This is a genomic window from Phycisphaerales bacterium, from assembly GCA_016716475.1.
GTDB lineage: Bacteria > Planctomycetota > Phycisphaerae > UBA1845 > Fen-1342 > JADJWG01.
This window is the reverse complement of sequence record JADJWG010000001.1, coordinates 1-57,671: the sequence shown is the minus strand read 5'-3', so window position 1 is coordinate 57,671 and position 57,671 is coordinate 1. Positions and strand designations below refer to the sequence as shown.

Genomic DNA, 57,671 nt, shown 5'->3' with positions numbered 1-57,671 from the left:
GGCTCTGCCGGCAACGGTACTGCGAGCCGCGTGCGCAAACGCCCGCGCTCCGGATGATCAGGCCGTAACCGCAGTACATCGAGGTAGCGCTCCCGCGCTGCCACCGGATTGCCCTGGTGCCACTCCGCATGGCCGAGCTGCAACAGCAGATCCACATCATCCGGGCGCAGCCGTACCGCCCGGGTAAGCCAAAGCATTTGCAATTGGTCGTCCCCGCGCTGGCTGCAACGCTCGGCGATCCGCAGATAAGCGCCTGCGAGCAGCTTTGCCCGCCGGGCCGGCTCGCGCGCCGCTTGCCGTGCGGTGTACCGCAGAAACTCCGCTTCATTCCCCACCCGGAGGGCCACTTCGGCAAACAGGGCGAGTACCTCCGGATCGTCCTCCGCGAGAAGCACAGCGGCGCGCTGCCGTAGAACCACTTCGGCCAGGCGTGGCTGGTCCACCGCCAGCCAGATGCGCGCGTGTAGCAGGTGGGCAGCGGGGGTGTCGTAGCCCAGGTCGAGTGCCAGTCGAATCTGAAAGAGTGCCGACTCCGGCGGGCAGCAGAGGAATTCACCCTCCGAGGTGCCTCGGTCGTACAACAGCAGGCCCGCGGCAAAAAGTCCAACCTGACCTCCGGAAACGCGCCGCCGCTGCACGCGCCCGAGAAAATTCTGGTGTGCGCCATACGCCGCGGCCGCGAGGTAGTGATACTCCGGCTGGCCGGTCAGAAGCTTCGCCTGCTCTACGCGCATCAGTGCCGTTGCGGTCCGCCCACTCGCAAGTGCCGTGCGGATGTGCAGGAGCCGCAAATCGGTGTCGAGCGGCCATTGCTGCAAGGCCGCCTCCAGCAGGCGTTCGGCACTCGCCGGCCCTTCGTTGGCGAGCGCAGCGCGCGCCGCTGCGAGCACCGCCGACGGTGGGTCCTCCGCGGCGCGCGGAGCTGCCGGTGCCGCCAGCGACTGCGAAGCAGTCCCCGCGTGTTGGGCCGCAGCGGTGGCGCTCGTGCCTGCGCAGACGGCCGCACACAGCCAGACGGCCAGTGCCGTGCGGCGGCATCCTGCTCTTGCCGGAGGTGGATCGCTTCGCATACGCTCCCACTATGGCTGGTCGGTCTCGCGGGGCGTCGGTCAAACCAGGACCGAGCATCTCATTGTGTCACCACCGGCCCCACGGAGCAATCCAAGCGCGCCATGGATGCCCATACACTCGAATGCCTGGAGTTCGAGAGTGTCCGCGAGTTGCTCGCCGGCTATGCCATGACCGGTCTGGGCAAGTCACTGGCCGCGCATGTTCATCCCGTGACGCGGTTTGCGCTGCTGGAGCGCTGGCTCAATCAGGTGACCGAATTGCAGCGTCTGATTGTAGAACGCGGCCTGCCACCTTATGGCGGCATCACCGACGTACGTGCCATTGTTCAACGCTGCGGGCCGCCTTTGCGAGTCGGTGTCGAGGACATGTCCCAACTCGGCCTTACGCTGCGCGGCACACATGGCGTCGCCGCGTACCTGCGTGACCTGCCGGCTGACCATCCGGAATTGCAGCATCTGGCCGGTCGCATCGGCGACTTTCAGACCATCGCCGACCGAATCGCGGCGGTGATTGACGAGCGCGGCCAGGTGCGCGACGACGCCAGCCCCAAGCTGTTGCGCATCCGCCGGTCCATCGAGGAGGCCAGTGAGCGCATCGGCGGCGTCATGGATGGACTCCTGCGTGATACCGGCATCCGCAAGCTGCTCCAGTATTCCAACCACACGTTCCACGGCGACCGCATGGTGCTGCCGTTGCGGGCGGAATGTCGCGGGCGCGTCCCGGGGATCGTGCATCGCACCTCGGACAGCGGTGCGACGCTCTACGTTGAGCCGGCCGCGATCGTCGAACTGAACAACCAGATCAGCAATCTCCGCAGTGAGGAGCAGGAGGAAGTCGGGCGGCTCTTGTGGACCCTGAGCAACGAAGTGCACGTGAATACAGCCGAGATCGAGCGTACGCTCGACGCGCTCGCCGTGCTCGACCTGATCACCGCGAAGGTGCGCTTCGCACGTGATTACGGTCTGGTCGTGCCCGAACTCACCACCGACCACACCCTGAACGTCCGTGGCGCGCGGCATCCCTTATTACTTGCGCTGGCTCGACAACGTCAGCAACAGGGGGAATCCGCGGTCGAAGTCGTGCCGATCGACTACCGCCTTGGTCTGGATTTCAATCTGCTCATCATCACGGGGCCGAACACCGGCGGAAAGACCGTTGCGCTCAAGACCATCGGATTGCTTAGTCTCATGCTGCAGGCGGGGCTCCCGGTCCCGGCGGACCGCGGCTCCCGGATGGGACTCTTCGGCAACGTGCTCATCGACGTGGGCGACGAACAGAGCTTGCAGCAGTCGCTCAGCACCTTCAGTGCGCACATCCGCCGCATCATCGACATGTTGCGCCATGCCGGTCCCCATGCGCTGCTGCTGATTGACGAACTGGGGGCCGGAACCGACCCGGATGAGGGGGCCGCTTTGGGTGTGGCCATTCTCGATGAACTGGCGCGCCTCCAGTGTCGCGGTGTCATTACCACGCACCTCGGTGTGCTCAAGGTCTTCGCGCTCACGCGTGGCAATGCCGAAAACGCATGTGTGGACTTCGACGCTGAAACCCTGCGGCCGACGTACCACCTCCGCATTGGTCAGGCCGGCCACAGCAACGCGATCGACATCGCCTCGAAGCTCGGACTGCCGAAGCGGCTCGCTGGTGCGGCGCGTCGCAATATCTCGCGCAGCCATCGCATGCTGCACACGGCCCTGGAGGGGACCCGCTCGGCCAAGCAGCAGGCCGAGGTCGCCCGCCGCGAGGCCGATGTGGCCCGCGACACCGCCCGCCAGAGCGCCACGGCGGCCGATGCTGTCCGTGTCCAACTCGAGCGGCAGCAGGCGGACTTTCAGAAGTGGGTGCAGCGCGTCGTACATCTCCAGCCCGGGGACGCGGTGCGGGTGCGCGACTTCGACCGCGACGGCCGTATTGTCCGCCTCCGACTCGACCAGCACCGTGCCGAGGTGGATGTCGGCGCGTTTACAGTCGAGGTTCCACTTGGAGATGTGCTGCCACCCGAGACCCCGCCGCCCCCGCCGAAACCGCCGCGCCCGGTCGCTGTCGCTGCGCCGCCGCCACGCCCCAGGAAGCGTGACCGCAGCGCTCCGCGCAGCGCGCCAGCCACGCGGGGGGCACCGGGCACCGCTCCGTCACCGGCCACGCGGCCAAACGACCCGCAGCGTCCCTCCCAACGCCCCCCACGCGCGTCGGAGGAGCGCGAGCGGCCTATGCCACCGCCGCTCACGGTTGAGCAGGCCGCCCAACTCAAGCCGCTCGACGCGGTCTACGTGCGACGATTCCATCGCGTAGGTCGCATCGTCCGAATCCTGCCGGATAAGAAACTGGCTGTCGTCGACGTCGGAGCGCTCGAAGTTGAGGTAACCTTCGACGGGCTCGCTGCCGTGCCCGCCCGCTAAGCGCCCCATTCCCGAACATCCCACACCGGCTCGCCGTACTCCGCCAGCAGTTCCGCGTCTCCCGGTGTGACGTACACGAGTTCGTCCCGCTGCGCATGGGCGGTGAACGCTCGAATCGGGCGCCCGTCCACGCGCCACGGCCACGACGCCTGCCATAATGCCCGCCAGGGCACGAGATACACGTCGCCGCCCATGGGTTCGGCCGGAACCCCTTCGCTGTCGAGTCCAACTCCAATCGCGCTGCCACTCATCGACCCGTCTCCGCCGGCATCGTACTACCCTAGGTGAACTGCAATGTGGTCGAGTAGTACACCCGGCCGTGGCGGGCCACGGCCCAGCGCCACGACTTCACGCCGCTGTACTGTACGTTCAGGTCGACGATGCCCGTGTCGGTCGTAATCAGCAGGAAGTGACGGTTCGTCAAGATCGTCCGCAGAACAGCCCCGCTGTGAAACGTAATGCTGTCCGGAGCCGTCGCGCTCACCCCGCCACCAATCGTGTCTGCCAACCAGCACTCGATCAGACTGTGCGCACTCAATGCCGTCCGCAGGGAGCAGGCGATCTGGTTCACGCTCTCGGTACCAACATCAACCGCGACGGCCGCGGCGTAGTCGGGTGCGAGGCGGTCGGCCAGGGTGCGGATGAAGTCGCCATGTGCGAGCAAGTCTGCGTCGCTGCGAGTAAGCGGCGTGCGGAGTTGCGCCAAAGCGGTGGCGATTTGCAGGGCGGCGGTCTCGATCCGGTGAGCTGCGAACGGACCGCGCCCGAGATCGGGACCGAAGAACTCGACGTGTCGATCGGACATGATCATCTCCAGTGGATCGTCGCGCTGACCAAGCACGCCCGACCCAGGGGAAAATCCTCCAGGAAAGTGGGTGGGGCAAGGTCCGGCGGGCCTCGCGCGCAGCGGAGCGGTCGCGGCCAGTTGTGGGCGAATTCTGTCGGTGGCCGTTTCTGAGGGTTGCGCCGTGCTTCCTTGTGACTATTTCTGCCGGCGATGACCGTTCGGGGCTTCCCGGCAGTATCCGAAGCGAATCGTCGCTCCCGGCCGAAGGCACCAAAAGGTATTCAAGGAGAAGCCGCTATGTTCCGTCGTACGCTGGTAGCGCTCGCTGCCATGACCTTCGTCTCGTGTGCGCTCGCCGCACCTCTTGCCACTTCCTTCACCTATCAGGGCGTCCTCTCCGAGGGGGGCATGCCGGCCAACGGCCTGTACGACCTCCAGATTCAGGTCTACGACGCCGCGGTTGGTGGCTTTCTGCACAGCACGAGCAACCACGCCGACGTATCCGTGGTCGACGGGCGTTTCACGGTCGAGGTGAACTTTGGCGCCGGCGCGTCACCCTTCAACGGAGATGCCCGCTGGTTGCAGATCGGGGTTCGTCCCGCCGGCAGCGGTGGTGGCTATACGGCACTTGCTCCGCGCCAGTCCGTGACAGCCGCACCGTATGCTCTCTTTGCCCTCAACAGTTATTGGACGCGTGCGGGTGCCGATCGCATCACCAATACTCAAAGCCAGATCGTCCTGATCAACCGCAATTATCTCGTCGGATCCGAGTGGTTCGGTGTGCATGCCGGCGCGACGGGCACGAACTACGGCGGCATGTACATCACGACAGAGAGCAACAACGCCAAGCCGTTCTACGGTTATGCCACCGGCACGCAGACGGCCTGGACTTACCTCGACGGTGTGACCGGGAAGTGGCACGTCCATAACTCCGGCGACCGGCTCACGGTGCAGAGCGACGGCAGCGTCGGTATCGGCACCACGTCCCCGGCCGCACGCCTTGAAGTGAGGACCACCAGCGGCAATGCAGTGGAGGGGCATACGACGGCGGCCTTCAGCTACGGTGTGCTCGGGTCCGGAACCTCCGCCGGTGTGCGGGGTGAGAGCGCTGCGTCGGGTGGGGCCGGTGTACGCGGGGTGAACAACACGACGGGCGGCTCTGGCGTCCGGGGCGACAGCTCCGCCCAGGGCGGCAGCGGCGTCTCGGGCTATGCCAACGACGGCACGGGCATTTACGGCCAGTCCTTCAACGGCTACGGCGTGTACGGCTCGAATGGCGGCAGCAACGTCAGCGGCTACGCCGGATGGTTCAACGGTCGCACCCACATCAACGGCACGCTTTCGAAGTCGGGCGGTTCGTTCAAGATCGACCACCCGCTCGATCCGGAGAACATGTACCTCTCACACTCGTTCGTCGAGTCGCCCGACATGATGAACATCTACAACGGCACCGTGCTCCTCGATCGCAATGGCGAGGCCGTTGTCGTCCTGCCGGACTGGTTCGAAGCGCTCAACGCCGAGTATCGCTACCAGCTTACCGCGATCGGTGCCCCGGCTCCGAACCTCTACATCGCCCGTGAGATCGAAGGTAACAGTTTCGCAATCTCCGGTGGCCAGCCCGGCCTGAAAGTTTCCTGGCAGGTGACCGGTGTCCGTCGCGATCCGTGGGCCGAGCACAACCGCATCCAGATCGAGGAGCCGAAGCGCAGCGACGAGCGCGGCCGCTTCCTCTTCCCGGAGGGCTATGGCTATACGGCGGAGCGTTCGGTTGCGGTGCCGCAAGCAGAGTAAGCTTGAAGCAGGTCCTGGTGAGGGCCGGAGAGGGAGCGCGTGGCGGGCTTGTCGGCTTGTTCTGCAAGCAGGCAGCCCGCCCGCTTTTTTGCGCTCCCTGCCAACGTACGGTGTAGTGCGCCCTTATGCCCGCCGCCTTCGTGTGAGCAGCAGCACAACGCTGCCCAGCAAGCTCGCCGGTTCCGGCACCACCGTCACCCGCGCCGGCGCCCCAAGTGCGCCAAGTACGTTCTGTGTTCCGGTGTACACCTCCGTATGGGCCATCGGACGCCCGGGTTTCTGTCCGCTGCGGACCAATGTGATCTCCGAGACCGTTGCCGGCAGCAGCGCGACGAATTCCACCGTCGCCAGCAGCGTACCGGCGGGGGACACCGGTAACTCCGTCGGCGGGAACGTCAGCGGTGCGAACCCGAACCACAGGGCATCTCCATCCGCCGGCGGGCTCGCCTCATTGAAGCCCCACGAATCGTTGGGTGGAAAGCCCGCAGCAGCCAGCCCCACACCCCCGGCCGGGTTCGACCCCGTCAGCCGCAACACGGCCGGATCCCACCCCAGCAGCACCTGCGCGCTGTTCAATCCGGCGCCCTGCGGCTCCGACGATACTGCGTATAACTCCAAGCTTAATCCGCCGCCGACCTCGGCCATCGCGACCGCCGGTCGCCACTCCAGGTGAATCACCCCACCTTGAGTGACCGATGCACCGCCCAGGGCCATGCCCAGCGCTACGCCACACAACATCGCGGTCGTGCGAGTTTGCATGATTCCCAACATCTCTTGCACCTCCATTCTCGAGCGCGGACTACTCCCGCCGCTTGCGTACCAGCGGCGCCTCACGCGTATCCTTCTGGACCTCCGGTCGAACCTCCTCGTTTTCGGGCTGGGGTCGGAATGCGGTCGGCGCTGGCATCACCGGCCGTGTGCCCATCAGGAATGCGAACATGTCCCCGGCGTCCAACACCCCATCACCCGTCAGGTCGACCCACCGAGGTAGCCCCAGTCGCTCGACCTCACGCAGGGTCAGCGACGTCCGCGGTATGCCGGCCTCGCGCGCGCCGCAGCAGTCCGGCGCTCCGATGCGGAGGAAGTTCTGCTGAATGAACGCGAAATCCGCCGCACCAATCGCGCTGTCCCCGCTCACATCGGCGTGTGGCCAGGGTGTCCCACAGGCCGTTCCCGCGGTCGCTGGAGGTTGGCTCCAGGACGTAATGAACACGCCGAAGTCTGCAATGTCGATGAGGTTATCCGGGTAGAGGTCACCTTGGACCAAGGGTTCGCTGCCCGTGAACACCGCGACCCACACGCCGTCCAGCGCTACTGGTACGGTGGCTGCTCGCAGCGTATGAAGCGGGTCCTCAATCGCGACGCACGTGTAATCGCCGCACGGAACTTCCACCAGCTCCATGCCAGCTACGGCCTGCCCGTTCGTCTCGTCGTGATCTGCGGAGAACAACACTTCGATCGCTTGCTCCACCACCGGCGCCCCGCCCTCGCAGCCCGCCGTCAGCGTCAGGCAGCGTATCAGGGTATCACCGGACACGCCCAGGTTGGGATCGTGCAGTGTGCCTTGCAACTGCACGTCAACGCGCAACTCGTTGACCGGGCGCACCTCTACCCGTTGCACGTGCGAGCTGCTGTTGTCGCATGCATCCGTGACCGTCCAGGTGATTTCCGTAACGCCGCTGTACGGCAGGGTCAGGCCGGTGCCTGGCGTGAAGCCGGGCCGCTCGTAACCAACCGTCGTGGGGCTCCCACAGGCGTCGCTTACCTCCGTCGGTAGCCCGACCTCGAGCGCTGTGAGCGTGCGCGTGCAGCCACCGGCCGCTGCCGTGACGACCACGTCGGCAGGGGGGGTGAATGCGGGTCCGGCGATGTCGAACGTCAGCATCACCGTGTCGTGCGCCACGCCTGGGCACGGTTCACCGGCCGTGACGGACAATGTCAGCATAACCGAGCCCGCGGCAGTATCACCGGGACCGGGCGTATAGACCGCATCCAGGCGGGTTGGGTCGTCGAAGGAACCGTCACCCAGAGTTGACCACAGCGGCATGCCATGGTCGGCGCCACCGGCAAGCTGTACGGGTCTACTGGAGCACAGGCAGGACTGATCTTCCCCTGCATCCGCAACCGCGTTGCCCGCAAGCGAGAGCACGGTGGTGTCAGAAGCATAACCATCACACGGCGCGGCCGCGGTTACCGTCAGTGTTAGTGTGACTGCACCGGCCGAGGCATCGTCAGGGGAGGGCAGATAAGTCGTGACGAGTGCGGTAGGGTCGACAAAGCTGCCCTGGCCACTCGTCGTCCACAGCACCCCGGAGTAATCCGTTGCTTGGCCCGCGACGGGAACCGGCAGAGCAGCGCAGCCGAGGTAGGGGCCGCCGGCGGAAGCCGCCGGAGACTCTGCCAACGTCAACGCGACGGGTTCGGACTGCACAGCACCGCAGGGGCCATGGACGTACACAAAATACCAGCCAAGCTGCGACTCCTGCGCATTCTCGACCGTGAGGACCGGAGCATCGGTGCCCACCGCGATGACTTGTGCACCGTCGTCGAAATACCACGCGTAGGCGAGTGAGGTACCGGTCGCGACGACCGTGAAGGTCGCATTCCCCCCGCGACAGACGCGTGTCGGCTGTGGCGGTGAGAGAATGGTCGTCGCAGCATCGACGGATAGCGTCACAGGTCCGGCGATCGTCTCGTGGCAGCCGTCACTGGCGAGGAGGCGGTAGGTGCCGGCATCCGAAAGCGCGGTGGCGGCGAAATTCAGCACGGCACTGTCGGCGCCTGAAATGTCCACCCACCCGCCGGCGACTTGTCGTTGCCACTGGAGGCGGGGTATGCCGCAGTCGTCCAAGATCTCACTCGTGGTAAGGTCAGCTGACGCACCTTCACACACGGTTCGATCCACCGGCGGATTGCCCACACTGGGCGGACCGCCATCGAGAATGCGAATCGTCTGGGTCGCAAGGGCCTCATTTCCGCATGCATCGACAGCGCGCCAAGTGCGCGTGATCAACTCGACGGCGGGACAGGCGCCGGCTGCGGCGGTCTCTTCAAACTGCAGCGGAACCGGGCCCTGGCACGCGTCGAGTGCACGCATGCCGCCGACGTCAATATCCCCGTCACCGTTCGTGTCGCCGTCGCCATTGGTCGTGGAACTAGCGACCACATGCTGGTAGCCGGTCGCTGGTCGCGGGTAGGTCTGCCACTTGTAGAACCCTGTACCGCCGCCACCCGGTACGTAGCCATCGTGAATTTCGAGGCCATGGTCGTAGGCGGGATCGGTTGCATCATCGTACAGGCGCGTCCCGACCGAGATTCTGCTCAGGTAGCAAGTGTTCGCGACTTCGGTGCCGACACGGCCACCGAATTCGACCCGGTAAACATTGCTCGTATTGTTGGCCGAATAGGTGAATGACTGCGTCTCGTGATGGTCGAGTCGCGTGACCTCGACGCGCCACTGGTTGCTTGTCAGGCGGGTGAAAGCGACCTCGTAACCTTCGTCGATGAGCGGGATGCCCGTATCGTTACCCGTCAGGTTGGTGACGATCTCAAAGGTGCCGTTTGAGGACGGGTATTGGAATGAGATCTTGTTGCTGCTTGAGTAGTCACCCAAGCGCAGCCAGCAGGTTCCGCCGGGCGCGACCGTGCCAGGATCGAAAGTGACCCGCACCGTCTCGTTGATCGCCAGTTCTGGGCCCTGCCACGCGCGCGAGAGTGCAATGTTGTTCGCAGAGCGAATCCCCCAGGCCCGCCCTGTTGGCAGCCCAGGGAGTGGTTCGCCACAGAAAAGGTCCACATCGCCAGGCGCCCCCAGGATGTCCGGTGGAACCTTGTCCTCGGCGCTGAAGGTCTGCACCCAGTTGACCTCATTACCACACGCGTCCGCGAGCGTGTACACACGCGTTATGACCTGCGAAGCACCGGCGCAGCCGGTTCCCGCGTCCGGCAGGTCGGCATAGCGCACGATCGTCAGCCCCTCGCCGCAGTTGTCGCTCGCACTGAAGGCGGCGAGGGTCGCGGCCGGAGGAAGCGCCGCCAAGCAATCCACCGCGGCATCCTCGGGGCCAGCGGTAATGACCGGCGCCACGCCATCCGCAAAGGTGAAGGTCTGTACCCACGTGGCGTGGTTACCACAGCCATCCGCAAACGTATACGTTCGCTGGAAGATGCGCGGCGCGGCGGGGCAGCCCACACCCCCGAGATCAGCATCCTCATGGCCGAGCAGGATTACCGTACCGCAGTTGTCGGACCTGGAGAACGCCGCGATCTCAGACTCCGCCTCAGGCAGCGGACCGAAGCACTCGCCCACCACGTCTGCGGGTCCATCGACTATGGTCGGCGCCGTCCAGTCGACGGTGAACACGCCTAAATCGTGCCGGTTTTCGGCCGGTACTTCCCTTGGGATGCCGTGCCCCTGCGGACCACGCACGGTCAGCCGTGTCCGCAGCGGCTCCGGGTCCACGCGGAATGCCACCAGCCCCGCCGTGCTGCACGTCTGCCCTGTCGTCGTCAAGCGCAGTGTACACAGGACGATTGGTTCGCTGCCCGAGTATCCGCTACCGCCATTCGCGACACCCACCGCATACAGCACCGTGCCGGCGGCCGAATCGACGGTCTCCATGATCTCCTGAACAAACGGCTCCGATCCGGGCGCAAACTGCGCCGGTGTGGTCACAGCATCGACGTATCCCACCGGCGCCAGCACCAGCGGGTCCCATGCCAGAAAGACCTGCGCGCCAAGCACCTCCTCGGTCGGTGTCCCCGGTACCAGCACTACCCGCACAACAACAACATCCCCCGGCACGGTGAGGCATGACTCCGTTGTCTCGATCCGCAGGTGCGGATCCGCTCCGAGCGTTGCGGTCACCAGCGCTGCTGTCAGCAGCGCGCCTCCCAGGCGTGCTCCGAATTGCATACGATGCCTCCACGGTGGGGCCGGAATCCGGTCTGCCCAACACCGACCCACACGGTCGCTGTGGTGGAGCATTCCCGGATCAGACGCGCTGAGATGAATGGTTTGGTGCGCGGACAGAGCCACCGGCCATGAGACCGGCGCCACGCGTTGTGCCCAGGCCGTCCGCGCCTTTTGGCGCGGCATGCCAAGGTCCCCCATACGTACTCCAAGTGCTGTGTCGTGGGCCCCGTAAGACACTCAAGGGACGAGCAACCGACCCCGGTCGCCCGTGCGCCCCCGACGACACCGCGCACGCTACTGTACCCGGGTGGGGTCCTTCAAGGGGTGCGATGAAGATTCCATTCCGTGTGTTTGGGCTTCGTAATGGCACTGGAAATTCCGTAATCGCTCCCGGTGCATTTATATCCGGACTTGTCCCATAATTGTGACCATAAAAATTGTTGAGGATTGCTTTCGGGGATTTTGTGGTCTATTATGAATCAAGGCGTTCAGAAACGCAGGAGGATGAGTATCATGCGCAGCTTGATCATTGCGGCGGCGGTGTTTGCAGTTGGCATCGCGTCGACCGCAGTTGCGGATATTTCTCAGTCCGTTATCCCACCGAAGGATGGTCCGCGGGGCGGTGCTCCCGGGTTCGATCCTTCCTACACCGGACTGAATCCGTTGGTGACCGATAAGGATCTGTTCGACCAGTTGGGCAACCAGCCGGATGGGCAGTTCAACGCGGTTCGGGATCACTTCAGGGTGCAGTGGACACTCGACGGCAACAGCAAGAATCCCTTCGTGTCGCGCCCTGGCTGGGATCGACCCGATTTCGTGCTCACGGGTGACCAGAGTGGGCCGGTCAATTGGCCCTCGACACCGGAGCGTGTTGTGATTCCTGTTCCGGGCAGCATCATCCTGGGCGCCATTGCCTTGGGCTCGCTGATGGGTGTGCGGCGGAAGGCCTAGCCACCCCCCAAAGCGGTATCAGAAACGTGATTTGCGTGAGCGCGGTTGGATTTTCCGGCCGCGCTTTCTCTATATTCACGCAACTCACGCGCCGCCATCAGTGCATTCCGCATCGGGAGCCCAGCCGCCCTGTATGCCCCTTCGCACCACCAACCCCCGCTGAGTCGAAAAAATTGCGTTGAGTGTTATACGGGCATACTGGACGTGGCAGCGAAAGGTACTGCCACCTCCATCCGATTCCGTCCCCGGACTTGCGATCGGCGGCATGCATGCCACAATGCCGACTTTGTACCCAAGGCAGTGCGCATGACCCACCCGGTAACCGTAACCCCCGGGCCGTCGCAGCGGCCCAATGAAACGCCCCTGATTGCTCCGGCGCCCGAGCCGCCCCCTCCGTCGGCTCCGCATCCACCGCCGGATGTGGTGGCGCGCAGTCTGCGCTACTCCATCAAGGACGCGTCGGCGTGGGCGGTAATGCAGGGGGCTGGCATCAGTTACGTTACGCCTTTCGTCGTGCTCGGCGGCAAGGGGTTGTTTTACATTGCGGCCTTGGCCGCGTTGCCGGCATTGGCCGGTGGACTCGTGCAGTGGTGGGGGGCCCACCTGACCGACCGCTTCGGCAAGCGCAACCGGATCATCGTCTGGTGCTCCCTGGCGCAGGGCTTATTCTGGATTCCAATCGCCGGTGCAATCTTCTTGCCGCTGAATGTCGGCTACTGGATCATGCTCGCGGCGTTTCTCATGGTGGTCGTGCTCGGCAACATCATCGTGCCGGCGTGGCAGAGTCTGATGGGAGACCTCGTACCGGCCGAAGGACGCGGCCGCTATTTTGGAGCGCGGAACGCGATCTCAGGCCTGGTGCAGGTCGGTGCGTTCTTTGGGGCGGGCTGGTTCATTACGCTGGCAGAGCAGAACCAGCATTTTGAGCGACTGGGTCTCTCCGGGCGAGAATTCGGCTTCCTGCTGCTGTTTGTGCTCGCCTGCGCAGCGCGGTGCCTGTCCGCATGGTATCTGAACCATATTCATGAGCCGCCGTACCATCGTTCGCCCGGCGATCACTTCACACTGATGCAGTTCATCCGGAGAGCACCGAAGGCCCACTTCGGTCGCTTTGTGATGTACTCTTCACTGATGTCGGTCGGCTTCGGGCTGGTAGGACCCTTCCTCGCGTGGCATCTGCTGCACGATCTGGAGTTCAGTGCCGGAACCTATGCGACAATCGTAACCGTGAGCATGTTATGCAGCTTCCTGTCGCAGCCACTCTGGGGCCGGCTGGTCGACCGGCTGGGGAGTAAACGGATACTCGGCATTGGCGGTATCGCCGTCACGTTCATTCCGGCGCTGTACCTGCTGTGCAGCGAATCTTGGCACTTCCTGATTGTCATGGTGTACGACGGAATTGCAGGGGCCGCGTACTCAATCGCGCTCGGCAATTACTTCTTCGATGTAGTCACTCCGCCGAAGCGGGCCCGCTGCGTGGCCTTCAATACTCTTTTCGTTGCCATCGGCGGGGCGGTGGGAGCGTTTGCGGCCGCTGCCATCGGAGAGTGGTTCACGACACCCACAGCCATTGCCGGCTGGTCGATCCCGTTTGATTTCACGATCCTCCTGCTCGTGTCGATAGTTGTCCGTGCCATCGCAAACTTGGCTTTGTTGGGCACTTTCGCGGAGTTCCGCCTGCAACGCCCCGATTTTGGTGCGGCGGCTACGCCCCCGGCGGCGTGATCGGCCGGGGTGGGGGTGAACGCCCCTGCGACCAGGTGGGGGGAGTCTGCGTAGGAACAGTTGCCGGAGCCGTTGGTGGGAACAATTGGCGCAGGTGTTAGGTTCATGCTTGCGTGTGTGTGGGTGCCCAGCGTATCGTAATGCACCGTGTTCTGCGGGAAACCCCCGATGTCTGGCCGAATCACAAGACGGAGTCTGAGCATGAAGCGATCCATCCCTGGAATCGTTGCGTTGTACATCATGGCAGCCCTGGCGGTGCCGTCATGGGCGCAGGAAGTAGGCATGAATGCGCCGGCCCTGGCGGTGGGCGAGTGGGTGAAAGGTGAGCCCGTCGATCTCGCCAAGGGGAAGGGTGAGAAGGTCTACGTGGTCGAGTTCTGGGCGACCTGGTGCGGCCCGTGCATCACGAGCATCCCGCACCTCAGTGCGATTCAGAAGAAGTACGGCCCGAAGGGCGTCGAGGTCATTGGCATCAGCAGCAGTGACCAGGATCTGGAAGTGGTGAAGAAATTCGTAGAGCGCATGGGCGACAAGATGGCGTACCACGTCGCCTGGGAAGACCGTGCGAAGCGCGAGACCAGCAAGGCCTACATGGAGGCCTTCAAGCAGAACGGCATCCCGCACGCGTTCGTCATTGACAAGCAGGGCAAGATCGTGTGGCACGGTCATCCGATGGCCGCCCTGGAGCCAGTGCTCGAGATGGTTCTGTCGGGTGACTACACGATCGAGAAGATCGCCCAGATTGAGGAGGAAATTGCCAAGAAGCAGCGCGCGATCGGTAACACGGTCAGGGCGTACTTCGAGCTCCTGCAGCAGGAGAACCCGGAGGGTCTGGACCAGGCGGCCCGAAAAGTTTGGGAAGCCATTCACGAAGACGCGCAGTTCCTGAACGAGGTTTCCTGGAACATCCTGACGGCCGAGGATCTCAAGCACCGCGATCTGAAGTTCGCCCTCAAGCTCGCTGAACGGGCGGATGAACTCACCAAGGGGGAGGACGCGGACATTGTCGATACACTCGCACGCGCGCTGTTCGAGAACGGCAACCTCGATGCGGCGATCAAGCATCAAAAGCGCGCGGTGGAACTCGCCAAGGGTGATGAGCGCCGCGAAGCCGCGTTTCGGAAGGTGCTTGAAGAATACGAAGCCAAGGCGAAGGAACGCAGCTAGCCACGAAGCCACCGACGCTTGCAGACGCTGCGCCCCGACGCGCAAGTTGCGCCGGCGGTGCAGCGTTTGTGCATCGGTGCCGGCCTGCGTGACCGGCGCTGGACGGAGACCCCCCGTGCCACAGGGTTCCAAGTCACCTCTGCTACCGATCTGGGCGGATCGTCGCCCGATTCTCGGCATGTTGCACTTACCTGCGCTGCCCGGCGCACCGCACAATCGCCTCACGCTCGCGGAGATCCTAGCGCGCGTGCAACGCGATGCCGCCATGCTGGTGGAGCAGGGGATCGATGGTCTGCTGCTTGAGAATTACGGCGACACACCGTTCTACCCCGGTAGAGTGCCAGCCGCCGTCGTTGCCCAGATGACCACCGTCGCGCTCGAAGTGCGCCGGGCACATGCCTTGCCACTCGGGATCAATGTGCTTCGCAATGATGCCCGGAGTGCGCTTGGCATCGCTGCTGCGGTGGGTGCGGAGTTGATCCGTGTCAACATTCTCTGTGGCGCGCGCGTGACCGATCAGGGCTTGATCCAGGGTCAGGCCCACGCCCTGTTGCGCCAGCGACGGGAACTTGGTGTCGAGGGCGTACGCATCCTGGCGGATGTGGATGTGAAGCACTCGGCGCCGCTCGGGGCGCCGCGCGCCGTGGCCGAGGAGGTGGCCGACCTGCTTGAGCGCGGCGGGGCCGACGCCGTGATCGTCACCGGGGGCGGCACCGGCCGACCGGCGGATCGTGAGCATCTTCGAGCGGTTTACGTGGCGGCGGGCGCGGCGCCCGTGCTCGTCGGCAGTGGTGTGACGGCCGAGACCGTAATGGAGCTGGCACCCACGGCAGATGGCTTTATCGTTGGGACCTGGCTGAAGGAAGGGGGCGACGTGACCCGGCCGGTAGATCCGGCGCGTGTCCGCGCCCTGGTTGCGGCCGTGCGTGCCGTTGACTCACGCTGAGGGCGGCACACGCACTTCACCACTGAGCGTCGTGAAGCACTGCCCGGCGATCTGAACGCCGTAGCCCGCCGAGGTCTGCCGGACCAGGGCCCGGACCAGGCCCGAACGATCGCCCGGCCGCCCTTGGGCGCACGTCAGCCCGGCCTTGCCGTCCACAAGGGGTACGCGGTGGTTCACCACGAGGTAGACCGCCAGCGGTCCGCTCACGCTGCCGGTCACGGGGTCTTCATCAATGCCGACGGCGGGGGCGAAGAAGCGCGAGTGCACCTGGATGAAACTCGAAACCGTGGCGGTTGTGGCGACGCAGTAGCCCCGCAGACCGTTCCGCTCAGACCAAGCCGCCAGTTCATGGAAGCGCGGCGTCATCTCGATCAGTGTCTGCCAATCGCGCACGAACAGAATCAGATCCTGGTCGCGCGTTCTCATCGGCGGCATGCCATCGTCGAGGTCGTCGACGGCGAGCCCGAGCAATTCGCACGTGCGAATCGGATTCGTGTGGTCCGGCACGAGACTGGGTGTGGGCATGTCGAGCCACCAGACAGGCAGATCGTAGGGTGGTGGCAACAGTTCAGAATGCAAAGACAGTGCTCCGGCGCGCGTGGAGAAAGTGACTTCGTTGCCGGAGGACCGCTTCGTGCCTGGGCGTACGCCAGCTTCGTAGACACCGTGCGCCGCGGCGAGCGTAGCGTGCCCGCAGAAGTCCACCTCGCAGCTTGGGGTGAACCAGCGCAGCGGAATCGACTGGTCGGGACCGGGCGGACGTCCGAGGAACGCCGTCTCGCTGGCACGAATTTCGCGCGCGATATGCTGCATTTGTTCCGGCGTGAGCCCATCGGCGTCGAACACCACGCCGGCGGGATTGCCGCGGTAAGGTTGTTCGGCAAACGCATCGACGAGCAGAAAAGGCAAGGTCTCAGGCATACGGCCGGTCTCCGGAGTCACGGCGTAGTACAAGGTGAATCGTGGTGGGCGAGTTTATACGCGGAGATGCGCCGCGGCTCCACTGCCAGCAGCCATTCATCGAAGAAGTGGAAGCTCCGTACGTTGACGCACCCTGCCAGCCACATGGGCGGGAGTGCATCTGCATGAGCTGACGCCGCGCTGACCAGTACATACGGCCACCGCTCCACGGGCGGCGAGGTCGCCGCTACCGCAACCAGGACCTGCGGTGCCGGGCCGATTGAGGCGGCTGTCAGTAATTCCCAATTTTCCGGACAACTCAGTTCTGCGTGGAAGCATCCTGTCGCCGGATCCCAGAGCGCCGCCATCCCTGCAGTGGTGGCCAGCACTTGGTCTCCGGCCGGGCGTAGTATGGGGAGGATGGCAGTCTCAGACCAGGGCAGGGGGGCGACGGTATGATGCGCTGCATCGCACAACCCGCGCTGCTGCAACGTGTTGCTTGTTGTGGTGATGATCAGGGGCAGCGCGCGATTACTTGCCGTCCCAGTCCCCGTGAACAGCAGAAATCGCCGTGGCTCCAGCACGTCGAAGCCACTCGCCTCTGAAGCCACGGGGCTTGCCGAGTCTGCGCGATAACGTCTGATGCTGCCATCCGAATGCAGTACGAATAGCACATCTGCCACCAGCATGCTGGCGAGTGGTCCGGCCGCCAGTTCCACCGTCTCGATGGTGAGACCGTCTGTTCCGTGACGCAGGAAACTCGCGCAATCACGGCCGGCGTGCCGCCACACGACCACCAACGAATCGCCAGAAAGGTGCCAGCCGGCAGAAGCTATATCCGTTGCGAGGGTGCGATGATGGTGCAGTTCACCAGTATCTGGCGCGAGGACGTGCAACACGCCACCGCGGCTGACGGCAAACACCCCGTCCTGTGTCGCGCACACCGCAAGCCAGCCGTCCAGTTCATCCGGATCCCCCGGATAGATGGTCCCGGCAGCGGGGGCCGAGCCGTATTGCCAGTTCTTTGGATTGGATGCCAAGCCGATCGCAAGGCCGTAGATCCGGTAGCGGTCAAATACGACCACCCTGTCCGTGCTCACACGCTGCGACCGCGGGACGAATGGCGGCTCCGCAGGCAAGACTCCGGGGCGCGTCCGCACGGTGCGCTCCGGATGCGACCGACCGTCGTCAAGGTCGATGAGTCGGACCACACCGGATGAATCCGCCATGAGTACCGCCCCCGTGCTTCCCAGAGCCCGCACCCACTCGATGTCTTCCGTGCTACGAAACTCCCAGCGGGGCTGTTGGTAATCCGCTTCCAACCCGTTGTCTCTCCCACGCTCGCAGGGCACGTGATGGACGGTACTGTGCGGTTGGGATACGTTGGCCTCAGCAAGTCCACCGAAGGCCAGCACCGCGATCGCAGTTCGCCACCGGGCGCTCCGTACTGGCCGCATGTTGCTTTACTCCGCCGAAGTCAGGGTTCGGTCTGCAAGCCGCCGTGCGTTCCGGCTTGCCCATTCGGCAGCGCAGCGCGTGAGATTCTCACGGGTTGCGGCGACGGCCGCGGGCAATGGAGTGTTCGGTGATGTGATGACGACTGCCTCCGCGAGTCCGAGTCGTTCGGTGGCGGCGGTAGCGGTCAGACCCTGCAGTGTGCCGACGAATGCCACGACTTCACGCCGCTGCCGCAACGCGCGGATTGCGACGCCCGCAAGCACCTTGCCGGTAAACGACTGTGGATCGAGGCGGCCTTCACCCGTCAGGCAGAGATCGCAATCCAGCAGGCGACGATCCAGGTTCACGGCGTCCGCAATCGCGTCGAATCCGGCTCGGCATTCCGCCTGCAGGGCCGCCCGCAGGCCGCCGGCGATTCCCCCCGCAGCGCCGGAGAAGGCGTCATTCGGTTCTCGCTCGGTGGCCCGCCGAATTAGGTCCGCCCAGTGTTCCAAACCCTCCGTCAGACGCGCTACCTGCGTCGGTGTCGCGCCTTTCTGCGGTCCGAAGACCGCTGCCGCTCCCTGCGGTCCAAGCATGGCATTGCGCACGTCGGCCAGCACGATGATCCGCGGCCAGTTTACGGCGCGTGGCGGTGCGATTGACTTCACCTGTCGCAACATGCCGCCCGTCACCGGAGCCGGCAGCCGCAATCCATCCTCATCACAAAGATCCCACCCCAGTGCTTGCAGACAACCGGCCCCGCCGTCTACCGTGGCCGAACCGCCGACCGCCAGCCAGATTTCTTCAGCCCCGGCCGCCATGGCCGCCCGCAACAATTCACCCGTTCCGAAGCTGGAGGTCTCCTCCGGGTTGCGATCCGACTCCGGAATCTGTTCAAGGCCGGAGGCCTGTGCCATTTCGACGATCGCCCGCCTTCCACCGGCCTCGTACCACCACCTCGCCGGCCGTAACCGGTAGCGAGCATCGTGAACTTCGGCCGACTGCTCGCCGGCATGCCACGCGGCTGCGAGCAGGGGACCGGTACCTTCGCCGCCATCCGCCAGAGGGCAGATGTCGTACTTGGCGGCGGGCAGTGCCTGCTGGATACCGGCTGCGAGGGCCGTGGCGGCGTCAGTGGCCGAAATCGCATCGCGAAACTTGTCTGGTGCAATCAGGAAACGCATATCGGATTATTCCCTGCAAAGGGGAAAGTTGCACGCGGACAATCGAAATGTGAGAACGGAATGGTGAAGACCGCGCGTGTCGTCCGCCCTGGCGGTAATGCGACGGTCGGTGGCCTCAGTCCGTGTGTTCGTGGGCAGCGATTATCGCGTGGCGACGGCGCAATCCCGGAGTGAATCCCCGTTTGTTCGGCGCCTGCAGGAAGGCGAGAAACCTCCGCCCCACGTCCGTGTGAACAAGCTTCTCAATCTGTGCGACCGCGCGATTCATGGGCAGCCCGCTGCGATAGAGCAGGCGGTGGCACAGGCGGATCTCCTGCCGCTCCTCGGGCGACAAGCCCTGGCGCCGGAGGCCCACGACGTTTGGCCCCAGCACCATGGCAGGCGGATAGACGAGCATGAAAGGGGGGACATCCCGTGTAATCGCGCTGCCTCCGCCCATCATCACCATCTCACCAATACGGCAGAACTGGTGTACCAGCACGCTGCCACTGAGGAACGCACGATCACCCACCTCGACGTGCCCGGCGAGCAGGGCGGTGTTGGCCATGATGACGTGGTTGCCGACGGTGCAGTTGTGGCCGATGTGAGCACCACTCATGAGGAAGCAGTGTTCGCCGACGACCGTGCGGCTCTCGGGCATCGTGCCGCGATGAATCGTGGCGTGTTCGCGCACCACGGTGTCCGCTCCGACCTCGCAATAGCTGGGTTCGTTCTTGAACTTCAGGTCCTGAGGCAGGTGTCCAACCACGGCGAAAGGGTGCACCTCGCAGCGCGCCCCGAGTGTGGTGTAGGCCGAAACATATGCGTGCGGATAGAGTCGCGTATTTGCGCCGATTCGGCTGTGGGCTTCGACGACGGCATAAGCGCCGATGTCCGCGGATGGATCGACTTCGGATGTCCCTGCAACGATGGCGGTGGGATGGATGGGCATGGGTGACTCGTCCGTTGGACAAGGCCTGCGGTTAGGGGTGACCGCCCAAGCCCCCGTGGCTGGGCGGTGGTTGCCGGTGCTATTGCTCGTTCTCGCCGAGGTTCTGGCGCATCGCCGCCGCACTGAGCGTTTCGAGGCGGGCATTCGACAGCAGGTCCTTCATCTCCCGCACCGCCGCACGCATGCCGACCAGTACGGCGCGTGACACGATGCTATGGCCGATGTTGAACTCCGCAAACAGGCCCAGAGTCGCGAGCAGCATGGTGTTGCGGTAATTGAGGCCGTGTCCGGCATGAACGACCAGTTCCTGCTCGTGGCAGAGCACGGCCGCGTCGGCTAGGCGTTCCATGGCCTCCAGCTGTGCTGCGCTGTCCGTAGAATTGGCGAAACCGCCTGTCCACAGTTCAACCGCATCGCAGCCGCATTCCAACGCCGCATGCACCTGCTCCGGTTCCGGCTCGATGAACGCACTGACCAGGATCCCGGCCGCACTCAACTGCTCCACCACGCCGGTGATGCGTTTCCGCAGGCCGGCGACGTCGAGCCCACCCTCGGTCGTGAGTTCTTCGCGGCGCTCCGGCACAAGTGTGCACTGGTCAGGCTTGAGCGCCAACGCGATCTTGACGATGGCGGGATCGATCGCCATTTCCATGTTGAGCTTCGCGCGTACCGTGCGCCGCAGGAGTTCCGCGTCACGATCCTGGATGTGCCGCCGGTCCTCACGCAGATGGAAGGTGATGCCGTCGGCCCCGCCCAGTTCTGCTTCCACGGCGGCCCACACGGGATCGGGGTCCGCACCGCCGCGCGCTTGCCGGACGGTGGCCACGTGGTCAATGTTGACGCCCAGCAGGTTCATGCTGCAGTGCCTCCTGAAAGTGGCGGCATGCTACCACGACCCCGCGGGGTTCAACAGTGGGGGGGGCGCCGGCGCCGGCCGGCTTCGGCAACCGCCGCGGCCTGGTGCCGCCTAACCAAGGCGGCCGGACGTGATGCACGGCGGGGCGCCCGAGGGGGGGGGCCATCGCAGGGTGGCAGGTGCCATCGCTGGCCACAGCGGTTGCACGCGTGCGTCCCTCGCCGCGGTTGCGGGTGGCCATTGGAGTGGGCTAGAATACGATGATTGCCGCGGGCGTAGCTCAATTGGCAGAGTATCAGCCTTCCAAGCTGAATGTTGCCGGTTCGAACCCGGTCGCCCGCTTTTCCCCACCGATACCCAGCGGTGCGCAAGTGTTGCCATCGTCGCCGCTTACGGCAGCCCGCGGAAAAATGCTCGGTCGCCCCGAATTACCAGCAGTACCCAAACATAACCCCAACAGATCAGGATTTCGACAAACTGGCGCACAAACTGGCGCGGCGTCCGTCGTGCCCGTTGCCCGGTGCCGTTCGCGCGTGTCACCGTCGAGCGGGAGTGCCGGGAGCACGTCGAGAGCCCCGCGAGTATCAATCAACGCCGTGTCCATGTAATCCCCGTCCGTGAGTCCCGCGGCCGCGTGCCGCATGAGCAGTCGCCGCGTTGTAAGCGGGATTCCCGCCACCGCGAGCAGCGTTGCGAGAGTGTGCCTGAATCCGTGCACACAAACCGCGCCACGCTCTGCATCATGCTTCGCCAGCCCAGCCGCGGCCGCGTCGCGTTCCAGCATCCGCAACAGATCGCCCGGCACTTCGAGCAGCGCTTCGGCGCCGTCCAGCCGTGCGGGAAGCGGCCGGGAAGCGGCCTTCGCTTGCGCCTGTTGCACGCGGAGCCGCTCGGCCAAGTGTTGAGCTAGGTCCGCCGCCAAATCGCCCCGGAGCGGGATTTCGGCCCCCCGGCGTGATTTCTCATTCTCGGCCCGGAGCACCAGCACCGGCGCCGGTCCGTCGAGCTTCGCATCCGCCACCGTCAGCGATGCGAGTTCACCACGACGGAGCCCCGTCAGTGCGAAGCACTTCCACAGCAGCGCCCGCCGTCGGCCCTCGCGCTCCGCTTCGGCGATACGCTCGGCCAGTCGCGTCCGCTTGTCGCCTTCAGCTTCATCTCGCAGTGCATAGGCCCGCGCTTCACACTCGCCCAGGTTGTCCGGCGTGAGTTCCGCCCGCGTCCAGCAGCCGCGCCGCGTTGTCGCGCCGTCGCGCTTCGGGAGTCGCACCGTCGGCCGCCCGAGTTCCGCCACGGGGCGCCGTCGAGCCGCGTCCACGAGCCGGACGAGTTCATCGGCTGTGAGTGCCCGGCGTGTCCGCTCGCGACTCGTCGCCGCTTTGGCCATTCTTGCGAACGGGTTCGCCATGAGCCGCCCGGTTTCAACACACCAGCCCGCGAAAGCACACCAGGCCACAGCGTAAGAGTTCCGAGTTCCTGCCGACAGGGCACGCGAGCCGTCTGCCGGAGCCACGAGCCCGCCAAGGTATTTCTCAAGTTCGTCCCGATCCAGGTGCGCCAGAGTGCGCCACCCGGTCGCCGCCGCCGAGCGTTTGAGAATGTCGCGCCGGTTGCGAACATGCGCCGCGGAAGCTGGGTACCCCGTGGCGCGATTCACGCACCCGGAGCACGTTCAGGTAGTCCCGAACGTGCGCCGTGAGTTCGGTTGCACCATGCGCGGCCGTGCGAAGCTCCGCGGCCGTAAGCACCTTGCCCCGCACGAGCTCCACTTTCCGCTCCGCGTCGGCCAGCACGCCGCGTGCGGCGGTTTCGTCCCGGCACCCCGTCGAGAGCTTCACCGGGAGCCCGTCGGCGCCGCGATACTCGCCCCACCATATTCGGGATTCAATCACGAGCCGCCGCCCACCCTTGCGAGTCTCGTGCACCGGTGCGCGCCGCTTACGCCCGCGTGAGTCCGTCCATTCGGCCACCGTCGAGCCGCGGCGTTTTACGAGTTCGGCGCCCGCTGGTACCGGCTTGTAGGTCGTGGGTTTCCACAGTCGCGCCACGACTTACTCCTCCTCTTCCATCCACTCGCCAATGATCCGCGAAGGCCCAAAACTCGGCGATCCGTCCGCCTTCCACATGTCAACGACTGCTGCAAATTGGCAATCCGCCCTCTCAGCAAGAGCAAGCAACGAGTCGAGGGTCTCTCCCTGCAAAACTCCAACCTTCCTCGGACGTACAGGAGGGTTGGGACTCGGTTGGAAGTAAGCGATAAGCCTCATCGCGTCCGTGTGGGTCTTGGTGAGTGGTACTACTCTTCGCACAATGCCGTCTAGGTCCTTAACCTCGCAGTGCAGTGGTGCACCGCGCTCCACGAGAATCCAGAGTCCTCTACGAGCCGCCTCGTCGAATTCTGTCATTTTGCGCTTCCTCGCCATGATTCACCCTCACGCGCCCACGGCCACGCCGCGACGCAATGCCGTCTTGCGAGCTTTCTCCAGCGCCACCAGCGCGGCCCGGCCCGGCTTCACTTGGCCACGCTCCCACCGGCTCACCGTCAGTTTGTCCACGCCCACGAATTCGCCGAATTCCTTTTGCGTCAGCCCGAACGTGCGGCGCAGCGTGAGCAGATAGGCCGGTGTCATCGGCCGAGCGTGCACGGATTGAAACGCCACTTGCACGCGGTCCAGGTAGGCCACCGCTTCCGGCGTCAGTGCCGGCGAGCCGTCGCGGTCGCGCTGCACCCAGGCCCCGGGCAGTTCCACCGCCACCGTCCGCCCGTCCGGCAACTTGAGCACGAACGGGAAATCCGGCCCGTCCGCGGGAGCTCCATTGTTTCGATGCTTCGCCATGCCGTCACCTTGTGTAGATCGTCACGAATACCGTCACCTTGCCGCGCGGGTCCGTATCGAGCACGCACACGAATTCGAGCGGGAGCCCGTCAGCCGCGGTCCCCGATACGAGCCACTTCGCCCGCCCGAAGTCGTCCGCGCCGCCGTCGTGCACGTCGGCCGGTTCGTCCAGCACCGCGAGCACGTCCGGCCAGACCAGGCCGCGTTCCGCGAGCCGCTCGCGGAAGTGCGTCAGCACCAGGAAGCGGCCGGCGCCCACGCCCGCCCGAATCGTCAGCAGTGCCCGGCTCGCATTGCGGTCCATGCATGTAGTGTACATGATGATATGCACTCGTCAAGTTCCGTTTTCTTCTCCCGCGCGCCCGCGCGAGAGGTTCTTCAATTCGGCCAGCTCATGCGCGCTCCCCTTCGGGCGAGCGGGAGCGCCCTTCTTCTTAAGAAGAAGTCTTGGAACGCTCAGCGTTCTCTACCCTTGGAACGCTCAGCGTTCTCTACGGCGCCGCGGCCGTAAGGAACGTTGAGCGTTCTCTACGGCAAAGTACGATTCGGAGCAGGGTAGCGGCCCGGCGGGTGCCCACAGTGACCGGAACGTGCGCCCGTGCAATCCAGCCGGCGTTTTCAAGTGTGGTCAGTGCACGCGAGATCGTTGGCCGGCGTTCAATTCCGGTTCGCACGGCAATCATTTCACGTGTTGGCGTAAGCACCCGTGAGCTCTTTTCAGCCGCAATTTCCCGCAGCGCCAGCCAAACTGCTACTGCACTCGGACACGTTGCCCAGACCTTCGCCAGCGTCCAGCACTTCACCTTGCGGCTGCGCCGCTTCGGCCCGGTCCTGCCCGGCTTCACCTTCTTCGATGATGCCTTGCCCGCTGGTGCCATGCCCAGATAGCGCGCCTCAATCTCGGCTGCAGTCTCACGCAAGGTCAGCCACTCTTTCCGATCGGCCGCACACCGGGTAGCAGCTGCATATGACCCAGTCCGCCGAGCAGTCGAGCAGATTGCTCAACTCCAGGCCGGCCATGCCGACACTTCAACAATCGCAGCACGATGAGCGGGTCGGTCCCGTCGTCGTCCTCGTCGCGGACCACGGCCAGCAGCGCACCCGCCAAGCTCGCGAATCGGGCCGAGCCGCGCGGCGCAGCTATGCTCGTCCCGTTCGTCAGGGAATGTTTGTTTAGCTCGTGCACCAGCACCGCGGCCGTCCCGTTTTCCCGGAGTGCGGCCACAATTTGCCCGAGCGCGGCGTCAAGTCCGGTTGTTGCGTCGGCGTCGCCCAGTTCCAGCAGGCCAACGTGATCGACCACCAGCACCGTCGGCCGTGCTGTCCGTACTGCGTCGGCGATTGCCGACCCGCTGGCCAAGTTCATCCTGAAGGTCCAGCGGGAGCCAACTTCGTCATGCAGCCGCCGCGCCGTGTCATGGGTCCGAGCGCGGGCGCCGTCTGTTAACTCGCCGCGCAGAAGCGCGCCAAGGGGCACGCATCGCGTCACCCTCCCGGCGTTGTCAAAGTTCACGGCTGCACCGGCCACCACGCGCGCCATGCGCACGGGGACGGCTGTTTCTAGCGCGATTGTTAGCGCCGTTGCGTCCGGGTCCGCCCGCAAGGCGCCTAGGGTGAGCAGGTCGGCCATAATGCTTTTGCCGACGCCCGGGGAGCCCACCAGGCCCAAATATTCGCCGCACGCGAGCCCGCCTGCTTCGTCGAGCAGTTCGCAACCTGTTGCCAGAGTCCGCACCACCGGCCGCCCGGTTTCGGCTGCGTTGAGCAGCAGGTCGAGAGCATCATTGAAGTGCACCGCCACTGAAGTCACTTCTGCCGGAGCCGGCGCGCCGGCTGGGTACCGAGAAACAGATTGTGCAATGGTGTCGAGCTCGCCGGCGTTGAGCGGTGGAATGCAGCGTTCATTTTCAACGTCCAGCGCGGCCCGCAGGGCCGGCCCGTCCAGGCCGGCGCGGCGCAGCCGGCCCGCGACACTGGTAAGCTCGGTATTCCGGCGCCCGGCCGGAATGGGATCGGCCGCGGTCGCGCCGGTCCGCTCGCTAAGCAACTTCGCAACAATGTTCTCAGGCAGATCAGCAACGCCAATCTCCCATGGCGCGCGCCCGGGCGCCCAGCGATAGATAACGCCAGTGTCGGGATGCACACTGCCCGGAAAGACAACCTGCCCGCCCTCGCCGCGCACGTCGATGCACTCGCCCAACTTCCCAGCCGAGTTTCTGATTGCCGAATCGCTCTTGTAGTAGAAGTGCATGCCACCCGGCCGGCCGGTGAGCACCGTCACCGTGCGGGGCAGCCCGAGCGCGGAAACATCCGCGCCCGGGTCAGCGTCGATAACCACGAGCCCGCCTGACGCAGCGCCGCACCGGAGCCCAACATTGCCGGCCGCAGCCCAAGCAAGAGCTTGGGCCAGCGATTCGCGCGGCCGTGATTGCCAACCTTGCAAGGTAGGTACTTTGCCACGCAACGGGGTGAAGCTCCAACCGCGCGCGTGACCGTCGCGGACGGCTGTTTCCAGCAGGGTCACGGTTGCTGCCCGCCTTCGGACAAAGTGTCAACCTTCAACTTAATTGTTGATGTTGACAGTTTCTCAGCGAGCTCAAAACTGAGCGGAAGCACTTCAACATGGGTTGTAGCGAAGCCCGCTTCGCGCGGGCCCGGCCAGTCCCTATCTTTCCTGAAGTGGTAGCCCAGCTTTTCGCCGTCGCCCATTTTGCTGTGCCGCAGAATGAGCCCGCGCTCTTCCAGCCGGCGAAGGCAGCGGCTGGCCGCAGTCCTGTTTGTTCGCGTGCCGCGAATGAGGCCGCGCCAGCGGACCCAGCCGAAATAGGGTTGCATGTTCAGGTCGCCTCCGCGATTGGCCTCGCGCACTAGCAGCAGCAACAAGCCGCGTTGGTGCCCCGACAGTGCCCGGCTCACCGGGACACCCGCGGGCAGCCGGCCGCAATCCATTCTTGAATGTCGCCCGCCCGCCAGCGCACGAGCGCGCCCACACGGAGCGGCGCCGGCATGCGCCGGGCATCTGCCAGCCGGCGCACATGCGGTTTGCTGCAACCAAGGAGGGCGGCCACGCCGGCCACGTCAAGCAGCGCGGGCACGGGAGCGGGTTTGGGAACGCTGATACTTGAATCAATCATTGTTTGTTCTCCAGAGGTGGGCGCCGCACGTTGATGCGAGCGGCGCCCGGTTAGATTGCTAGCGCTACACTTCGAGCTCTTCGGTGGTGTCGTCTTCGTAGAAGGCAGTCGCGCCCTCAAGTTCAATCGGTTCAATCTCCATGGTGTCCAGCTCGGGTGGCCCGTACTCCGCGATGACAAACTCGCGGCGGTTCTCATCGTACAAGTAGAGTGCACCGCCCATGATCGTCGGATTGAAGAGGTCGATGCCGCAGCCCCAGCTAAGGAGGTCGTAGTTTTCGGCCGCGAGAATGAGCGCACGCACGTCGGCCCACGTCGCTCCACTTTTCAGAGTGAGCGTGCGTCTGAAAATGAGTCCGCCGGCGTTGAGGGTGAGCTCAATACTTTCCGGCACCCGTGCGGCGCCAACAGGCAGGGCAGGCGAAGTAGCGATAGGTACCTTGGTGTTCATCGTGCGAATCTCCAGATGTTTGGGTCGAGCACAATCGCTCGCCGTTCACCTGAAGTTTCGCATGAAAACGCCAGAAGAATAGGCCACTAAAAGGCCATTGATAGTCTGACCTTTTAGTGACCTTTCATCACGTCACGGCAGGGCGCCTCGGTGCGCTCCACCAGCTCGCGACCACTGTAGGAGAGCCAGCATCCGCCCCCTCCCCCGCGTCGCGATTCCATTAGCCCCCTGAGCGCTAAATCTGCAAAGTCGTTGCGCTCTGCGCTGGTCAGGCCTCTCGGCCTCCGCCCGTAAGCTTCGCGGTAGAGCTCGGTCCGCGTCTGGCGCGATTCCGCATTAAACGCCTTGCGTGCAAGCGCCGCACGCATTACAGCGCGCTGAAAGTCTGAAAGCATGTTCCAGGCGTCGCGGAGCTTGCACTCATGGGAAAGTTGGAGTTCGTCGCGCAGACTCGCGGCGCGCATATCTCGAATCTGCAACCGCGCGTTCAACCGGCCGAGTGTGTGCTCGGCTTTGTCGATTGCGGCCCGCTCGTGAGGGTCTAAATTCGCGCGCGCGGTGCCCAGGCAGTCCGGCCACGTATCGAATCGTGCGCTACGGCGCCAGTCGCGCCAATCTTCGCCACCGAAGACGCGCACAGCCACTCGGCCCGCCACGTGAAATGCACCGCCGTCGAGGTCAATTTCTTCGGCCGCGATGATGAGCGCTGTCACGGCTCGTTCATGTACGTGCAGCAGCGCGTACAGTGCCGCCGTATCATCGCGCCACGGCCCAAGATACTCCCGAAATTCCGGGAATCCGAGCCAATAACAAATTGCTAGCGGCAGCGCATCCGGACCGCCGTTGTCAATTTCGGCTGCATCGGCCTCAAACCGTTCCAGCAGTCGGGCAGACTGGTCAGGGCTCCAGGTTATGAGTGGGTTGTACATTGCCGCGCCTCCCGCGCGCCTCCCGCTGGTGATTGAAAGCGGGCAGGGCGCCCGGGAGGGTGGCGCCCGCGGCCGTCGCCGCTGCCCGTTGAAATCTAACTTGGTTCGCACCACATTTCCAGCGGTCCACCGCCCGCGGGCAGCGGCAGATAGCCAAGTTCGCCGGGCACGGCTGGCGCCGCCGTAGACAGTCGGCTCAGGGCAGCCCGTAGCGCTGCGTGGTATGTCTGCCGTGCATCCTCGTCGCACGGCCCATCTTCATCGTCCGGCGGCGCGGCGCCCGCGTTGAGCCACGCCCAGCCGGCCCGCGTCACCGCGTAGTACACGAGCCCGCGCGCGTCAGCCCGTGCGTCAACGTAGCCCGCTGCGAGCGCGGGCAGCAGCAGTTCTTCCGTCAGCATGCGTTCTCGTTTGTCGGGCGAACCGCTCAACTGCACTTCATCAATCCACACGTCGGTCATCAGCGCGGCTTCGCCCGGCCGCTTGCTGTGCCGGGCCACTTCCCTCGCCGACAGCCAGCCCGAGTACATGCCGGGCAGCCCGCAAAGTTGCCGGGTGTCAGCTTCAGCGTCCGGTGCGAGCAGCACCAGATCGGTCCGCACCTGTCGGCTCCGCGTCACGATGATTGAGCCCGCGGCCGCGAGTTCCTCCAGCAGCCGTTGCGCCGCCTTCCGGGCGCGCTCGCTCCGCCCGCCCGACGCCCACGAAATTCCGCCGGAGCGACGGAACGCCACCCTAGCTTCATAGGTGTTGCCCGGCACCGGCCGCCGCCACGAACGAAGCGGGAGCCAAATGGCATCAGTTTCGCCGAGCAGCCGCGCGAGAAGTTCTTGTAAGTCTTTCATTTGTCACAACTTATGTCAGTCTATATTTGCGATTGTTCCGCCGGGTATCAGGAAGAAAACTTGTTTAGGGAGGACCCGTCGCCTTCAACTACCTTTCACCCAGGCCCGGTACCACGGCACGCCGGCCGGGAGCGGCTCGAGCGCCCGGCGGGCGGCGCCTAACTCGTGGCGAACGCGCGAGCAGTGTGCATCGCAATCGCCTTCCTCATTGAGCAGCGGCCCAACAATACTTGCGTGCCGCACCCGGGCCGCTTGAAGCTCAGCATCCGCTGCATCAATTTGCGCGCGAAGTGAGGTTCGTTTTGAAGTCAATTCAGCGAGTTCGGCCTCCAACTTCGCCACTTCAGCCGTCCGCGTCCGTTCGGCAATCACCGCCTCGAGCGCATCCACCGTTTCGCCCAGCCGTGCAAGCTCGCGCTCTACCAGGTCAACCGGCACGTCCTCACCCGAAATGATCCGGTCCGCGAGCTCGCCCAGCCCACCACGTCGCACAGCAGCACGGCGCCTCAGCGCCTCCAACATTCCCATTGCAGCATCCTTTCTGCCCGCTACGGGCACAGTTAAGAGTCGTTCAAGCTCGGCCCCAGCCACCACGCCACGCGCGAAAACAGCACGGGCAACCGCGAGCACCTGAGCAGCATGCAGCATCACCAGCAGCCGCGCCGCAGCATGCACAGCACACAGCCGCGACAGCCGGCCCGCCCCGTCCCGGGCCGCCGCTGCCCACGCGCCGATCGTGGCACCGTCGTCCACCAAAGATTCGGGCGGGAAAGCGGCCCTCACCATCGCCACCTGCCGGGTCGCAACATCAGCAGTCCGGGCAGCGGGCAGCGGTTCCCGCCGCGGCGCGGCATACTCAGCGGCAAAGCGCTCAGCGGCTGGACCAGCAGCCGCTACCACGGCCACGGCCCAGCCCGGCCCGTCCATCGCCGATACTGCTAAGCCGGTGGAAGGTCCGGTGATTGCCACCAAACCAGGCCAGGCGCCCAGCCGATACGCCGCCACCGCATGCCCCGCTTCATGCACTGCAATACGCCACCGCTCGCTCATGCCCCACCACCCATCAACACGCTTCGCACGAGCGCGAGCACCGCGCGCCGTAACGGCTCGGGCAGTCCCGGCCATGCGTCGAGCACTTCCACAAGCTCGGCGTCCACCTGCCCGCCCGAGCCCTGTTCGGCGCCCGGTTCGGCGTCCGCCCGACAAACTGGCGCATAAACTGGCGCGGAGCCGGCTGTAAGCTCTTGTGAATCAACGGCTTGTATTACTTGCTGTCGCCCTTCCAAGCTGAATGTTGCCGGTTCGAACCCGGTCGCCCGCTTTTCCCCACCGATACCCAGCGGTGCGCAAGTGTTGCCATTCGCAGAAACTGCAACCGCTCCGCGCGAACCGTCAAACCGGACGGGTTCATCAGGAATACCCAACGGATATGCACGGATTCCCACCGGTTGGATATACCAGCGCTACGCTGGCGCCGCCGCGTTGCGCTGAATGTTGCCGGTTTGCCGGTCCGATGATCCCGTTCGTGCGCTGGTTTTCCCGCTGTTGACACGTCGATTAAGCGCCCTGCAAGATTCGTGCGCGTCCTAAGAACAGCCCTTGCCAACCCACGCAGGCCAAGCCAACCGACTCTCAGCCAGCACAGCTCGCAGCCACTTCGGCGCTGGTACGTGGAGGTGGCCTGTCCGCACCACGTGCTGGTGCCAGTCGGATCGGTCACTTTTGTCTACAAATTCCAGCTACCTACTGCCCTCGACCATCAAGTGATCGGACAAGTGCCGGTTGCACGCGCCAGGCCGGCCGCTACCGCAATCGGACGACTCGGTTCTGCCCATCCACAGCGAACAACCGAAGTTCGCCATTGACGGTGCTGTATGCCACGTCCGACGGTCTTGTCAGCTTCTCCGGCCCGACAAATGCGCCGATCGCAGCGCTGTAAGTATTCACCACCTCAAATTGCTCGGCTGTTCCGTCTACACCACGCTGCCGAGGATCGTGTACCACGACTTCCAGAACTAGCCCGCGCGTGGCGTCCGTGATCGCGAACAGTGGCCGCCCGGTAGTGTCCACGGCCGCCGCCAGCCCCATTTCGCCCTGGGCGGTCGCGTCGCTGACGTTGATCTCGATCGGGAAGTTCTCGCTGGCTGTCAGCGCCGTACCGTCGAACTGCAAGTGGTACAGCCGGCTGCGCCCGTTCCGCTGCCGGTCAAGCACGAAACAGCAGGACGGATCGCGGGGGTCGGTCGCGATCGCGGTGGGGCGGAACTCGCCGTCGTCCGGGGCCCATTGAGCCACGAAGCGCGTCCCGCTGTCCCAGACGACGATGCGCCGGTTACCGGTATCGGCGATCGCCGGGTACTCGGCGCCTTCGACGAGCAGCAGGTCCAATCCGCGCGGCGCACGCAATTCACGCAGGTGCGCGTCGCTGCCAGGCGTGCCACCGCCAAATTCCACGACGAAGCGCCGCTGGCGCTCGCGCTCCCCCTCGAACAGCGGCTGGTCGAGCGTCAGGGTCAGTCCGTCAACCGCACGGATACGGGCACGCCGATCACCGGCGCGCGCCCAGTCGCCCGGACAGATCGGATTGCGCTCCTCCGGATCGTGCCGCCGCAACGTGACGGTGTACGGCTCGGCCGTTGAGAATGATTCGACATCGACATCCGCGGTCGCGTCGAGCACGGCGTACAGGGACTGGTGCCGGTCCGGCTGGTCGAAGCGGATGACGTCGAACAGGCGCGACTGCCAGCCGGTGTCCGAGTTGACCAGTGTGGCATACAGCTTCTGCGAATCGAGGCGCGACGGCACGATCCGTGCGGCCGTGTGCCCGAAGCGGAAGTGCTTTACGTACTCCTCAGCCGGCGTTGTGCCATCGAACAGCACGCCGAATGGCTCGGCCTTGCCACAGTTCAGGGACACCAGCAGTTTGCCGCTGCCGGCATCCGCCACGCCGCTGGCATTCTCTACTGCGATACCGTAGATGCGACGCGGCAGCGACTCGCCGGTGGCTGTGCGCTGCGTCACATAGTACGCCGCGCGGTAGCGCCCGGCCATGTACCAGTCCGCCGCGCCCATGTCATCCATGAAGCTTGCCGTCGCCGCGCCGGACGGCGCCTGCAGGTCGGCGATGTGCTCGAAGCGGTAAGTCGGTTCCCAGCGCCGGTAGATGCGGTACTCGGCCTGCGGGGGTCCGCTGATCTGCATCGTGAACTGGCGCCCCTGCACGGCCGCGACGATGTCAAACGCCGGTTGCGGCGCCCCGGCCTTGTAGAGCGTGTGGAAGTCCCAGGTCCACTCCGCGGGGTTGAGGATCGTCTGGTGCATCAGCGTGTAGCGGCTGTGTGCAGCAATGTCCTCGGCGCCCCAGATCATGAACTCTGAGTAACCGGGGAAGTCGACCACGAACACGTGCGCCAGTGCGTCCAGCACGCGCCCGCTGTACTGGGGCAGGTTGAAAGGTGTGAAAACGTCATTGCGACCCTTGTTGACCTGCGGGTCCCACGTGCCGTCGGCGGCCGTGCGCCCTTCCTGATGCCGGGTGCCCTGCGGGTACATCCACATGGCGATCGGTGTGTCCGCAACCGGCTGGCCATCGCGGTCGAGCACGCGCACCGCGATCCGCTCCGGCAGCATGCGATGCCAGGCGAATCCCAGCCCATAGCGGGCACCCTCCAGGTAGCGGTGCAGATCCGCCGTGGGCTCACCGATGATGGCGTGCCCGGAACAGAAGCTGTCGAGCCCCCACGCGTACGTGTTCATCTGCACCGGCGTGCCGTCCGCCATGCGGATCGACCGCAGGTTGATCGGATTGATGAAGTAGTGGTACAGGTCGCCGATACGGTGCACCAGGTGGCCCGTCTCGTGCAACTCCGCGCCGCCGTCACGCGGGTCGAAGCGCTCGTAGTCACCCCACAGGCCCAGCCAGTGTTCGTTCTCGCGCGGGGCCTCGTACCACGACCAGTCGTCCGCGCGGTTCAGGCCCTTCAGCCCCTCGCGCCCGTGCGTGTCGTAGAGCCGGTAGCTGTCGAATGCCACACGCTGCCACACGTCCTCGCCAGTGCTCGTGCGCGACCGCTCCCACATGCACTGCACCGCATCGGCCAGCTTCCGCCCGTAGTACTCCTTCGACTCCGGATCGCCCAGTACGATCGGCTGTCGATAGGCCAGCGTGTTGATCTTGCGGTCCGGACGGCCCTCCAGCCCATCCTCCGCTGGGTGCGGTGGCGCGTCCACGTCGAAGCGCAACACCGGGCGGAAGAGCAGACTGTTCAGCGCCAGGTCATAGCGGTCGTTGCGCTCGTTCTGATCCGTCGCGTAGTCCAGCCGCACGACCAGCCAGCGCTCGCCGATCTCACGAACATTGATCTTCTTCCAGGTCCAGCCCTCCGGCTGCACGAGGTCGAACGGCCATTCCAGTGGAATCCGCACCACCGTGTATTCCGGCTTGGCCGGGTCGAACGGCGGAATCGCCTCGTTGATCGTGAAGCTGAAATTCTGTGTGGCATGCGCGTCCGGTCGCGTGTCCGCGTTGCGGTGCGGCGTGTCCACCCACGCCCGTAGCGTGACTTCGCCGGCCGGGATCACGCGCGAACTGTTGTTCTTGACGTGAATTTCGTACGTGACCGTCTCGCCCCGATGCGGCCAGCCGTAATGGTCATCCGGCTCCCAGGGCCAGTCTCCATCCTGGAACTCCTTCGGCACGCCCAGTCGATGCACGGGTGTGCGTTTCGCGAACGCAATCTCGACGTCGTCGAAGCCCCGGTGCTGCCAAGGTTTCCAGAGTTTCTCCTTGCGCTCGTCCACCGATGTTGTGATGTAGCCGAACAGCCGTCCCGCCCCGGCTGCCACGACGGCACCGTACGGTGTGCCGCGCGTGCCGCGCATGACCAGCCGGCTGTCGCCCAGTACCTGCCCATCCAGCCGCGCTCCCGCGAACGTCTCATCCGGTCGAATCCAGCAGGTGTTGTAGCGTTCGGCGATGCGCGGGGCCACGTGGAACCGCAGCGCCGTCTCCGCTGCGCGCTCCGTTGCGACTTCAGCCAAGTACGCGAAGCCGTCCTTCAGGAAGTCGCTTGCCACGACCGTCAACGGTTCCGCGATACCCGCCGCCACCGGAGCGTCGGCCACAACTTCCGCATGCGCGATGATGAATTGGGGCATATCACTGTCGTCAGCACTCGTATGCCCGCTGTCGGTCACCCGGCAATAAACGCGCTGGTCACCGATTTGCAGCATGACCAAGTCGCGGCCGTGTCCCCAGAAATCGCCGACGGCCATCTGCGTCACCACCTTCGATCGGTCACCCGGTACATTGGCCACCGCCAGCACGGCGTGCAGCGTCCAATCGCCGCTCGTTGGGGTTTCCGGGGCCACGTACACTCCCAGCGAATAATGCGGCGTCGGATCCCACGATACGGCCAGCACCACAAGTTGATCGCGACCGACCCCGAGGATGTCACCGGCCGCACTCGCCACCACAGCTTTTCCTTCCAGATGCCGCAGTGGCGACGTCCTTCCAGGCCAGCCCGTCTGGGCCGCCTGCCCCGTTCGCAACTGCGACGGCCAAGTGTTGAGCACGCGCCATGCGCGGGTGCTGAACACCTCGGGCGGGTCGAGTACCTGAATGCTGCAGCCGGTGTCAGCGGTGTGGCTGATGAGCACGAGGTACTCCTTGCCGCCCATGCCCTGCGGCCAGAAATCACCGACGGCAAGGCCACCCGGTACGACGTGCGTGTAATGCGCCGATGTGTCGCGCCACCGCAGCAGCCACTCGCCTTCCTTGACCCGCATGGGTGGTTCGTACACGCAGAGCGCCCGCAGCCCCGTTGCGTCCTCCTCGACGGTGACCAGGTAACCGAAGCCGAACCCCCAGTGCTGTGGCCCGGCCAGCGCATGCCCTGCAAGCAGCAGTGCGGCGCTCATGCTCCAAACGTATCGCATCATCACGGCTCCCGGGTAAGTTCCAATCGTAGTTACACGCACGGGTGCGCACCGCACCTGCGCATGGCTATCATGCGGTCCGGAGTGCGCCGTGGCCAGTGCCTTGCGCTAGGTGCTGGTACCCATTTCCGCCCCAAACCCGCCGCCGCGCGGTCGCTTGCTTGTTCGGAACCGCGCTCTCCAGGATCTCCTGGGATCCGACCGGGGGCACTGCGTTGGGCGTTCTATGCCGGCTGCTCGTTTATCCGCAGAAACTCGTCGTTGATCTTCAGGCAGGCCTGCATGAACTTCGGCGTGTAGCCGTGCTGGAGGGTGGAGTGGACGATGGCGTTGCAGTCCTTCGGCAGGCACTTGCCGGAGAACCCACGGGCGTCGGGATACACGAAGGTGTGATCGCGACTGATGCGGGTGTCCGCCAGCCATACCTCGCGCAGCATGTTGAAGTCCACCCCATGCGCCCGTGCGATATCGTAGAACTCGTTCACGAACGTGACCTTTACGGCGTAGAACGCGTTCTCCATGTACTTGCACAACTCCGCCGTCAGGGCGTCACAGAAGTAGATCTGCACGTACGAGTTGTAGTAGTGCTTGTAGAAGTCGGCGGCGCGCGAGGTCAACGCGGGGGGGCCGCCGAGTACGAGGAACTCGCGTTCGGCCATGTTGCCGAACACGTGTGCCGGAGTCTCGCCCAGGTACTCGGGCTGAAACACGAGATTACGGCGGTAGGTCTCCGCCAGGCGGTTTGTCGTACCCGGGGCCACGGTCGAACGGATAATGATCAGCGGGCAGGTCAGCCACGAGACCACCTCTTCAACGATCGACGTATCGCAGCTCCCGTCCGGCGCCATTGGGGTCGGCACATTGATGAAGGCCACGTCGCACGCATTCACGAGGGTTTTGTCGCGGGTATAGCCCGGCTCGGTGCGGACGTCGTACACGACCGTCTCCGGCCCGCAGAGCTTCCGCATCGCTGTTCCCACCACCCCGCCACCGACACAGGCCACTTTCGGCTTCTTCATCCGTCGTCGCTCCTGTCTCAGCATTCCCGCCGACCGGTCCGGTCCCGAGGGTGCCGCCCCGGGGGGAACGCCCAGACATGCCGCGCGGCGCTCGCTCGCGGGATTATCACCGGCCCCGCGCCCCGGTGGCAAGCGGTCAGGGTTCGCAACCGTTCAGGCCGGCCCCGCGCGCCGCTTCAGCCACGCTGGTCCAGCTCGGCCAGCGCCTGCACCCAGTCGCGAAAGCCGATGGCCCGGTCGTCGATCCACACGTCCGCGATCGGCTTCCCCATGTGCAACCCGTCGTATTCGAATTCGTGCTGCCGCAGCCAGTGCTCGGTCACCCGCTGCTCACCCCAGCCGCGCGCCGTGTAGATGATCACCGTGTGCCCGGCCGCGCGCAACTTCCGCAGCGCTTCTCGGGCTCCGGGTAGTGGCTCGGCCAGCGGCCGGTTGTGGAACGACTCCTCGCTGCACAGCACGCCGTCCAGATCGACCATGATCGTGCGGGCTCGGGTCATGTGCGGCTCCTTCGCGTCACGCCCCGCCGTCCGGTTCCCGCGGGCAATGCAGTAGGCGGAGTGCGCGGACACGTTTATAATCGCCGCGCAACGGAACACGACGATTCCACCAGAGCGGATGCGTATCCTGTGATCATAACGATTGATGGCCCGGCTGGGTCGGGCAAGAGCACGACTGCCCGCAAACTCGCCGCCCGGCTGGGCATTCCCTATCTTGATACCGGCGCGATGTACCGCGTCGTCACGCTGGCCGCACTCGATAGTGGTGTGGACCTGCATGACGAGGCCGGCTTGACGGCCCTCGCGGCCAGTGACGAGTATTCGCTGGATCCCGGCCCGACTCACATCCGCGTCATGCTCCGCGGACGTGATGTCACCGAGGAGATCCGCTCCATGCGGGTCAATGACCACACCCGCTTCATCGCGGCTTCGCCCGGGGTCCGCCGCGTCCTGATCGAGCGGCAGCGCCAGATCGCCGCCCGGCTGGGCTCGCTTGTCACCGAGGGTCGCGACCAGGGCACGGCGGCCTTTCCCGATGCCGATCTGAAGTTCTTCCTCGACGCCTCGCTCGAAAAGCGTGCGGAGCGTCGGCTCCACGATCTTGCCTCTGATGGCGAAGAGGTAACCCTGCGGCAGGTGCTCTCCAACCTCGACGAACGCGACCGCACCGATGCGGCGCGCGCGGTTGCCCCCCTTGCGGTGCCGATCGGCGCCATTTGCATCGACACGACGAATCTGCCGCTCGCGGACGTGCTCGATCGCATGATTGCGCACCTGCACGCCGCCGGTGTCGAGGTGACACGCACGGACTCGGCCGATTACCCCCCACCTTCGCGCGGACCGCACGCATGACTACGACCGAGCCGACCGCCATCCTCACCGCTGGCCAGCGGAAGCGCCGGCGGACCGGCTATTTCTGGGCCCAGGTCCTCGTGCAACTGCTTTTTCTTGTCTTTTTCCGCGGTCGTGTCTTCGGTGTTAAGCACATCCCGAAGCGCGGCGGTGCGCTCCTCGTCAGCAATCATCAAAGCTTCCTCGACCCGCCGCTCGCCACGCTCGCCATCCCGCGCGAGTGCGAGTACATGGCCCGCGATACGCTGTGGAAGACGGCCTGGCTCGCGAAGCTGATGGACTATCTCAACGCTTTCCCGGTGAAGCGCGGCACCGCCGACACGCGCGCGATTAAGGAGCTCATTCGCCGCCTGCGGGCCGGCGGCCTGATCCTCACTTTCCCCGAGGCCACCCGCACCACCGACGGTACGATTGGCGAGATGCGGCCCGGTGTCGTGCTTGTGGCCCGCAAGACGGCCGTGCCGATCGTGCCCGTCCTGATCCTGGGCGCGTTTGAATCCTGGCCGCGGACGGCGAAGCTGCCCCGCCCCCATCCGGTCATTATCGCCTATGGGGAGCCGTTGTACCCACACCGCCACCCGGAGTGGACCGATGAGGACTGCATCCGCATCGTCCGGGAGCGCATTCTCACCCTGCAGACACGCTACCAGGGCCACCCGCTGCTTCACGGCCGAGCGTAATTGTTTATGCCGCCGGCCGCGGACGAAGTTCGCGGGCACGAACAGCCGCGGACTTCTCGTGCCACGCTTGTACCCGATTCCGGCAAAGCGTGAATGTACGGGTCACGCACCCGCTCGCCGAGGTCGTCCTCGCGCGGGCGATGGGCCGCGACCTCGGCGCGGCCGAGGTCTGCTTCGACTACGACGAGCACGATGGCAAGATCAGCGTGCTGGAGCCATTTCGTGGTGAGGCGGGCTGGCTGACGCTATCGCGGTTCACGGTGGAATCCCTGGATCACGCGGAGGACTATCTGATCGTCGCCGCGATGTCGGACTCTGGCGAGCTCCTCGATGAGGAGTGCGCGCATCGGCTGTTCACCCTCCCTGGCCACGTCACCGCCACCAGCGTGGATGCCACAGCCGTGCCGCAGACCCTCGCCGCGGTTACTCAACGGCGTCAGGAAGTGATTCAACAAGCGATCTCGCAGCGCAACGCCCGGTTCTTCGAGGCCGAAGCGGAGAAGCTAGACGGTTGGGCTGACGATCTGAAGCTCAGCCTCGAGCGCGAGATCAAGGAGCTAGAGCGCCAGATCAAAGAAGCTCGGCGGTCCGCGACCGCTGCGTTGACGCTCGAGGAGAACAGGACCTCGTCGGCCCACTCCTGCAGCAGCGCCGACGCAAGCTTCTGCAGCCGCGGGGCGTAGCGGTCGTAGGTGTCGGTCTCGGGATTGGCGAACTTCTCGATCTGGGCGTGGGCGATCAGGATGACGGCCAGGCCGCGCTCGTTCCGCAGGGCGTCCAAACCCTGCAGCACCTCGCGCCAATTGGTCAACGCGAAGACGTAGCCCTTCGTCCAGTACCGACGGCAGCACGCGCCACGCGCCGCAGCGGAACGGCTCGCGCTTCTCGACGGCGACGATGTGCACGGGGAGGACGTGGCCACTGACGAGCGCGACGATCGCCCGGTAGAACGCGACCTGATGGATGTAGTCGAAGGCACGGACGGCCAACTCGAATTCGTCGAGGTGGTCGCAGGTCTTCAGGTCGACGATGCCGACCTCAGTGTGCGGGTTGATCCAGTCGATGCGCGCCTGGCAGGGGAACTCCCCGTAGCGCGTCCGCACAACACCCTCGGCAACGCCGTCGGCGAGCAGCGCCGCGGCGACACCATGCTCACGCACCGCCGCCGCCATCTGCTCGACCAGCGCCCCCTGCGCGTCGCTGAGCACGGACCTGCTCTGGCGCGCTGCCCATTCCGCGAACGCCTTCGTCTGCGAACCGAAGGGCTGGCCCGTTTTCGGATTGATCGGGCCACCGACGGCGAACTCGCGGTCGTAGCGCTGCCGGCCTTCCAGGATCAGGGAGTGCGCGGCCCGGCCGATGAGGTACGCCGCCGTGTCGCGCTCCGGCACCAGGCCGAGTTCCTTCTTGCGGTACATGAGTGGGCAGCGGCGGAAGTCGGTCAGGGTGTGCGACGTCAGGAAGTCGCCGGACTTGGCGTGGTACACGTCAGCGGGTTCGCGCGAGAGGAAGCGAAGCTCGATCACGGCGTTCGTCGACGTGGCCGGCGTTTCGGGCTGAACTGGGAAATCGCGACGGTAGTCGCCTTGACCAATTGAAATCAGAGGCGGTTGTGACGGCGTGGTCATCGCGCCCCCCTCGCATCAAGCTCGCGTTCCGCAGCTTCGATTTCCGCAAGGCGCCTGTCGTTGAGGCGGTTGTGGCGTGCGCTGGTCCAGTCCGATGACGGTGGCTCCGAGGAACGAGCCACAGCGCTGGTGGCTTCGCAGAGGCTGAAGTACTTGGCGTCCTCGGCGGCCAAACGCCGACCGAAGTCGTCGAGCCAACGACGTGTGGTGAAGATCTTCCCGCCGATGCGGACGTGCTCAAGGCGGATTCGCGCGCCGCTGCGCGCCAGGACTCCACGGCGACACCACCGCCAGACGCAATTGGCCGAGGGCCGCCCGGGCGCGACTTTAGCGACCTCGGTCAGCGAAATGCGTGCATCTTCAACTGCTTGCTCGTGCATGCGAATCTCCAGGCGGTCTGGGTTCTCATGCACGGCGTTTTAGGAGTCGCTGCGACTCGGTAGCCCTGCAACCGCGGCAACCAGACTGCAACCATCGGCGCGCGGTCCACAAGTGACCGTGGCGCTCGGGTTTGCGGGCTCGTCGCGAGGCGCAGAAAAAACCCGAGCTACCGCGGGCGGTAGCTCGGTTAGCATCTGCGTGCTGTGCAACCGATGCGGATCAGCCGATTTTTCGCATGATCTCAATCACCTTGGCGCGGTCACGCTCGGCGTAGATCGCGTCCGTGATCTGCGCGCTCGCGTGGCCGAGCGTCAGTTGTGCCGCCTCGAGCCCGAACATCTTCCGCAGGTCGGTTGCCGCGTTGTGCCGGAGCTGATGGGGATGAAAGCGGTGGGCCTTCCGCCAGGCCATGAGCTCGTCCCATCGCTCTTGGTCTTCGAGTCGCCTTCGCCACGCGGCAGCAGTCTCACCATTCCGCTTGGCCAGGTGAAGCGGCGGCGCGAACGTGCGGTCGCACGCATACTGGATGGCGCGATGGTAGGTGTTCGTCGTGAAGCGGGCGCCAGCCTTCCACTTCGGGTCCGCTTTGCGGTTCGTGCCGGGCTCGTTGCCTTGGCCGGCGGGCGTCGTGCGCTCCGCGTGCTGCCGCTCGCGACGCTCGGCCTCAGAGTCGGCCGGGCTGAAGAGGTAGGCGCTGGTCGCGCGATCTCGAAGAAAGGGCCGGATGATGTCCTGCGCCCGCGGCCCCAGGTAGACGACCCGCTCGTGCTCGCGGTAGGCGTTCTTGTGCTCCTCCGGCTTATAGGTCCAGACGCCGAGCCGATCGTCCATCTCGATGTCACACGCGCGCATGCCGAGGAGCTCGCCGGCTCGCGCGCCCGTCAGGCGCTGCAGCCGCACGATCGCAGCCACCGGCTTCGTTAGGTTTGGCAGCACGGCGTCGAGCAGATGCTGTGGGACGGGCATCACCTTCCGGCCCTCGCGGGCGTCGCAGCGTCCACGCCGCAGCGGCTCGAGGGTGCAGAGGGACTGATGGACCGACGCCGGCACGAGTTCGTGACCGGCGGCCCACTTGAACATGTGGCGGATGCGCTGCACCTGCGAATTGATGTACTTCCGCGACCAGGGCTTTCGGCACGACCCGCCGCCGCGAATCATGTGGTCGCGCAGCAGGCGGAGCTTCTTCGGGCCGAATTCTGCCGCCGGCGTCCGACCGTAGAAGTACCGCAGCAACGTGAGCGCCCCATCCAGTGCCTGGGCATGCTTGGGGCGGTAGTAGTCCACTGCCCAGCGCCAGTAGTCCCGCACGACCTCGACGATCGTGATCGCGGCGGGTCGGCGTGTCGGAGCGGCATCGAAGTCGGGTGGCGGGAGGTGTCGCCCACGACGCTCCCACTCGGCAATGATGCGGTGGTAGCGCTCGCGGCTTTCAGGCGAGTCGAACTCACCGAGCCAGTAGTCGCGCCGCTGGCGGGTATCGGCGTCGGTCAACGTGACGATCGCCTGCGTGTAGCCGGACCGCTGGCGGTACGCAGGCACTCTTGGAGATTGTGAACTTTGCGTCGGCATGCGTGGCTCCAAGACGCGTTGCGCGGTGTAACACCGCGCGTTTTCGCGTCCCAGGCCGCGCTGCCGACCATCGGCAGGTCACCGCAAGTCTGCGGGGCGGCTAGGTTTACGTCAAAAGCGGGCGATGGGATTCGAACCCACGACGTCCAGCTTGGGAACTCTCCAGAGACCGAAAAAATTTCCCAGAAAAGCAGTAACAGTATGTGTGACAAGGGTTTACATCACTGATCCCGGACTGGCTCGGAACTGGTTTCTGGCCTGTTTCTGGGTGGTTTGACGCAAATCTGACGCAAATTTCTATTGGGGCGTTTTCGCTTTCCGATGCCACCGATGTAGAACGAAAATACCGTACAACATACGAACATTGATTCTCGTCGATTAACGCGCGGTTATGGGACCGACTTCCAGCTTTTTCGCAATGATCGTCGGCAGCGAATCCAATCGTGTCTGTGTCCGTTGGTTCGACGCAAATCTGACCTCGCGACTGCATCTCATCTCAGCCGGCGACTGGGTGTGCCCCGCGGTTCTGACGCAAATCTGACGCAAAATCTCCAGCCCGCCAACGCCACTGCGATCGGTCGACCGCCAAGGTGGACAAAGCCGGCGAGTTCACTAAAATAAGGCTGTTGAATGCGGCGTCAACTTGCCGAATTAAGTAAACATGCTCACCGTGGACGACATCCTGGATCGCATGCCCGACCTGCTCAAGCAGATCACCGGGCTCCCCGTGAAGCGCGCCAAATCGAACGGGGAGGCGGACTTGGCGCTGCGAGTTGGTGCACACAACCTTGTCGTCGAGGCGAGGTCGAATTCAAGAGCGGCACCGTGGCCCAAGCGGCGCAAATCGTTAGCGACGCCGCCAAGCGCGCCGGCCGCCATGCAATCGGGCTGGTCGCCGTGCCCTATATGGGGGATGTCGGCAAGAGGGTCTGCATGGACGCGGGCGTCGGTTTTGTCGACCTTTCCGGTAACGCCATGATTGAAGCGCCGGGACTGCGCGTAAACATTGCCGGACTCCCGAATCAGTTTGTTCGACGCGGCCGACCCTCATCCGTGTTCGCGCTCAAGAGTTCGCGCGTTTCACGCCTCCTGCTACTCGACCCGCAGCGATGGTGGCGGCAAGGTGAGCTTGCAGCCGAAGTCCGACTCGAGCCGGATACGTCAGCCGCATCTGCGCGCTGGGAACAGGACGTTCTAATCGAGCGGAACCCCGACGGCGCGATGCGACCGAAGGAGCCGCAGCTCTTGCTCGATGCTTGGAAGGGCGAATACGATTTTAGGGACCACGACATTCGCGAAGGCCACGTCACCGCTAAAACCGGCGAGGAACTCGCGAAGCGCGTAATGGACGCCTGCAAAAGTCTTGGATACTCCAGTACCTTAACCGGACTCGCGGCTGCGTGGCTGCTGGCGCCGTTTGCCGGATACCGACTGGTCGCCGTTTACATCAACAAGCTGGCGAGTGAGCGACTTCTCCAGCGGTTGAAGTGGCACGAGGAGAAACGCGGCGCCAACCTGTGGCTGGTTCGCCCCAATGACGAAGGCGTCTTCCACGGCGCTAAGTCGATCAACGGGATATCGTGTGTCAGCCCCGTCCAGGCGTTTCTCGACCTCCAGGCGATGCCGGAACGGTCGCAAGAAGCAGCGGAACAACTGCGCAAGGAGCGTATGCAATGGCGATAAGCCGCGAACCCCGCGTCGCCGCTGATTACGCGCCGGGTTGCAGTACGATCATCCGACAAACGTGCCTTGAGGTCGCGACCCGACTTGGCGACTTCCGCGACCCCGACTGCGCAACGATGGCGGTCCGCGCACGGCGTTACCGTCGATTTTCTGATTCCGCCGACCAGCGCCGCCGACAAAGGCGGGCGTCTTCGAAACCTCGACGACGAATTCGCAGCGATCATTACGCCTTGACCTCGCGTTTCAGGACTGGCAAGCTGTCACCGCTTCGCGAAACGCTTCAAGTGGCGGCGGCGTCGCCGACAGCAGCATCAAAGTATGTGGGCAGCGGCGTTCACCGTGCTGAAGCGCTGGCGTTCGATAAACGCGGGAAGCCGAAGGACGCATATGACCTGTTTTACGTGATCCGGCATCACATCGACGGCGTCGAACAAATCGCAACGAAAATCCGCGGATTCGGTGAACGGGCAGATGTCAACGAGGCCCTTGCCGTGCTTCGTCGTGATTTCCGGCTCGTTGATTCGATCGGCCCCGTGCGGGTGGCCGAGTTTCTCGGAGCGCCTGACCCAGATTTACAGGCGGACGTCGCAGGCCTTGTCCGCGAGCTGCTCGACATCGTGTCTAAGTAGCTCGGGTACCCATCCACCGACAACGACGAGCTTGTCGATTTCCGCCCCGAGGATCGTCATTACCTCGACCAGTACGGACCGGCTCGCTGGAACTCGGGGATCGCTCGGCGTCGTCTCCGGGGCGTCCATGGCGGATCATCCTTGATTCAGCGTTTCCGCGAGCTCTTTGAATCTCGGTTCGAGTACCACGCGCATCAGCTCGTCCGCAGCCTCCCGGCCGCGACCCGATTGGAGTGTAAGTCGAGGTACAGCTGAATCGGCGAAAGCACGCGAAGTCCACCGACGTCCCGCATCATAGAACACGGCGTCATCAGACGTCACGAGTAGTGCGAGATTACTCCCGGATTCCGGCTTGGCTTCCACCGAACTGCAGCGGCGGGAGAAAATCGTCGATGTCCGATCCACGCACGCAGACGCTGGCCCGTTTGCAGCACCATCGGTGCCAACCGCCAGCCCGGAGAATTTGGCCAACCCATACTGAACCCGATGCGCATGGCACCAGTTCGCTACCGCGACCCGGCGATCCGTCTCATTCATCACGAACAGGAGTGCCGCCGCACCGGTGATTTATATGCCTCACTCCACGCCTCCAGCACGGCGCGGAAGTCCCGCAACTCAACCTGGCCCGCCCGCTCCTGCGCATATCCCTGTTCAATCAACGCCTTCTTGGCCTTTGAGGCCAAACCGATGCTGACCTGCGCCGCCGCGGCCAACGCCTGCACCTGCCACGAGCGTCCTGGATGAGCGAGAAGTACACGGGTGATCCGGCTCGACTTTGCGGCGAAGGGGGCCAGCAACGGACGGGTATCCGGAGCGGTATTCGGCCGGCCCTCAATATGCACGGCGAGCCCATTCGCGCGAATGTCGCAATTTCCAGCTTGATCTAGGTAACCCACTCCCTGAGCGCGACAGATCTCCGCCACGCGCGGTGAGATGTGCGGACACGCAATCAGCGTCCCCGACACGCCCGTGGTGCGCTTTGCCAGTTCGGACGAAGTAACAAGCGCCTCGCGTGGCGTCAGGCGTGAGCGTGCCTCGACAAGCAGCCGCGTTTCTTTGCGTCCGCTGCTCGGAACCAGGATTGCAATAAACTGGCGCGCACGGCCGCTGCTGTTGCCCCGGCGCGCTTTGAATGACCGTAGCCTAAGCGTCTCGGTCTCCGTCGCGAGCGTTTCCAAGCCGTGCACGGATCGTAATGGTGCGTGTCGTCGGCATTGGTCGTTGAATCATAGCGTCGTTTCACCACGTGGCGAAACAGCCGTTTTCAGTAAAACTACGGACTCGATTTTGCGACGCGTCAAACACATGGGCATCGACGAAGATTCGTCACGGCCCACTGCTCGCTCGGCAGAATCCGTTCTGCGAACGCCTCATCGGCTCGACCCGCCGCAAGTGACTGGACCACTGATCGTGATCAACGAAGCCCACCTGACCGAATCCTGCAAGCCTACTTCGCGTACTACCCCGAAGATCGCATGCACTTGTCGTTCGACCGCAATCGCCCGTCTTGGAGGCTTCTTAAGCCGGTGGGGTTCCCGGAGATTTGTCCCTACGCGCTGGTGTCGGTCGCCGGACCGGCGCCCGGGGGTAACATGCTTTCATCCCACCCCAATGCAGAACTCACTCTTTTCATCGCTTCGGTGCCAGCGACGCAGTCCGCTGCTGAATCAACGCGCGAAACCCCTCCTTCTGCTCGTCCGGCAGGAGGCACCCCGCGATGAGCTTCTCCGCATCCGCAATGATGGAACATTGCTTTTCGATCACGCGGCTGGCCGTCTTGTCAGTGGATGCCGCAGTGTTGGGCGAATTCTCGCCAAGTATCGACGGTCAGCTTGGACTTCTTGCCGACGACGGATAGCGCCAGCGGATCGTTCGGAATGACCAGCCGCGTGCTGAGCAGGTCATACGCCGGAGTCAATCGTACGATGCCCTGGGGATCCACGAATACGGACAGATTCTTTAGGTGCATGTCTCCGTTCCCGCACCACCACGCAAAGATGAGTTGGCGATACAGCCTTAGGACTTCGATCAGCGGCTCTGTCGCGTATTTTCGCAGGCGCACACACGACTCCGCCGAGCCTTCATACTTGTCCTTCGGTGATTGCTCCGCCAACTGGCAGAAATCCTCCTGCCGCAACTTGCGCCCTTCTGCTGTGCGATCAAAACGCCTCGAAATGAATGCCAGCGTGCCGTCGCTTAGCGGAATCAGTCCGCACGGCGGCACCTCGATTTCCACCAGCGCGCGAGACACATCGTCACCTGCTCGTTCTCCGGCAGCGACGGGAACGTCTCGGTTTGCGGCTTCAGGATGTACCGGCCACCTTCGGCGCCACCTGCAAACGTCTCGCGGTCCGCGGCGAGTTTAACTGAGATCTTTTTCTGAATCCCCGAGAGCGACGTATGTCCCACCATCGCGAGCGCAGCGGTGTGGAGCTTGCTGAGGTTGATGTCGATTTGCGGCACTTTCGGAACGCCGAATAGTGCGCGCAGGCAACGGGCGTGGTAGTCGTCGCGCTCTTCCGTGCTGTTCAAACAGATGCGGCAAACACGGGTCACGAGTTGGACTCCGGATCATTCGATTCCACCGCCGGGATGATCTCGACGGGCGCCGACACAATCAGCGCAGGTTGCCACAAGCAGCCCGAATGCATCGTCCTTCCCGATCTTGAGTTTCTTGGTCGCCAACTCCAGCAGCTAGCCCTCCGGCAGCAAATTCTCGAAGAACGGGTGCAGGCCATCGCTGACGTATGGCTGCGGCCGCAATGGAAGCGTCAGCGACACGGGAACCGCATTCGGATTGCTCAACCACTGGGGATCGTACGTGAACGTCACCTGCCGCCCGGACTCGCGGAGCCGGCCCACCGGCTGACCGTCGATTCGCACAATGGCCTCACGGCTTTTCATGGCTGGTGTCCTGCTTAGCCAGATCAACAATGCCGAGGGTCTTTCCAAATACCGCCAGCACCTTGTTGACGACGTTTAGGCGGACCGAGGGTTTGTCCCGCTCCAACTCCGATACGAAGCGCAGCCCCACCCCCGCCAGCTCGCCAAGCTCGCGCTGGGTCAGCCTGTTGGCTTGTCGTCGCGCTCGAACGAAGGCGCTCTCATTGGTGACAGCTTTCTTCACGAGTTCGAAAGATCCCTTTGCATATTCCCGAACGGGACACAACCCACGTTGCCCACGTATGGTACGCCTGTGAAGTCGCGTTTTCAAGCGACATGATACCGATCGGGACAATTCTCGCTGCAGATTAGCGTGGATGCCCAATTATCGCCTCAGAACCGTGGCGATTTACCCGATCGGGATCGACATCCGGCTCCGATGGGTCCGAAAAACGGTTTCGGGCACGGCGTGTCAGCACAATCGGAATAGCAGCCGAGTCTGTCCGCTACGCAGAATCCGAAAGCGGAAGTGCCCCCGATCGCTGAGCCGCCTCCTCGAACACTGCATTGAAAAACCCTTGAGCTGTCGTGCTGGCCATGCATGAAAGCCTTCGCCAGCTCGGACACGCCAAGCGTCGGGCTGTCCCCAAGGCGCATGAGTCGGCAGTCTTCCAAGACCAGCCCGAGTTCAAGAGCAGTGCTTCGATCGAAGCGGTCAAGCCGCACGAGCACTCGCCGTCCGCGCGCAAATTGATGCAGACCGGCAATCTCGACATGCGGCGGCCTTCCCAGGAGCCCGAGGACCGTTGCGAGCTTCTTGGCTCGTTTGATCTGCGCATGCCGCCAATACCAGTTCAAATAGCGCCAGCATCCGCCGCAACTGCCATTCAAGAACCGGCACCGCGGGCTCGAATGCCCAAAACGACCGAATCACTAAGTCGATCTGATCTGCCAGAAATTCACGCTTGGCATCGTCGGTCTTAACCGTTCCGTGGTGATAAAGATGCTGACAATCCAATTGATGGACGAGGGCGTAAGCGTCCGCCGTGTAATCGATGAACTCCAGGCAATTCGCGAATTTTCCAACTTCAGCCGCCGTGTACTTCGTCAGACTATGAAAATCATGCAGGTATTCGTGGAAGAGAAACAAGCGAATGATCTGCTGCAGCCGTGCCTCATCTGAGCTGGCCGCCGTATCGAGGCCAAGCAGCAGGCGGTCGCTGATCCGCCACAACTTCCGGTCCTTGTCGAAGCCGTACTCCGCGGGAAATGGACTCGGATCCACCGCGGCGCCGTCGGGCATCAATTGTCGCAGTGGTTTCAGGCTCGGGAACGGTGCCGCACGCTCCAGCGCATCGCGGGGCTCAAGACTGGCGTACCACGGTGCGCCCGGAGGCGACCCCGCCGGGCGATTCGCGGAGTATCCTTCAATATCCGCGATAACTTTCGACCATATTCCGCGTGCTGCCTGAGCTCGGCTAACTTGCGCCGGCGATAGCGGCGCTTCGCGAAATTCGCCTTCTCCACCGCGAAGCACCAACGCGGGCTTAAATGCCGGCTGCCCCTCGACTCGCCTGAAGCGATAGGTCTGGATCGGCGGCGAATTCCGGGGCTTTAATTCTTGTCCAATCGCGAAGCAGACGGACACGGGAGCAGCGATAAACATGTGAATCGTGTTCAGGTTTGGAAAGACCTCCTTCAGGCCCGCCAGTGCCTCTCGAACCGCGCGTCGAACCCGCATCAGGTCTTCCTCAGATCGCACCCCTGCAGATGGCAGGCGTCAACCCGGTCTCCATTACCACCCGCACGTTCGTCAGCAAGTTATCTCCGACAGCCTCACGAACATCTTCGTCCGATATCGATGCGGACACTTCAACGCGAACGACAGCGTCGCCGCGGGCAGTCACCGGCGGCAGACCCGGCAATCCGCGAGTTTCCATCGCGATTTGCGCTTCGCTCCGCGGCCAGGCCCAGGAGTTCGAATCGCGATCGAATTCATGAATGACCACACTGTCGCTCGTCGCCCACATAGCGCGAGAGCGACAAACATGCGGATCTCCGCCGGCCCAAAGTAGGAACGGCAACGTCACCTTGACGCTCGGCCGCGCCAAGAGCCGAGCAGCCTGCTCTCTCAGGTAGCCGTCCTGATCACCCCAGTCGTCTTGCTCAATCTGCGCCGCAAACGCGGTCGTATCGATCTGCTCATCCACACGTGGCAGTGCAATTTCAGACGATGGAATCGCCGAAAGCACTTCAGCCGGAGGAATTACCCGCAATCCCGAATGTCGAACGATTAGAAGTTCTTTGGGCATCTTCAATTTCTCCATGAGCGGGCGTGTCGATTAATGCGCCAGCCCGCTCGTATTCCGCGAAACGTCAGACGCCCGCATGAATCTGAGCGAGTTCACGATGCGATTATGCCACCCGCCCAAACGTCGGCCGCTACCGCACGGACAGGAATGTCGGTTCGCCTTCCTACGTTGCAGAGAGGTGAGCCGCAAGAACTCCAAGCACGCTCGGGCATTGTCCACGCGAAAGATGACGTTGTAATCGTCGATGACTCCGCGCGTGCCATGCGCCAATTCGCCAAACGGCAGCTTTCCGTGTTTTTCCCGGTAGGAAATTCCGTATAAGTATGGCACCAAACATCGCTCGACGAACGGCAGCAGTTGCGGCCTTTTGCCAAGCAGCAATCGCAGCCGAAGAGGCGACCCCAAACAGAGCGTGCCGTCGGGGTTGGTGTGAAAGCCGGGCGGTACACGGCCTCCAATCTCGCGCACACTCGGCAAGGCGGGGGCACCATCGGGAATCGCGATTTCCACGGCATACGTGTCGCCGATTCCCTCCGACCGTTGCACTGGGCACGAAACGCCAGCCGACCAGCGATAACCAGCCGGCCGCCAGCCGCAGGCCGGGTGAAAAAGGCCCGCGAACTTGTCCAGTAAGCGCGTGTACGCCCCAGCAATCGTTTTCGTCACCATGTTTGATCACTGTGCTTCCACGGTCTTGGCGCCGACTTGATCACCACCGCCGGGAACGCGCGCCGGTTCGTCGACGCTGGCCGCGCGCTGATACCAGATGCCCGCAATTCCTCAACACCAACCTGAATGCCGAGGCAGCCCTTGACCAATTCCTGCGCGGCCCTCGACGTCCGCGAAAGTGCCCAACCGGCGCAGGTCTGTCCGCAATTGGATGCACCACCGCTGGAAATTCTGCTCCAAGCGCGGGTCCGAGGCCCACTTGTCCGCGAAATCCTCCGCCGGATTGACTGGATTCGGGACTCGCGGCACCCTGTTGCTCACCAAGCCCGGCATCCGTTCTACGATGCTGGCGAGCGCACAGGAAATGTCGCTTTCGCCGGCGTACGCGCGTGCCGCCAACGTCGTGATGATGATCGAGATTAATTGCACGCGGCATCTTTCGCGAACATCACATCCCGATGCCGCTTGAGCAACTGTATCGCGCGTTGAAGAGGCGTCTTCCATTCATATGCCGGCACGTCATCCACCGAGGCATACAATCGCCGCTGCAGAAGGCGCTTCGAGGCGCAAAGACGGGCCGCTGGCCGCATCCGATCCTCGAACCACGTCGCGTAGCCCCCGGTTGCTGACCAGCCAATCAGAAGAGATGACCGCAACCGAGGGTGACGCCGATCCGTGATGCAGATCGCGCGCTACGGATTCCGAAACCCGGTTTCATGAGCATCGCTTTGATCATCTGCTGCCGGAAAGCCGGAGGCGGGAATGTCTTCGTGAAAGCGACGCCGTCGGCATAGTCTAGCGCTAGCAGCGATTGCCCTCTGTCACGGGCTCCGAGATGCCGTACGCCTCTGCGTATGCTGCCACCTCGCCGCCGACAACGTCTTTGACGTGCTTCTGCGTCACATGCGAATTGGAGAGCGCGACTTCGCACACAAGGTCGAGGTCATACTCCTCGTGTTTCAACAGGGGACGAATCACCGTTCCCAGCCGGAACGATCCTTCCGGAAAGAGCGCGGGCGACAAACCGGCAACGGCCGACTCCTTGCGGTGCAGCCAATTGCCCAGCGATTCGCAGCGATCCCTCGCTTTCTCATAATGCGATGGCGGAATGTCGAGCCGTTCCACGATCGATTCCAACAGAAGAGTCAACTGCCGTTGGTCCATGTTGAAGACCCTCACTTCGGCCTACCGCGCCGGACTTCTCGCAGGCGCCGACAGCCCCCGCTGATCGTACGCGGCTAAGTTTCTGCATCTTCCACTCGCTTGGCCGATGGCCGGAACCAGCCCAAGCTTGCAGTTCGTGAAACAGGAACGTCCTGTTCGTTATGACGAATGATAGCGGTAAGCGGCCGAGTTCAACCACAGCGAACAGCAATCTTGCCGCGGCGAATCGGGGCCTTATGCTCTGGCTGCAGCGGACGTCGCCTTACGCAACCCCGCACCACCGGAGCGCCGACATGTCGCTGGCGAAACGCATTCGTGAAGAGCGGGACCGCGCCGGTCTGACGCTGGACCAACTCGCCGAAAAAGCCCAAATTTCAAAGACCTACTTGTGGGAACTGGAGCATGACCCCAAGGGCCACAAGAAGCCCTCCGCCGACATCCTTCTTCGCATTGCCGACGCCCTCTCGACCACGATCGCCGACCTCCTGTCGCTGCCTTCTGTCCGCATCGACGAGAAGAATGTCAACCTGAGCCCGTCGCTCCTTGAATTCCGAGACATGATGGCCCAGCTCGGCGATTCGCTCTCGGATCAGGACGTGCACGATCTGGCCACCATGCGTTTCCGCGGCGGCCAGCCGAAGTCGAAAGAAGACTGGCATGATCTGTACCGCGTCGCGAAACGCGCGACCAAGAGGAAGCCATGACGGCTCGAACCGTTTGTGACCGTCACATCCGGACTGTCATGGAGGAGACGGGTGACGATCCGCGAAGCGGTTCGGGCCAAGGCTCGAACCATTATTCGCGAGTTCCATCAAATATTCGGTCATGCTCCGCTGTTCAACCTGCACCGCTGGCTTTGCGGTCTTGAAGTCATCCGCGGAACCGCCCCGATTCAGCAAGGATTCCGAGATATGGCGCTGGAAGCGGATGGTCGTGTCGTGCTGCGTGTGAATCGCGACCGGCCGACCACGCGTCAGCGCTTTAGCATCGGCCACGAGATCGGCCACACTCTCTTCCCGGAGTACGAGGTCTCCGTCCGATGCCGTAAGGCGACCGACCGGGACTGGGCCAATCCCGACGACTTGCTTGAAACGCTGTGCGACGTCGCGTCGTCCGAATTCCTCTTTCCCGAACCGTGGTTTCACAAGCGGGTTGCCGACATGACGCTTTCCGCGGCGGAAATCGTAGGGCTTGCCAAGGACTATCAGGCTTCACCTGACGCGACAGTGCGCCGCTTGGTTGAAGTGCATCCGCAGCCGCTCGCCGCTGTGTTCCTGACGTGGAAGCTCAAACCTACCGAGATTCGTCAGCGCGCGAACGACCGCAATCAGCAATCAATGTTCGCCGATGATCCCATCCCCGAGCCGGCACGCAAGCTTCGCGTCGATTACGCGATCGTGGGTTCCTTGTTCAGCAAAAAGTTTGGCGACCATATTCCAAAGGACAAATCGACTCCGTGCGAAGGACCGATTCACCAGGCGTCCCTCAGCCAGGAGCCCTGTGACGGAGCATTGTTTCTCGACCTTGGAACGGTTGCGCGCACCTTTGTTGTACACGCCATCCCGATCTACACGCCCGAGGAATCCGTTGGACCGGATGGCGGCGTGTCCGTGGTCGCCGTGCTTCGCCCGGACTCCAAATGAAAAATTGCACTCCGCGTTGGAAACGCTCGCTCACGCACGCCGGAAATGACACGCGGACTTCTGACAAGCGCAACCCACCCTGAGCACCTGCTAAGAGCCGCTCGTTGATGCCGCCGCTCGTACTCGGAACCGAACCGGTAGGTGGGCCGGATGGCCCGGCCTACGTCCATCGTCATCGCGGTCAAGGGCCTGGCGGCCTCGGCGGGGCGAACCGCGACGACGACGGCCGCATACGGCGGGGCCAGCGACCAATCATGTCGCAACAGATATGCACGCTTATCCTGGTAGTGCAAAGAGTCGTGGTGCACGACGCCGTACGGCCGTCAATATCGACGTTCGGCGGCCGCCGAACTTCCATACAAGGAGCTTCGAAATGGATGGGAAACTTTGCTGGTTGTCCGTCGACCAGATTCGCAAGCAGCAGCGCATGCGCCGTCAGACCGTTGTGGACGCCATGCTGCGGGGAGAGCTGCCGTTCGAGCAGCGCGGCCGAATCCGATACGCCCGGGCACGTGACGTCGCGGCGTGGGAGGAGAGCCGGCTGACCCGCGCGTACCCGGTATCCATGCGAACAATCCACCCAGCGCTTCGCGATTTGTGCTGACGAGATTTGGAAATCGATCTGCTGTCTTGCACGGAATGACCGAGCGTTGCTATAGCGGCTTCGACGGATCGTCATCGACGGCGTAGCCCAAGCCGAACAGTACACGCTCGATTTCCTTGCGCAGTACGTTCCAGCTCGCGCCCTGTTGCTTCAGTTGATCGTCGCTAACCTGGTACGTGTCATTCGCATCACGGACTCCCAACGATTCCAGTGGGCTGCGCAATCGGCTTGAAATGTCCATCTCCGCCAACGGCACATTGGTCGGCGGCACATCCTCGCCTGGACGCAATCCGGTCGTGATCAGCGGATCGGCCTTGTTGGCCAAGAAGACGACCCAGGCTTGGAAATTGTCGTATTCGGCCTTGTTCCGCAGCGTGCGACGGCCCGAATCAACCGCCGCCCGGAACGCCGCCAAATAGGCGCGCATCTGTTCGGCCGTCTGCCAGTCACGGACGGAATTCGTGACGAACTTTCCCCACTCCCGCTCCTCGCTATCGAGATGCGATCGGAATACACGCCGGGCGCGGATTTTTTCATATTGTCGAGATTCGCGATCACGTTCACTCGAAGCTCTGGTGCCACGACGTGCCGCCACCAGCTCGACAGTGATGGGGCCTATAAGGCCTTCCAACCGTTGATTCTCGGCATCGCACCAGTTTGGCTGTTCCGAGTCCTTGGCCGCATGGCTGACCAGAAACGCGAGTCGGCCAGACGGCCGACGAGGGCCACGTTCTGACGGCTTCAGCGCCCGGGCGCGTTGCTCGTCCGGCGATGGCTCGGTTCTTTCAATAAGATGCAAGGACGCGAATCCGTTCCCGCCGAAAAGGTGGTCCCGCGATCCACCGAAGACGCATCAGCGGACCTGATGCCCTGCGGCCTCCCCATATCGTGATCAGGGCTTCGAAAGAACAGGCGCAAGGCACGATCGATGGAAACGCGTGAAACTCGGATGCTGGCTGCCTTTCGCGCGTCCGTCCGAATCAGGCCGTCTGCGTCCACCCGACTGCGCAGCAGTTGCTTGCCGGCTGCGACAATCAGAGGATGCACGACCTTTTTGTGGTCGGCTTGCATCGGAGTTGAGCCCGTCCTGGCGACCGCCGCCTTGACCTGTTCCGACGCAGCGGAATCGGTAGCGATGGCCCGGGCGGGCTTTGCCCGCACTCCGTTTTGCCCAATACCCGACAGGCGGACGAGGGATATTCAAACGCTTCAACAGCTTGCTAAGCCCAACATCGGAAAGCCCATACTTCGCGGCCAATTGTCGAACGGGCGTTTCCCACACTTCGCCGTAAAGCTGCTCGCGCGTTGTGGCGCCGGACTGGCTGTTCACGGTGTCACCGTCCCTTTCATCGCCGATCGCGGTCTCGCTTGCGTGGTACCGGCACCCGTAGATACTGACGAAGAGCGCTGCGATGAGCGTCCTCGATGACGCGGGCGTTGTCCGCAGCAGTATTGTGCCGCCAAGGCTTTCGTCCATCGAGATGGCGGAGCCGCGATCGCAAGCATGGAGAACATTATGCGAAGAACCCAGGGTCAAAACACGTATTACACCGTGTTCTGTTTACGAGACGGAACAGTGACGTCGGCGCCTGATGCCAAACCGGCAAAGCGAATCATGAAGCGTGATCATCTCAGAGCGGATCACGACAATGTGATCAAGGAGTACGTGAGCTCGGGCAAGGAGCTGCTCACTATTGACGTCGAACAACGAGTGCGGTTTCTCGACATCATCGCGACCAGCCTCAACGGTCGACGCGCACTGCGTCAAATCGTTCTGCCGCGCGGCTTGTCGCGATCGATAAGGAGCTCGCTGAAATTCGAGCCGCAGTCACGGCCTTGCGAGCCATACAGACAGTTGCAACCACCACGGCAAAGGGTCAGTGCGAGCACTCGTCTGCTTCAGTTCTTGCATGAGCGGGCCAAGCAACGCGCGGCCAGCTCGTCAGCCCCACTCCAGCGTACGAGCGAAACATGCCGCGACAGTTCACCACCACTGATCCGGCAGTTCATTCCACACTTCCGGCTCGCGCTGAGCGACTTTTACACCCTCGGTATCGCGCTCGAACTTGGGAATATCGGGCGCGGATGAGCCAATCCGCATGCGAGGAGAAGCAGCCGTTCTGCTGCCGCTCGCCGAGGAGCGAATGTCGCAACCGCGCCATCCGCCAGTGCGACCCTGGTGGCGGCCGCACCGCCAAAGGCGCGGGCTCCTCCTCCCAACGGGCTTGCATCTGGCGGCGCCACGTCACGAAGTTTACGAGCGGTTTGCACATTGATCCGCCACCTGCCAGAAACAGTCTGTAACGCCTTGCCGTTCGCGAACCATGCTTTGGGGCGTTGGTCAACATTCATCGCCTCCGCCAGACGCCGGCCGGTGCGTGCGAATCTGCTTCGCCACCGGCTCGAATAGCGGCAGATGTTCCTCCAACGCGGCGTCCGAGAGCGCTTGGCGCGCTGAACGAAGATCCCCGTTTGCGTTAGGAAGCACGGCGCGCAATGCGCCGTCGAGGTCGTCCATTCCCACGCGCCGACTCCCCGCAGAGTAGTACCATGCCTTGGTGTCGTTTTCATCCTTTTGAAGCCAGAAGAAAGCCACGTCCGTTGTGCCCGCACCGATGTCAACCAGCCCAGAGACCGCGTTCGCTCTGCGGCAACAACAAATACGCGGTCATCGCGGCATGAGTTTCCGAAATAGCCGCGTCGGACTCTGCTCAACCGTCGGCACCGTTTCGCTGTGCCGCCCGCAATGATCCGAGCGCTGTTCGATCGGCCAACCATCGCAAGACCGATCTGCCAAACGCCAGCCATGGAATAGCGCGCTCAAAGTGCTCGCCGACTCTGCCAATTCCATCTGATCCATGGCCCGCGAATTCACCGTGATGCGAACGTCGTTGGCGTCGCCGCCCAGAGCCGCCGTCAACCGGTGCTTGGCGACACGCATGACGTATGACAAATACAGCGTGGACAGATCTTTCTGCTCAGCACTTGTCCGCCAATACGGTAGAACCCCGGCTTGTCCGGAAGGCGACTGGCACGCTGACATCGTGCTCGGCGTTCGTTCGTCCTGATTGGCACGGGCGAGGCAAAGCAAACATCTTGAATGACCGGGCCTTCTCGCGCGTCGAACAATGCTCGGCCGCGTGGCCAAATAGCAGACGTCCGGAGTCGAATGCGATCGTCGTCGGAAACAACACGCGACTGTCGCCGGCGACCAACGACTCAAACCCGACGATGTGAAAGGACTTGCGCTCGGCTTGTTCGCGAAAGCAGCACTTTGTACTCGACGGTACCAAAATCCAGTCCGGGGACGCGCGACGAATCGCGCAAGGAGACCGGCCCGGACCACCCCATGGTCACCGATACAGGCGTTGGTGTATCGTCCTTGGACTTACCGCGAAGGAGGTTCTTCCACCACGCGGACATATCCAGCTCCCTCAACCGTCCAACTGACCGAAACGTCCTTGCTCGTTTCAACCTGCCGACATCGCTCCTCGAAATCCGAATCCAGTTTTTTAAGCTGTGCCTCGAACAGAGGGATGGCACGCTCCCTGCCGCGATTGCGACTCTCAAATAATCGCCGTTCACGCTCCGCTCGGATGGCGCGGTATGACGCTTCCAAGCTGCTCAGCCGCTGTTGCACGCGGGTTGCATTTCGCTTCTTTACTTCCTGACGATAGCTACTGTGGCGTTGCACGAGAACGCTCTCGGCACGGTCGAACACGCCGCGAGACATTTCCGCCGGCGGAGCATCGAACTCCTCCCAGCGATCACCGCGAAGAACCATATGATGGAGCAACGTCTCGGAGGCGTCCGCATCCGGAACCAATTCACCGTCGGCCGACACCGTTACGGCCCAGAGTGACCGGCCCTTGCGCATGCCGGTCTCCTCCAGGGACGCCCAGAGAAAGAAGTACACGGACGGCGGAACGGCGCTTGACGCAACCTGGACCGCCGTTACCGGATGCACAAGCGTTGAGTCGTCGTCGTGGCAGTTTAACCGCGACCGCTCACCAGCGGATGCACAGAGGGTGAGCAGCTCCAAACGCGGATTCCGCATCGCCTGCATGTTGTCAAACGTCAGTTCCAGTCGGCCCTTGGCGGAGCGGGATCTGTGAAGTCTGTAAGAGCGTCGGATCGTGCCAAAAAGTGGCATGGCCTCGAACGTATTTCACGCAGAGATTCGTTCACGCGCGTTCGATAAACCGCGGGGCACGTTCGTCATCATCCCCGTCAACAGGGGCAAGTGCACGTCGGGTACT

At 63.8% G+C, this 57,671-nt stretch carries 53 protein-coding genes and 1 tRNA gene (1 of these 54 running past the window's edge); 15 read left to right on the top strand and 39 right to left on the bottom strand.

Translation table 11 applies throughout. The features are described from left to right. A protein-coding gene (locus IPM18_00270; protein MBK9118032.1) for a hypothetical protein crosses the window boundary here: on the bottom strand, positions 1-1,070 show its 5' portion. 7 nt of this gene lie to the left of the window's left edge; only the first 1,070 of its 1,077 coding nucleotides appear in the window; it begins with the start codon at positions 1,068-1,070; its stop codon lies off the left edge, out of view. Between the two features lie 102 nt (positions 1,071-1,172). Here IPM18_00270 and IPM18_00265 point away from each other — a divergent pair, with 102 nt between their 5' ends. Then, positions 1,173-3,470, top strand: coding sequence for a DNA strand exchange inhibitor protein (locus IPM18_00265; protein ID MBK9118031.1), 2,298 nt, complete (start codon positions 1,173-1,175; stop codon positions 3,468-3,470). Here the strand turns inward: IPM18_00265 and IPM18_00260 are convergent. Next, a complete protein-coding gene (locus IPM18_00260) occupies positions 3,467-3,721 on the bottom strand; it encodes a hypothetical protein (GenBank protein MBK9118030.1) in 255 nt (84 codons plus the stop codon). The two genes, IPM18_00265 and IPM18_00260, sit on opposite strands and share 4 nt — an antisense overlap. Before the next feature lie 29 nt (positions 3,722-3,750). After that, positions 3,751-4,275: a hypothetical protein gene (locus IPM18_00255; GenBank protein MBK9118029.1), complete on the bottom strand. Its 525-nt coding sequence runs from the start codon at positions 4,273-4,275 to the stop codon at positions 3,751-3,753. Between the two features lie 279 nt (positions 4,276-4,554). Here IPM18_00255 and IPM18_00250 point away from each other — a divergent pair, with 279 nt between their 5' ends. Then, a complete protein-coding gene (locus tag IPM18_00250; protein MBK9118028.1) occupies positions 4,555-6,048 on the top strand; it encodes a hypothetical protein in 1,494 nt (497 codons plus the stop codon). Positions 6,049-6,171: 123 nt separating this feature from the next. On the opposite strand, the gene IPM18_00245 is transcribed toward IPM18_00250, so the two are convergent. Both IPM18_00245 and IPM18_00240 read right to left on the bottom strand, forming a co-directional pair. Then, positions 6,172-6,819, bottom strand: a complete 648-nt coding sequence (locus tag IPM18_00245) for a hypothetical protein (protein ID MBK9118027.1) — start codon at positions 6,817-6,819, stop codon at positions 6,172-6,174. 28 nt (positions 6,820-6,847) lie between these two features. Then, positions 6,848-10,963 (bottom strand): hypothetical protein, encoded by a 4,116-nt coding sequence (locus IPM18_00240; GenBank protein ID MBK9118026.1) that lies wholly within the window; start codon positions 10,961-10,963, stop codon positions 6,848-6,850. A gap of 513 nt (positions 10,964-11,476) precedes the next feature. Here IPM18_00240 and IPM18_00235 point away from each other — a divergent pair. The 4 genes from IPM18_00235 to IPM18_00220 all read left to right on the top strand — a co-directional run bounded on the left by IPM18_00235 (position 11,477) and on the right by IPM18_00220 (position 15,752). Then, on the top strand, positions 11,477-11,914 hold the full coding sequence (locus IPM18_00235; protein ID MBK9118025.1) for a hypothetical protein: 438 nt from the start codon (positions 11,477-11,479) through the stop codon (positions 11,912-11,914). A gap of 306 nt (positions 11,915-12,220) precedes the next feature. Beyond that, on the top strand, positions 12,221-13,639 hold the full coding sequence (locus IPM18_00230) for an MFS transporter (protein MBK9118024.1): 1,419 nt from the start codon (positions 12,221-12,223) through the stop codon (positions 13,637-13,639). Between the two features lie 201 nt (positions 13,640-13,840). Then, a complete protein-coding gene (locus IPM18_00225) occupies positions 13,841-14,806 on the top strand; it encodes a redoxin family protein (GenBank protein ID MBK9118023.1) in 966 nt (321 codons plus the stop codon). A 178-nt stretch (positions 14,807-14,984) separates the two neighbouring features. Next, on the top strand, positions 14,985-15,752 hold the full coding sequence (locus tag IPM18_00220; protein MBK9118022.1) for a BtpA/SgcQ family protein: 768 nt from the start codon (positions 14,985-14,987) through the stop codon (positions 15,750-15,752). On the opposite strand, the gene IPM18_00215 is transcribed toward IPM18_00220, so the two are convergent. The 5 genes from IPM18_00215 to IPM18_00195 all read right to left on the bottom strand — a co-directional run bounded on the left by IPM18_00215 (position 15,744) and on the right by IPM18_00195 (position 21,063). Next, positions 15,744-16,673 (bottom strand): PhzF family phenazine biosynthesis protein, encoded by a 930-nt coding sequence (locus IPM18_00215; GenBank protein ID MBK9118021.1) that lies wholly within the window; start codon positions 16,671-16,673, stop codon positions 15,744-15,746. The genes IPM18_00220 and IPM18_00215 overlap by 9 nt on opposite strands. A 17-nt stretch (positions 16,674-16,690) precedes the next feature. After that, the gene (locus IPM18_00210) at positions 16,691-18,109 is read right to left on the bottom strand and encodes a hypothetical protein (protein MBK9118020.1); all 1,419 of its coding nucleotides are present in this window, start codon (positions 18,107-18,109) and stop codon (positions 16,691-16,693) included. A 6-nt stretch (positions 18,110-18,115) separates the two neighbouring features. Beyond that, positions 18,116-19,276 carry a glycerate kinase gene (locus tag IPM18_00205; GenBank protein ID MBK9118019.1) on the bottom strand — a complete coding sequence of 387 codons (1,161 nt, stop codon included), beginning with the start codon at positions 19,274-19,276 and terminating at the stop codon, positions 18,116-18,118. A gap of 115 nt (positions 19,277-19,391) precedes the next feature. Beyond that, on the bottom strand, positions 19,392-20,207 hold the full coding sequence (gene lpxA, locus IPM18_00200) for an acyl-ACP--UDP-N-acetylglucosamine O-acyltransferase (GenBank protein ID MBK9118018.1): 816 nt from the start codon (positions 20,205-20,207) through the stop codon (positions 19,392-19,394). Between the two features lie 79 nt (positions 20,208-20,286). Beyond that, on the bottom strand, positions 20,287-21,063 hold the full coding sequence (locus tag IPM18_00195) for a pyridoxine 5'-phosphate synthase (protein MBK9118017.1): 777 nt from the start codon (positions 21,061-21,063) through the stop codon (positions 20,287-20,289). A gap of 269 nt (positions 21,064-21,332) precedes the next feature. Between IPM18_00195 and IPM18_00190 the strand changes: the two genes are divergently transcribed. Continuing rightward, positions 21,333-21,405: transfer RNA gene (locus tag IPM18_00190), tRNA-Gly, on the top strand. Here the strand turns inward: IPM18_00190 and IPM18_00185 are convergent. The 16 genes from IPM18_00185 to IPM18_00110 form a co-directional block, all read right to left on the bottom strand. After that, a complete protein-coding gene (locus tag IPM18_00185; GenBank protein ID MBK9118016.1) occupies positions 21,359-22,471 on the bottom strand; it encodes a site-specific integrase in 1,113 nt (370 codons plus the stop codon). The two genes, IPM18_00190 and IPM18_00185, sit on opposite strands and share 47 nt — an antisense overlap. A 124-nt stretch (positions 22,472-22,595) precedes the next feature. Then, entirely contained in the window at positions 22,596-23,111 is a 516-nt protein-coding gene (locus IPM18_00180) for a hypothetical protein (protein MBK9118015.1), read from the bottom strand. 3 nt (positions 23,112-23,114) lie between these two features. After that, complete coding sequence (locus tag IPM18_00175; protein ID MBK9118014.1) at positions 23,115-23,468, bottom strand: hypothetical protein; 354 nt, start codon at positions 23,466-23,468, stop codon at positions 23,115-23,117. Between the two features lie 27 nt (positions 23,469-23,495). Then, positions 23,496-23,900 carry a helix-turn-helix domain-containing protein gene (locus IPM18_00170; GenBank protein ID MBK9118013.1) on the bottom strand — a complete coding sequence of 135 codons (405 nt, stop codon included), beginning with the start codon at positions 23,898-23,900 and terminating at the stop codon, positions 23,496-23,498. Between the two features lie 4 nt (positions 23,901-23,904). Beyond that, entirely contained in the window at positions 23,905-24,219 is a 315-nt protein-coding gene (locus IPM18_00165) for a DUF4258 domain-containing protein (protein ID MBK9118012.1), read from the bottom strand. Positions 24,220-24,391: 172 nt separating this feature from the next. After that, the gene (locus IPM18_00160; protein MBK9118011.1) at positions 24,392-24,820 is read right to left on the bottom strand and encodes a helix-turn-helix domain-containing protein; all 429 of its coding nucleotides are present in this window, start codon (positions 24,818-24,820) and stop codon (positions 24,392-24,394) included. A gap of 2 nt (positions 24,821-24,822) precedes the next feature. Continuing rightward, a complete protein-coding gene (locus tag IPM18_00155) occupies positions 24,823-26,424 on the bottom strand; it encodes a bifunctional DNA primase/polymerase (GenBank protein MBK9118010.1) in 1,602 nt (533 codons plus the stop codon). Beyond that, positions 26,421-26,735, bottom strand: a complete 315-nt coding sequence (locus IPM18_00150; GenBank protein ID MBK9118009.1) for a hypothetical protein — start codon at positions 26,733-26,735, stop codon at positions 26,421-26,423. The genes IPM18_00155 and IPM18_00150 overlap by 4 nt, the downstream gene beginning before the upstream one ends. A gap of 77 nt (positions 26,736-26,812) precedes the next feature. Continuing rightward, positions 26,813-27,034, bottom strand: a complete 222-nt coding sequence (locus IPM18_00145; protein ID MBK9118008.1) for an excisionase family DNA-binding protein — start codon at positions 27,032-27,034, stop codon at positions 26,813-26,815. Between the two features lie 64 nt (positions 27,035-27,098). Then, positions 27,099-27,485 (bottom strand): hypothetical protein, encoded by a 387-nt coding sequence (locus IPM18_00140; protein MBK9118007.1) that lies wholly within the window; start codon positions 27,483-27,485, stop codon positions 27,099-27,101. Between the two features lie 113 nt (positions 27,486-27,598). Beyond that, positions 27,599-28,414 carry a hypothetical protein gene (locus IPM18_00135; protein ID MBK9118006.1) on the bottom strand — a complete coding sequence of 272 codons (816 nt, stop codon included), beginning with the start codon at positions 28,412-28,414 and terminating at the stop codon, positions 27,599-27,601. 95 nt (positions 28,415-28,509) lie between these two features. After that, positions 28,510-29,259, bottom strand: a complete 750-nt coding sequence (locus IPM18_00130; GenBank protein ID MBK9118005.1) for a hypothetical protein — start codon at positions 29,257-29,259, stop codon at positions 28,510-28,512. Between the two features lie 84 nt (positions 29,260-29,343). After that, positions 29,344-30,309, bottom strand: a complete 966-nt coding sequence (locus IPM18_00125) for a hypothetical protein (GenBank protein MBK9118004.1) — start codon at positions 30,307-30,309, stop codon at positions 29,344-29,346. A gap of 753 nt (positions 30,310-31,062) precedes the next feature. Further along, a complete protein-coding gene (locus IPM18_00120) occupies positions 31,063-35,199 on the bottom strand; it encodes a hypothetical protein (protein ID MBK9118003.1) in 4,137 nt (1,378 codons plus the stop codon). Between the two features lie 221 nt (positions 35,200-35,420). Continuing rightward, positions 35,421-36,215: a hypothetical protein gene (locus tag IPM18_00115; protein ID MBK9118002.1), complete on the bottom strand. Its 795-nt coding sequence runs from the start codon at positions 36,213-36,215 to the stop codon at positions 35,421-35,423. 176 nt (positions 36,216-36,391) lie between these two features. After that, complete coding sequence (locus tag IPM18_00110) at positions 36,392-36,715, bottom strand: hypothetical protein (GenBank protein MBK9118001.1); 324 nt, start codon at positions 36,713-36,715, stop codon at positions 36,392-36,394. 129 nt (positions 36,716-36,844) lie between these two features. Between IPM18_00110 and IPM18_00105 the strand changes: the two genes are divergently transcribed. Continuing rightward, on the top strand, positions 36,845-37,567 hold the full coding sequence (locus IPM18_00105) for a (d)CMP kinase (protein ID MBK9118000.1): 723 nt from the start codon (positions 36,845-36,847) through the stop codon (positions 37,565-37,567). After that, on the top strand, positions 37,564-38,247 hold the full coding sequence (locus IPM18_00100; protein ID MBK9117999.1) for a 1-acyl-sn-glycerol-3-phosphate acyltransferase: 684 nt from the start codon (positions 37,564-37,566) through the stop codon (positions 38,245-38,247). The genes IPM18_00105 and IPM18_00100 overlap by 4 nt, the downstream gene beginning before the upstream one ends. 557 nt (positions 38,248-38,804) lie before the next feature. On the opposite strand, the gene IPM18_00095 is transcribed toward IPM18_00100, so the two are convergent. The 3 genes from IPM18_00095 to IPM18_00085 form a co-directional block, all read right to left on the bottom strand. After that, entirely contained in the window at positions 38,805-39,875 is a 1,071-nt protein-coding gene (locus IPM18_00095; GenBank protein ID MBK9117998.1) for a PD-(D/E)XK nuclease-like domain-containing protein, read from the bottom strand. Further along, positions 39,872-40,255: a hypothetical protein gene (locus IPM18_00090; protein MBK9117997.1), complete on the bottom strand. Its 384-nt coding sequence runs from the start codon at positions 40,253-40,255 to the stop codon at positions 39,872-39,874. The genes IPM18_00095 and IPM18_00090 overlap by 4 nt, the downstream gene beginning before the upstream one ends. 220 nt (positions 40,256-40,475) lie before the next feature. Continuing rightward, positions 40,476-41,825: a tyrosine-type recombinase/integrase gene (locus tag IPM18_00085; GenBank protein MBK9117996.1), complete on the bottom strand. Its 1,350-nt coding sequence runs from the start codon at positions 41,823-41,825 to the stop codon at positions 40,476-40,478. Between the two features lie 825 nt (positions 41,826-42,650). Between IPM18_00085 and IPM18_00080 the strand changes: the two genes are divergently transcribed. Both IPM18_00080 and IPM18_00075 read left to right on the top strand, forming a co-directional pair. Then, positions 42,651-43,508 carry a hypothetical protein gene (locus tag IPM18_00080; protein MBK9117995.1) on the top strand — a complete coding sequence of 286 codons (858 nt, stop codon included), beginning with the start codon at positions 42,651-42,653 and terminating at the stop codon, positions 43,506-43,508. 230 nt (positions 43,509-43,738) lie between these two features. Further along, on the top strand, positions 43,739-44,137 hold the full coding sequence (locus IPM18_00075; protein ID MBK9117994.1) for a hypothetical protein: 399 nt from the start codon (positions 43,739-43,741) through the stop codon (positions 44,135-44,137). 536 nt (positions 44,138-44,673) lie between these two features. Here the strand turns inward: IPM18_00075 and IPM18_00070 are convergent. The 8 genes from IPM18_00070 to IPM18_00035 all read right to left on the bottom strand — a co-directional run bounded on the left by IPM18_00070 (position 44,674) and on the right by IPM18_00035 (position 51,165). Further along, entirely contained in the window at positions 44,674-45,324 is a 651-nt protein-coding gene (locus IPM18_00070) for a hypothetical protein (GenBank protein MBK9117993.1), read from the bottom strand. A gap of 593 nt (positions 45,325-45,917) precedes the next feature. Beyond that, positions 45,918-46,388 (bottom strand): HipA domain-containing protein, encoded by a 471-nt coding sequence (locus tag IPM18_00065; protein ID MBK9117992.1) that lies wholly within the window; start codon positions 46,386-46,388, stop codon positions 45,918-45,920. After that, complete coding sequence (locus IPM18_00060) at positions 46,343-46,693, bottom strand: hypothetical protein (protein MBK9117991.1); 351 nt, start codon at positions 46,691-46,693, stop codon at positions 46,343-46,345. The genes IPM18_00065 and IPM18_00060 overlap by 46 nt, the downstream gene beginning before the upstream one ends. 138 nt (positions 46,694-46,831) lie before the next feature. Further along, positions 46,832-47,041, bottom strand: a complete 210-nt coding sequence (locus IPM18_00055; protein ID MBK9117990.1) for a HipA N-terminal domain-containing protein — start codon at positions 47,039-47,041, stop codon at positions 46,832-46,834. Next, the gene (locus IPM18_00050; GenBank protein ID MBK9117989.1) at positions 47,028-47,264 is read right to left on the bottom strand and encodes a helix-turn-helix transcriptional regulator; all 237 of its coding nucleotides are present in this window, start codon (positions 47,262-47,264) and stop codon (positions 47,028-47,030) included. The genes IPM18_00055 and IPM18_00050 overlap by 14 nt, the downstream gene beginning before the upstream one ends. A 471-nt stretch (positions 47,265-47,735) precedes the next feature. Continuing rightward, positions 47,736-48,761, bottom strand: coding sequence for an SAVED domain-containing protein (locus IPM18_00045; protein ID MBK9117988.1), 1,026 nt, complete (start codon positions 48,759-48,761; stop codon positions 47,736-47,738). Between the two features lie 10 nt (positions 48,762-48,771). Beyond that, positions 48,772-49,332 carry a hypothetical protein gene (locus IPM18_00040; GenBank protein MBK9117987.1) on the bottom strand — a complete coding sequence of 187 codons (561 nt, stop codon included), beginning with the start codon at positions 49,330-49,332 and terminating at the stop codon, positions 48,772-48,774. Between the two features lie 1,470 nt (positions 49,333-50,802). Beyond that, positions 50,803-51,165 (bottom strand): hypothetical protein, encoded by a 363-nt coding sequence (locus IPM18_00035; protein MBK9117986.1) that lies wholly within the window; start codon positions 51,163-51,165, stop codon positions 50,803-50,805. 293 nt (positions 51,166-51,458) lie between these two features. Here IPM18_00035 and IPM18_00030 point away from each other — a divergent pair, with 293 nt between their 5' ends. From IPM18_00030 to IPM18_00020, 3 genes are all read left to right on the top strand, one after another. Further along, the gene (locus tag IPM18_00030; protein MBK9117985.1) at positions 51,459-51,869 is read left to right on the top strand and encodes a helix-turn-helix transcriptional regulator; all 411 of its coding nucleotides are present in this window, start codon (positions 51,459-51,461) and stop codon (positions 51,867-51,869) included. 51 nt (positions 51,870-51,920) lie between these two features. Beyond that, the gene (locus IPM18_00025; GenBank protein ID MBK9117984.1) at positions 51,921-52,808 is read left to right on the top strand and encodes an ImmA/IrrE family metallo-endopeptidase; all 888 of its coding nucleotides are present in this window, start codon (positions 51,921-51,923) and stop codon (positions 52,806-52,808) included. Between the two features lie 373 nt (positions 52,809-53,181). After that, positions 53,182-53,412 (top strand): hypothetical protein, encoded by a 231-nt coding sequence (locus tag IPM18_00020; protein MBK9117983.1) that lies wholly within the window; start codon positions 53,182-53,184, stop codon positions 53,410-53,412. A 49-nt stretch (positions 53,413-53,461) separates the two neighbouring features. Here IPM18_00020 and IPM18_00015 read toward each other — a convergent pair whose 3' ends face one another. Beyond that, positions 53,462-54,211, bottom strand: a complete 750-nt coding sequence (locus IPM18_00015; protein MBK9117982.1) for a hypothetical protein — start codon at positions 54,209-54,211, stop codon at positions 53,462-53,464. Positions 54,212-54,928: 717 nt separating this feature from the next. Here IPM18_00015 and IPM18_00010 point away from each other — a divergent pair. Beyond that, positions 54,929-55,501 (top strand): hypothetical protein, encoded by a 573-nt coding sequence (locus IPM18_00010; GenBank protein MBK9117981.1) that lies wholly within the window; start codon positions 54,929-54,931, stop codon positions 55,499-55,501. A gap of 1,299 nt (positions 55,502-56,800) precedes the next feature. Here IPM18_00010 and IPM18_00005 read toward each other — a convergent pair. Beyond that, a complete protein-coding gene (locus tag IPM18_00005; protein MBK9117980.1) occupies positions 56,801-57,289 on the bottom strand; it encodes a hypothetical protein in 489 nt (162 codons plus the stop codon). Positions 57,290-57,671 lie beyond the last annotated feature (382 nt).

Excerpts from the sequence above, each read along its gene's own strand:
- IPM18_00185 (MBK9118016.1), bottom strand. The coding sequence starts at position 22,471 with ATGGCGAACCCGTTCGCAAGAATGGCCAAAGCGGCGACGAGTCGCGAG.
- IPM18_00090 (MBK9117997.1), bottom strand. The coding sequence starts at position 40,255 with ATGCACGAGCAAGCAGTTGAAGATGCACGCATTTCGCTGACCGAGGTC.
- IPM18_00135 (MBK9118006.1), bottom strand. The coding sequence starts at position 28,414 with ATGTACAACCCACTCATAACCTGGAGCCCTGACCAGTCTGCCCGACTG.
- IPM18_00195 (MBK9118017.1), bottom strand. The coding sequence starts at position 21,063 with ATGAACCTGCTGGGCGTCAACATTGACCACGTGGCCACCGTCCGGCAA.
- IPM18_00010 (MBK9117981.1), top strand. The coding sequence starts at position 54,929 with ATGCGAAGAACCCAGGGTCAAAACACGTATTACACCGTGTTCTGTTTA.
- IPM18_00045 (MBK9117988.1), bottom strand. The coding sequence starts at position 48,761 with ATGCGGGTTCGACGCGCGGTTCGAGAGGCACTGGCGGGCCTGAAGGAG.
- IPM18_00225 (MBK9118023.1), top strand. The coding sequence starts at position 13,841 with ATGAAGCGATCCATCCCTGGAATCGTTGCGTTGTACATCATGGCAGCC.
- IPM18_00125 (MBK9118004.1), bottom strand. The coding sequence starts at position 30,309 with ATGAGCGAGCGGTGGCGTATTGCAGTGCATGAAGCGGGGCATGCGGTG.
- IPM18_00265 (MBK9118031.1), top strand. The coding sequence starts at position 1,173 with ATGGATGCCCATACACTCGAATGCCTGGAGTTCGAGAGTGTCCGCGAG.
- IPM18_00145 (MBK9118008.1), bottom strand. The coding sequence starts at position 27,034 with ATGATTGATTCAAGTATCAGCGTTCCCAAACCCGCTCCCGTGCCCGCG.
- IPM18_00100 (MBK9117999.1), top strand. The coding sequence starts at position 37,564 with ATGACTACGACCGAGCCGACCGCCATCCTCACCGCTGGCCAGCGGAAG.
- IPM18_00095 (MBK9117998.1), bottom strand. The coding sequence starts at position 39,875 with ATGACCACGCCGTCACAACCGCCTCTGATTTCAATTGGTCAAGGCGAC.
- IPM18_00170 (MBK9118013.1), bottom strand. The coding sequence starts at position 23,900 with ATGGCGAAGCATCGAAACAATGGAGCTCCCGCGGACGGGCCGGATTTC.
- IPM18_00020 (MBK9117983.1), top strand. The coding sequence starts at position 53,182 with ATGGATGGGAAACTTTGCTGGTTGTCCGTCGACCAGATTCGCAAGCAG.
- IPM18_00120 (MBK9118003.1), bottom strand. The coding sequence starts at position 35,199 with ATGATGCGATACGTTTGGAGCATGAGCGCCGCACTGCTGCTTGCAGGG.
- IPM18_00035 (MBK9117986.1), bottom strand. The coding sequence starts at position 51,165 with ATGGACCAACGGCAGTTGACTCTTCTGTTGGAATCGATCGTGGAACGG.
- IPM18_00255 (MBK9118029.1), bottom strand. The coding sequence starts at position 4,275 with ATGTCCGATCGACACGTCGAGTTCTTCGGTCCCGATCTCGGGCGCGGT.
- IPM18_00210 (MBK9118020.1), bottom strand. The coding sequence starts at position 18,109 with ATGCGGCCAGTACGGAGCGCCCGGTGGCGAACTGCGATCGCGGTGCTG.
- IPM18_00150 (MBK9118009.1), bottom strand. The coding sequence starts at position 26,735 with ATGCAACCCTATTTCGGCTGGGTCCGCTGGCGCGGCCTCATTCGCGGC.
- IPM18_00235 (MBK9118025.1), top strand. The coding sequence starts at position 11,477 with ATGCGCAGCTTGATCATTGCGGCGGCGGTGTTTGCAGTTGGCATCGCG.
- IPM18_00230 (MBK9118024.1), top strand. The coding sequence starts at position 12,221 with ATGACCCACCCGGTAACCGTAACCCCCGGGCCGTCGCAGCGGCCCAAT.
- IPM18_00140 (MBK9118007.1), bottom strand. The coding sequence starts at position 27,485 with ATGAACACCAAGGTACCTATCGCTACTTCGCCTGCCCTGCCTGTTGGC.
- IPM18_00110 (MBK9118001.1), bottom strand. The coding sequence starts at position 36,715 with ATGACCCGAGCCCGCACGATCATGGTCGATCTGGACGGCGTGCTGTGC.
- IPM18_00260 (MBK9118030.1), bottom strand. The coding sequence starts at position 3,721 with ATGAGTGGCAGCGCGATTGGAGTTGGACTCGACAGCGAAGGGGTTCCG.
- IPM18_00245 (MBK9118027.1), bottom strand. The coding sequence starts at position 6,819 with ATGTTGGGAATCATGCAAACTCGCACGACCGCGATGTTGTGTGGCGTA.
- IPM18_00085 (MBK9117996.1), bottom strand. The coding sequence starts at position 41,825 with ATGCCGACGCAAAGTTCACAATCTCCAAGAGTGCCTGCGTACCGCCAG.
- IPM18_00005 (MBK9117980.1), bottom strand. The coding sequence starts at position 57,289 with ATGCGCAAGGGCCGGTCACTCTGGGCCGTAACGGTGTCGGCCGACGGT.
- IPM18_00030 (MBK9117985.1), top strand. The coding sequence starts at position 51,459 with ATGTCGCTGGCGAAACGCATTCGTGAAGAGCGGGACCGCGCCGGTCTG.
- IPM18_00165 (MBK9118012.1), bottom strand. The coding sequence starts at position 24,219 with ATGTACACTACATGCATGGACCGCAATGCGAGCCGGGCACTGCTGACG.
- lpxA (MBK9118018.1), bottom strand. The coding sequence starts at position 20,207 with ATGCCCATCCATCCCACCGCCATCGTTGCAGGGACATCCGAAGTCGAT.
- IPM18_00205 (MBK9118019.1), bottom strand. The coding sequence starts at position 19,276 with ATGCGTTTCCTGATTGCACCAGACAAGTTTCGCGATGCGATTTCGGCC.
- IPM18_00055 (MBK9117990.1), bottom strand. The coding sequence starts at position 47,041 with ATGAAAAGCCGTGAGGCCATTGTGCGAATCGACGGTCAGCCGGTGGGC.
- IPM18_00250 (MBK9118028.1), top strand. The coding sequence starts at position 4,555 with ATGTTCCGTCGTACGCTGGTAGCGCTCGCTGCCATGACCTTCGTCTCG.
- IPM18_00130 (MBK9118005.1), bottom strand. The coding sequence starts at position 29,259 with ATGAAAGACTTACAAGAACTTCTCGCGCGGCTGCTCGGCGAAACTGAT.
- IPM18_00215 (MBK9118021.1), bottom strand. The coding sequence starts at position 16,673 with ATGCCTGAGACCTTGCCTTTTCTGCTCGTCGATGCGTTTGCCGAACAA.
- IPM18_00220 (MBK9118022.1), top strand. The coding sequence starts at position 14,985 with ATGTTGCACTTACCTGCGCTGCCCGGCGCACCGCACAATCGCCTCACG.
- IPM18_00240 (MBK9118026.1), bottom strand. The coding sequence starts at position 10,963 with ATGCAATTCGGAGCACGCCTGGGAGGCGCGCTGCTGACAGCAGCGCTG.
- IPM18_00175 (MBK9118014.1), bottom strand. The coding sequence starts at position 23,468 with ATGACAGAATTCGACGAGGCGGCTCGTAGAGGACTCTGGATTCTCGTG.
- IPM18_00115 (MBK9118002.1), bottom strand. The coding sequence starts at position 36,215 with ATGAAGAAGCCGAAAGTGGCCTGTGTCGGTGGCGGGGTGGTGGGAACA.
- IPM18_00040 (MBK9117987.1), bottom strand. The coding sequence starts at position 49,332 with ATGCCCAAAGAACTTCTAATCGTTCGACATTCGGGATTGCGGGTAATT.